Origin of the sequence: Aminobacter sp. NyZ550 (genome assembly GCF_025628925.2) — a bacterium.
Classification (GTDB): Bacteria; Pseudomonadota; Alphaproteobacteria; order Rhizobiales; family Rhizobiaceae; genus Aminobacter; species Aminobacter ciceronei.
Window position 1 is genome coordinate 3950204 of sequence record NZ_CP114190.1, and the last position, 56155, is coordinate 4006358.

Annotated in this window: 57 protein-coding genes and 1 tRNA gene (1 of these 58 only partly in view); 36 read left to right on the forward strand and 22 right to left on the reverse strand. The window is 63.8% G+C overall.

The window, feature by feature from the left end; all coding sequences use genetic code 11:
- Positions 1 to 105: 105 nt before the first annotated feature.
- The 12 genes from N7E70_RS19655 to panD all read left to right on the forward strand — a co-directional run bounded on the left by N7E70_RS19655 (position 106) and on the right by panD (position 12920).
- Complete coding sequence (locus N7E70_RS19655; protein WP_067962799.1) at positions 106 to 1041, forward strand: LysR family transcriptional regulator; 936 nt, start codon at positions 106 to 108, stop codon at positions 1039 to 1041.
- 299 nt (positions 1042 to 1340) lie between these two features.
- Positions 1341 to 2513: an ABC transporter substrate-binding protein gene (locus N7E70_RS19660; RefSeq protein WP_263007345.1), complete on the forward strand. Its 1173-nt coding sequence runs from the start codon at positions 1341 to 1343 to the stop codon at positions 2511 to 2513.
- 421 nt (positions 2514 to 2934) lie between these two features.
- A complete protein-coding gene (locus tag N7E70_RS19665; RefSeq protein WP_263007346.1) occupies positions 2935 to 3879 on the forward strand; it encodes an NUDIX hydrolase in 945 nt (314 codons plus the stop codon).
- An 82-nt stretch (positions 3880 to 3961) separates the two neighbouring features.
- On the forward strand, positions 3962 to 4936 hold the full coding sequence (gene nadA, locus N7E70_RS19670; RefSeq protein WP_263007347.1) for a quinolinate synthase NadA: 975 nt from the start codon (positions 3962 to 3964) through the stop codon (positions 4934 to 4936).
- On the forward strand, positions 4933 to 6471 hold the full coding sequence (locus N7E70_RS19675) for an L-aspartate oxidase (RefSeq protein WP_263007348.1): 1539 nt from the start codon (positions 4933 to 4935) through the stop codon (positions 6469 to 6471). The genes nadA and N7E70_RS19675 overlap by 4 nt, the downstream gene beginning before the upstream one ends.
- A 2-nt stretch (positions 6472 to 6473) precedes the next feature.
- Positions 6474 to 7325, forward strand: a complete 852-nt coding sequence (gene nadC, locus N7E70_RS19680) for a carboxylating nicotinate-nucleotide diphosphorylase (protein ID WP_263007349.1) — start codon at positions 6474 to 6476, stop codon at positions 7323 to 7325.
- Between the two features lie 62 nt (positions 7326 to 7387).
- On the forward strand, positions 7388 to 8386 hold the full coding sequence (bioB, locus tag N7E70_RS19685; RefSeq protein WP_263007350.1) for a biotin synthase BioB: 999 nt from the start codon (positions 7388 to 7390) through the stop codon (positions 8384 to 8386).
- A complete protein-coding gene (locus N7E70_RS19690; protein ID WP_263007351.1) occupies positions 8383 to 9519 on the forward strand; it encodes an 8-amino-7-oxononanoate synthase in 1137 nt (378 codons plus the stop codon). The genes bioB and N7E70_RS19690 overlap by 4 nt, the downstream gene beginning before the upstream one ends.
- Entirely contained in the window at positions 9516 to 10196 is a 681-nt protein-coding gene (gene bioD, locus N7E70_RS19695) for a dethiobiotin synthase (protein ID WP_263007352.1), read from the forward strand. Before N7E70_RS19690 ends, bioD begins: the two co-directional genes overlap by 4 nt.
- Positions 10193 to 11455: an adenosylmethionine--8-amino-7-oxononanoate transaminase gene (locus N7E70_RS19700; RefSeq protein WP_263007353.1), complete on the forward strand. Its 1263-nt coding sequence runs from the start codon at positions 10193 to 10195 to the stop codon at positions 11453 to 11455. Before bioD ends, N7E70_RS19700 begins: the two co-directional genes overlap by 4 nt.
- Positions 11452 to 12435, forward strand: a complete 984-nt coding sequence (locus N7E70_RS19705; protein WP_263007354.1) for a beta-ketoacyl-ACP synthase III — start codon at positions 11452 to 11454, stop codon at positions 12433 to 12435. The genes N7E70_RS19700 and N7E70_RS19705 overlap by 4 nt, the downstream gene beginning before the upstream one ends.
- A 32-nt stretch (positions 12436 to 12467) precedes the next feature.
- Entirely contained in the window at positions 12468 to 12920 is a 453-nt protein-coding gene (gene panD, locus N7E70_RS19710; RefSeq protein WP_263007355.1) for an aspartate 1-decarboxylase, read from the forward strand.
- Between the two features lie 135 nt (positions 12921 to 13055).
- Here the strand turns inward: panD and N7E70_RS19715 are convergent, their stop codons facing one another.
- The 5 genes from N7E70_RS19715 to N7E70_RS19735 are packed head-to-tail and all read right to left on the reverse strand — an operon-like array spanning position 13056 to position 17041.
- Complete coding sequence (locus N7E70_RS19715; RefSeq protein WP_263007356.1) at positions 13056 to 13562, reverse strand: GAF domain-containing protein; 507 nt, start codon at positions 13560 to 13562, stop codon at positions 13056 to 13058.
- Between the two features lie 14 nt (positions 13563 to 13576).
- Positions 13577 to 14320, reverse strand: coding sequence for an ABC transporter ATP-binding protein (locus N7E70_RS19720; protein WP_263007357.1), 744 nt, complete (start codon positions 14318 to 14320; stop codon positions 13577 to 13579).
- The gene (locus N7E70_RS19725; protein ID WP_263007358.1) at positions 14317 to 15147 is read right to left on the reverse strand and encodes an ABC transporter ATP-binding protein; all 831 of its coding nucleotides are present in this window, start codon (positions 15145 to 15147) and stop codon (positions 14317 to 14319) included. The genes N7E70_RS19720 and N7E70_RS19725 overlap by 4 nt, the downstream gene beginning before the upstream one ends.
- Complete coding sequence (locus tag N7E70_RS19730) at positions 15144 to 16049, reverse strand: ABC transporter permease (RefSeq protein WP_067962843.1); 906 nt, start codon at positions 16047 to 16049, stop codon at positions 15144 to 15146. Before N7E70_RS19730 ends, N7E70_RS19725 begins: the two co-directional genes overlap by 4 nt.
- Complete coding sequence (locus N7E70_RS19735; RefSeq protein WP_067966690.1) at positions 16049 to 17041, reverse strand: ABC transporter permease; 993 nt, start codon at positions 17039 to 17041, stop codon at positions 16049 to 16051. The genes N7E70_RS19730 and N7E70_RS19735 overlap by 1 nt, the downstream gene beginning before the upstream one ends.
- Positions 17042 to 17268: 227 nt before the next feature.
- Between N7E70_RS19735 and N7E70_RS19740 the strand changes: the two genes are divergently transcribed.
- The 3 genes from N7E70_RS19740 (at position 17269) to N7E70_RS19750 (ending at position 20700) form a co-directional block, all read left to right on the forward strand.
- The gene (locus tag N7E70_RS19740; RefSeq protein WP_067962845.1) at positions 17269 to 17922 is read left to right on the forward strand and encodes a helix-turn-helix domain-containing protein; all 654 of its coding nucleotides are present in this window, start codon (positions 17269 to 17271) and stop codon (positions 17920 to 17922) included.
- Positions 17922 to 19514: an ABC transporter substrate-binding protein gene (locus tag N7E70_RS19745; protein WP_263007363.1), complete on the forward strand. Its 1593-nt coding sequence runs from the start codon at positions 17922 to 17924 to the stop codon at positions 19512 to 19514. The genes N7E70_RS19740 and N7E70_RS19745 overlap by 1 nt, the downstream gene beginning before the upstream one ends.
- A 91-nt stretch (positions 19515 to 19605) precedes the next feature.
- Positions 19606 to 20700 (forward strand): M24 family metallopeptidase, encoded by a 1095-nt coding sequence (locus N7E70_RS19750; RefSeq protein ID WP_263007359.1) that lies wholly within the window; start codon positions 19606 to 19608, stop codon positions 20698 to 20700.
- Positions 20701 to 20863: 163 nt separating this feature from the next.
- Here the strand turns inward: N7E70_RS19750 and N7E70_RS19755 are convergent, their stop codons facing one another.
- Positions 20864 to 22234 carry an IS1182 family transposase gene (locus tag N7E70_RS19755; protein WP_192316544.1) on the reverse strand — a complete coding sequence of 457 codons (1371 nt, stop codon included), beginning with the start codon at positions 22232 to 22234 and terminating at the stop codon, positions 20864 to 20866.
- Positions 22235 to 22403: 169 nt separating this feature from the next.
- Here N7E70_RS19755 and N7E70_RS19760 point away from each other — a divergent pair, with 169 nt between their 5' ends.
- Positions 22404 to 22823, forward strand: a complete 420-nt coding sequence (locus N7E70_RS19760; RefSeq protein WP_263007360.1) for a DUF6636 domain-containing protein — start codon at positions 22404 to 22406, stop codon at positions 22821 to 22823.
- A gap of 91 nt (positions 22824 to 22914) precedes the next feature.
- Here the strand turns inward: N7E70_RS19760 and N7E70_RS19765 are convergent, their stop codons facing one another.
- From N7E70_RS19765 to N7E70_RS19780, 4 genes are all read right to left on the reverse strand, one after another.
- A complete protein-coding gene (locus tag N7E70_RS19765) occupies positions 22915 to 23187 on the reverse strand; it encodes an HU family DNA-binding protein (protein WP_018427423.1) in 273 nt (90 codons plus the stop codon).
- Between the two features lie 183 nt (positions 23188 to 23370).
- Positions 23371 to 25785: an endopeptidase La gene (lon, locus tag N7E70_RS19770; RefSeq protein WP_067962855.1), complete on the reverse strand. Its 2415-nt coding sequence runs from the start codon at positions 25783 to 25785 to the stop codon at positions 23371 to 23373.
- 335 nt (positions 25786 to 26120) lie between these two features.
- Positions 26121 to 27395: an ATP-dependent Clp protease ATP-binding subunit ClpX gene (gene clpX, locus N7E70_RS19775; RefSeq protein ID WP_067966693.1), complete on the reverse strand. Its 1275-nt coding sequence runs from the start codon at positions 27393 to 27395 to the stop codon at positions 26121 to 26123.
- A gap of 300 nt (positions 27396 to 27695) precedes the next feature.
- Positions 27696 to 28328 carry an ATP-dependent Clp protease proteolytic subunit gene (locus tag N7E70_RS19780; protein WP_067962859.1) on the reverse strand — a complete coding sequence of 211 codons (633 nt, stop codon included), beginning with the start codon at positions 28326 to 28328 and terminating at the stop codon, positions 27696 to 27698.
- Positions 28329 to 28624: 296 nt separating this feature from the next.
- On the opposite strand from N7E70_RS19780, the gene N7E70_RS19785 reads away from it, so the two are divergent.
- Positions 28625 to 29227, forward strand: a complete 603-nt coding sequence (locus N7E70_RS19785) for a class I SAM-dependent methyltransferase (RefSeq protein ID WP_263007361.1) — start codon at positions 28625 to 28627, stop codon at positions 29225 to 29227.
- A 31-nt stretch (positions 29228 to 29258) separates the two neighbouring features.
- Positions 29259 to 29906 carry a CatB-related O-acetyltransferase gene (locus N7E70_RS19790; RefSeq protein ID WP_182573823.1) on the forward strand — a complete coding sequence of 216 codons (648 nt, stop codon included), beginning with the start codon at positions 29259 to 29261 and terminating at the stop codon, positions 29904 to 29906.
- 3 nt (positions 29907 to 29909) lie between these two features.
- On the opposite strand, the gene N7E70_RS19795 is transcribed toward N7E70_RS19790, so the two are convergent.
- The 5 genes from N7E70_RS19795 to N7E70_RS19815 form a co-directional block, all read right to left on the reverse strand.
- A complete protein-coding gene (locus N7E70_RS19795; protein WP_182573822.1) occupies positions 29910 to 30254 on the reverse strand; it encodes a cupin domain-containing protein in 345 nt (114 codons plus the stop codon).
- Positions 30255 to 30322: 68 nt separating this feature from the next.
- Entirely contained in the window at positions 30323 to 31606 is a 1284-nt protein-coding gene (locus N7E70_RS19800) for an O-acetylhomoserine aminocarboxypropyltransferase (RefSeq protein ID WP_067962865.1), read from the reverse strand.
- Positions 31607 to 31751: 145 nt separating this feature from the next.
- Positions 31752 to 32273 carry a CoA-binding protein gene (locus N7E70_RS19805; protein WP_263007365.1) on the reverse strand — a complete coding sequence of 174 codons (522 nt, stop codon included), beginning with the start codon at positions 32271 to 32273 and terminating at the stop codon, positions 31752 to 31754.
- 67 nt (positions 32274 to 32340) lie between these two features.
- Entirely contained in the window at positions 32341 to 32763 is a 423-nt protein-coding gene (locus N7E70_RS19810) for a VOC family protein (RefSeq protein WP_067962870.1), read from the reverse strand.
- 2 nt (positions 32764 to 32765) lie between these two features.
- Complete coding sequence (locus N7E70_RS19815) at positions 32766 to 33587, reverse strand: enoyl-CoA hydratase (RefSeq protein ID WP_182573821.1); 822 nt, start codon at positions 33585 to 33587, stop codon at positions 32766 to 32768.
- 181 nt (positions 33588 to 33768) lie between these two features.
- On the opposite strand from N7E70_RS19815, the gene N7E70_RS19820 reads away from it, so the two are divergent.
- The 3 genes from N7E70_RS19820 (at position 33769) to rpsI (ending at position 35391) form a co-directional block, all read left to right on the forward strand.
- Positions 33769 to 34227, forward strand: a complete 459-nt coding sequence (locus tag N7E70_RS19820) for a PaaI family thioesterase (RefSeq protein WP_263007366.1) — start codon at positions 33769 to 33771, stop codon at positions 34225 to 34227.
- A 220-nt stretch (positions 34228 to 34447) separates the two neighbouring features.
- Positions 34448 to 34912, forward strand: coding sequence for a 50S ribosomal protein L13 (gene rplM / locus N7E70_RS19825; protein WP_067962880.1), 465 nt, complete (start codon positions 34448 to 34450; stop codon positions 34910 to 34912).
- Between the two features lie 2 nt (positions 34913 to 34914).
- Positions 34915 to 35391 carry a 30S ribosomal protein S9 gene (rpsI, locus tag N7E70_RS19830; RefSeq protein ID WP_067962883.1) on the forward strand — a complete coding sequence of 159 codons (477 nt, stop codon included), beginning with the start codon at positions 34915 to 34917 and terminating at the stop codon, positions 35389 to 35391.
- A 161-nt stretch (positions 35392 to 35552) separates the two neighbouring features.
- Here rpsI and N7E70_RS19835 read toward each other — a convergent pair whose 3' ends face one another.
- Entirely contained in the window at positions 35553 to 36923 is a 1371-nt protein-coding gene (locus N7E70_RS19835) for an IS1182 family transposase (protein ID WP_192316544.1), read from the reverse strand.
- Between the two features lie 153 nt (positions 36924 to 37076).
- Here N7E70_RS19835 and N7E70_RS19840 point away from each other — a divergent pair, with 153 nt between their 5' ends.
- The gene (locus tag N7E70_RS19840; protein ID WP_263007367.1) at positions 37077 to 37352 is read left to right on the forward strand and encodes a hypothetical protein; all 276 of its coding nucleotides are present in this window, start codon (positions 37077 to 37079) and stop codon (positions 37350 to 37352) included.
- Between the two features lie 15 nt (positions 37353 to 37367).
- Here N7E70_RS19840 and N7E70_RS19845 read toward each other — a convergent pair whose 3' ends face one another.
- Positions 37368 to 38441, reverse strand: a complete 1074-nt coding sequence (locus N7E70_RS19845) for a glycerophosphodiester phosphodiesterase family protein (protein ID WP_263007368.1) — start codon at positions 38439 to 38441, stop codon at positions 37368 to 37370.
- 204 nt (positions 38442 to 38645) lie between these two features.
- Between N7E70_RS19845 and speB the strand changes: the two genes are divergently transcribed.
- From speB to N7E70_RS19860, 3 genes are all read left to right on the forward strand, one after another.
- Entirely contained in the window at positions 38646 to 39602 is a 957-nt protein-coding gene (gene speB, locus N7E70_RS19850; protein WP_154385563.1) for an agmatinase, read from the forward strand.
- Between the two features lie 85 nt (positions 39603 to 39687).
- Positions 39688 to 40626: an N-acetyl-gamma-glutamyl-phosphate reductase gene (gene argC, locus N7E70_RS19855; protein ID WP_067962895.1), complete on the forward strand. Its 939-nt coding sequence runs from the start codon at positions 39688 to 39690 to the stop codon at positions 40624 to 40626.
- 2 nt (positions 40627 to 40628) lie between these two features.
- Positions 40629 to 41495, forward strand: coding sequence for an aminoglycoside phosphotransferase family protein (locus N7E70_RS19860; protein ID WP_154385564.1), 867 nt, complete (start codon positions 40629 to 40631; stop codon positions 41493 to 41495).
- Here N7E70_RS19860 and N7E70_RS19865 read toward each other — a convergent pair.
- The gene (locus tag N7E70_RS19865; RefSeq protein WP_154385565.1) at positions 41485 to 42579 is read right to left on the reverse strand and encodes a COX15/CtaA family protein; all 1095 of its coding nucleotides are present in this window, start codon (positions 42577 to 42579) and stop codon (positions 41485 to 41487) included. The two genes, N7E70_RS19860 and N7E70_RS19865, sit on opposite strands and share 11 nt — an antisense overlap.
- Positions 42580 to 42763: 184 nt before the next feature.
- On the opposite strand from N7E70_RS19865, the gene N7E70_RS19870 reads away from it, so the two are divergent.
- Positions 42764 to 42982 (forward strand): DUF2842 domain-containing protein, encoded by a 219-nt coding sequence (locus N7E70_RS19870; protein ID WP_067962901.1) that lies wholly within the window; start codon positions 42764 to 42766, stop codon positions 42980 to 42982.
- A gap of 2 nt (positions 42983 to 42984) precedes the next feature.
- Here N7E70_RS19870 and N7E70_RS19875 read toward each other — a convergent pair whose 3' ends face one another.
- Entirely contained in the window at positions 42985 to 44034 is a 1050-nt protein-coding gene (locus N7E70_RS19875) for a polysaccharide deacetylase family protein (protein WP_154385566.1), read from the reverse strand.
- A gap of 90 nt (positions 44035 to 44124) precedes the next feature.
- On the opposite strand from N7E70_RS19875, the gene N7E70_RS19880 reads away from it, so the two are divergent.
- Positions 44125 to 45336, forward strand: a complete 1212-nt coding sequence (locus N7E70_RS19880; RefSeq protein WP_263007369.1) for a GNAT family N-acetyltransferase — start codon at positions 44125 to 44127, stop codon at positions 45334 to 45336.
- Position 45337: 1 nt separating this feature from the next.
- Here N7E70_RS19880 and N7E70_RS19885 read toward each other — a convergent pair whose 3' ends face one another.
- Positions 45338 to 47554, reverse strand: coding sequence for a GumC family protein (locus N7E70_RS19885; RefSeq protein WP_263007370.1), 2217 nt, complete (start codon positions 47552 to 47554; stop codon positions 45338 to 45340).
- Positions 47555 to 47756: 202 nt separating this feature from the next.
- Here N7E70_RS19885 and N7E70_RS19890 point away from each other — a divergent pair, with 202 nt between their 5' ends.
- From N7E70_RS19890 to N7E70_RS19930, 9 genes are all read left to right on the forward strand, one after another.
- Positions 47757 to 48323: a polysaccharide biosynthesis/export family protein gene (locus tag N7E70_RS19890; RefSeq protein ID WP_067962914.1), complete on the forward strand. Its 567-nt coding sequence runs from the start codon at positions 47757 to 47759 to the stop codon at positions 48321 to 48323.
- 6 nt (positions 48324 to 48329) lie between these two features.
- Complete coding sequence (locus N7E70_RS19895; protein WP_263007371.1) at positions 48330 to 49481, forward strand: glycosyltransferase family 4 protein; 1152 nt, start codon at positions 48330 to 48332, stop codon at positions 49479 to 49481.
- 97 nt (positions 49482 to 49578) lie between these two features.
- Complete coding sequence (locus N7E70_RS19900; RefSeq protein WP_067962920.1) at positions 49579 to 51114, forward strand: undecaprenyl-phosphate glucose phosphotransferase; 1536 nt, start codon at positions 49579 to 49581, stop codon at positions 51112 to 51114.
- A complete protein-coding gene (locus N7E70_RS19905) occupies positions 51111 to 52349 on the forward strand; it encodes an O-antigen ligase family protein (RefSeq protein ID WP_263007372.1) in 1239 nt (412 codons plus the stop codon). The genes N7E70_RS19900 and N7E70_RS19905 overlap by 4 nt, the downstream gene beginning before the upstream one ends.
- A gap of 233 nt (positions 52350 to 52582) precedes the next feature.
- Positions 52583 to 52819: a DUF1344 domain-containing protein gene (locus N7E70_RS19910; protein WP_192317000.1), complete on the forward strand. Its 237-nt coding sequence runs from the start codon at positions 52583 to 52585 to the stop codon at positions 52817 to 52819.
- A 475-nt stretch (positions 52820 to 53294) separates the two neighbouring features.
- Positions 53295 to 53531 (forward strand): DUF1344 domain-containing protein, encoded by a 237-nt coding sequence (locus N7E70_RS19915; protein ID WP_067962929.1) that lies wholly within the window; start codon positions 53295 to 53297, stop codon positions 53529 to 53531.
- Positions 53532 to 53848: 317 nt separating this feature from the next.
- A complete protein-coding gene (locus N7E70_RS19920) occupies positions 53849 to 54100 on the forward strand; it encodes a DUF1344 domain-containing protein (protein ID WP_067962934.1) in 252 nt (83 codons plus the stop codon).
- A 298-nt stretch (positions 54101 to 54398) separates the two neighbouring features.
- Positions 54399 to 54650 (forward strand): hypothetical protein, encoded by a 252-nt coding sequence (locus N7E70_RS19925; protein WP_067962937.1) that lies wholly within the window; start codon positions 54399 to 54401, stop codon positions 54648 to 54650.
- A 216-nt stretch (positions 54651 to 54866) separates the two neighbouring features.
- Positions 54867 to 55298, forward strand: coding sequence for an HD domain-containing protein (locus N7E70_RS19930; protein ID WP_067962940.1), 432 nt, complete (start codon positions 54867 to 54869; stop codon positions 55296 to 55298).
- A gap of 185 nt (positions 55299 to 55483) precedes the next feature.
- Here N7E70_RS19930 and N7E70_RS19935 read toward each other — a convergent pair.
- Together N7E70_RS19935 and N7E70_RS19940 are read right to left on the reverse strand one after the other, a co-directional pair.
- Positions 55484 to 55560, reverse strand: a tRNA-Pro gene (locus N7E70_RS19935).
- Positions 55561 to 55669: 109 nt separating this feature from the next.
- On the reverse strand, positions 55670 to 56155 hold the 3' portion of the coding sequence (locus N7E70_RS19940; protein ID WP_067966704.1) for a MerR family transcriptional regulator. Its footprint extends 54 nt past the window's final position; only the last 486 of its 540 coding nucleotides appear in the window; its start codon lies off the right edge, out of view — the gene reads right to left on this strand; the stop codon is at positions 55670 to 55672.

Below are 56155 nucleotides of genomic sequence, written 5' to 3' on the forward strand. Positions count from 1 at the left end.
AGCCAAGTTTCCAGCGATTGGACATTCAGACAAGTGAATTCTCTGGAAATTCCTATGAGGATTTGGAATATCAATCTGGCATAACGACTTGAAAGTGAGGCTCCGATGAAACTCGTCACCAGCCGTCTCACCATCCGCCATTTGCGCATGGTCGTGGCGATCGTCGAAGAGGGCAATCTGGTGCGCGCCGCCAAGCGGCTGAACATGACCCAGTCGGCGGTGACCAAGGCGCTGCAGGAAATCGAGGCGCTGACCAAGGCGAGGCTGTTCGACCGCACCAATCGCGGCGTCGTGCCGACGATGTTCGGCGACACGCTGGCCGAGCACGCGCGCCTCGTCATCACCCAGCTGGCGCATGCCGAAGAGCATCTCGCCGACCTGCGCGACGGCACCGGCGGCCGCGTCGCCATCGGCACCTTGCTGTCGGCCTCGGCCGAATTGCTGCCGACGGCCATCGCCCGGCTGCGCAAGGAACGGCCCAAGCTGGTGGTCAAGATCGTCGAGGGCACCAACGACGTGCTGATCCCGGCCTTGCGCGCCGGCGAGCTGGACATGGTGGTCGGGCGCCTGTCCGAGCAGCGCGACCGGCTGAATGTCGTGCAGGAGACGCTGATGGACGACATTGCCTGTGTCGTCGCGCGCCGCGGCCATCCGCTGGCCGAGCGCAGCGCGCTCAGCCTCGCCGACCTGATCGGCTGGGAGTGGATCCTGCCGCCGCAGGAAACCAGCCTGCGCCGCCAGATCGACATCGCCTTTCGCGAGGAAGGCCTCGAGCCGCCGTCACATGCGGTGGATTCCGTTTCGCTTCTGACCAATCGGGCGCTTTTGATCGATGCCGACTATCTCGGCGTGTTCCCCGCCCAGGTGGCGCGCCGCGAGGCTGCCGCCGGCGCCATCGTCATCCTGCCGGTGACCTTGCGCGCCACGGCCATGCCGATGGGCATCACCACCCGGACCAATGCGCGGCTGTCGCCGGCGGCCGAAGTGCTGGTGGAGACGCTGCGCCGCACCGCCGCCGACCTGGCGCGCCATGACGTATAAGTAATCGCTGGACGATTGATATTCCCAGACGTCATGGCTGGATGACGAGTTTTCCATTTACCGGAATGCTGGTTGGGCCAAGCTTGGGCGATTGGACAACACTGCGGAGGAGCAGTTGTTGCCTGCGGTTTCTGCCCGACGACGACCGGCGAGCTGATGCGCCGGCCACGGGCAGCGTCCGCCTGCCCTGCTGCCCCTCCCTTTGAAGCGTCCACCGCGACGGCCGGCACAGCCCGCGATCGAGGATTGCGGAGGCTTTGCCCGAGCGGTGGGGAATTTTGGGGAAGAGGAATAATCTGATGCATTTCAAGCGAATCTTGTCGGCCGCCGTCCTGGCTTTGTCGGTCAGTGCGGCCTATGCCGAGGACCCGCTCAAGATCGGCATGATCACGACGCTTTCGGGTCCCGCCGGCTATCTCGGCCAGGACATCCGCGACGGCTTCCAGCTCGCCATCGATGCCAACCAGGGCCAGCTCGGCGGCAAGGCCGTCGAACTGGTGGTCGAGGACGACAGCTTGAAGCCGGGCAATGCCAAGCAGATCGCCGACAAGATGCTGTCCGAGCAGGGCATCAAGCTTTTCACCGGCATGGTGTTCGCCAACGTCGCCTTCGCCGCCCTGCCCGACATTCTCGACGGCGACGCGATCTATGTCAGCGCCAACACCGCATCCGCCACCTTCGCCGGGAAGGAATGCCACCCGAACTATTTCGTCAGCTCGTGGCAGGACGACAGCCAGGGCGAAAGCGCCGGCGCCCTTGCCCAATCGCTCGGTTACAAGAAGGCCTTCCTGATCGCGCCGAACTACCAGGCCGGCAAGGAAACGATGGGCGCCTTCAAGCGCTTCTACAAGGGCGAGGTCGTCGGCGAGACCTATACCGGCCTCGACCAGACCGACTTCGCCGCCGAGATGGCGCAGATTCGCGCCGCCAAGCCCGACGTCGTCTATGAGTTCGAGCCGGGCGGCCTCGGCATCGCCTTCATGCGCCAGTACCAGCAGGCTGGCCTGCTCAAGGACATCCCGATGGTCGTCCATCCGGCGTCCCTCGACCAGGTCATCGTCGGTGCCGTCGGCGACGCCGCGCTCGGCGTGAAGGTCACCAGCCACTGGAACGACGACTTCGACAATCCTGTGAACAAGGACTTCGTCGCGGCCTGGAAGGCCAAGTTCGGCGACCGTCCGATCACCTACTACGCCGCCCAGGGCTATGACGCGGCACTTCTGATCGGCACCGGCCTGGAAAAGTCTGATGTCGACGACCTGCCGGCCTTCCGCAAGGCGCTGCTGACGTCTGAAATCCCGTCGGTCCGCGGTTCGTTCAAGTTCGGTCCCAACCAGCACCCGGTGCAGGACTGGTATTCGCTCAAGGCGGAAAAGGGCGCTGACGGCAAGATGGTGCTCAAGACCGAGAGCAAGGTGCTGACGGCGCATAGCGACAGCTATGCCGCCGACTGCAAGATGCCGACGGACTGATCGACAAAGGAGACACGCGTCCCGGGGCGGGTGGTCCCGGGACGCGCACTCGACCAAGATGCGCGACGGGGCCTGCAGCCCCGGCAGCAGTGGCCAGGCTCTCCGCTGAGCGACTGGCCTCAGGCAGTTGCAGCGTGGCTGCCGACGTAGAAGACCTCAAGCAAAGCGATGTCCTTGGTATCGATGCTGCTTTCGGGGCTGTTCAGCATTTCCCCACACACGCGTCAGCTTCTTGTCAGCCCGGCGAGACAGCTTTACCCATCGTCACGCGGCAATCCCCTTCGGCATGTGGATTTTCTTGGCTTTGCAGGCCAATAACCATCAAACACTTGATGTGATGAAGGTCGGCGGCAGGCGATTGGGTGTTGACCTTTGATCCATCTGGCTTTCCGATTGCAGCCGGAAATCGACGAAGGGCAAGATGCTGAAGACATTAGGGGCGGACAAGGAAGGTGCAACTGAGCGTCGTGCGATCAGCGCGGATCTGATTGCGGTGCTCGTCGCGGCCCCCAACGGAAACCCTGTCGTGCTCACCGTCAAGGAGGGCACCACCCTGCCCTCGGGCCCGTTCGCGCTTGGCCATCGTTCGCTGCAGTCGGGACTGCGCGACTGGGTGGAACAGCAGACCGGCCACCCGCTTGGATACATCGAGCAGCTCTACACCTTCGCCGACCGCGACCGCAGCATCGAGGAAGCCACCCGTCGGGTGATTTCGATCAGCTATCTCGGCCTGACGCGCGAAGAGCCCTCGCACCGCACCCCGCCGGGCAGCTGGCGCAACTGGTACGAATTCTTCCCCTGGGAAGACCACCGTACGGGCGCGCCCGCTATTATCGACGACATCATCGTGCCGCGCCTGCGTCAGTGGGCCAATGCCGCCGAGCAACAGGACAAGCGGCAGAACCGGCTGCGCCGCGCCGCCGGCGCCTTCGGCTTCGACGACCGTCACTGGAACGAAGAGCTGGTGCTGCAGCGCTACGAGTTGCTGTTCGAGGCAGGTCTGGTCGAAGAGGCGGTGCGCGCGAAAGGCGACACGAATGCCCCTGCCGTGCCGGGCCGGACCATGACCGGCGATCACAGGCGAATCCTCGCCACCGGCATCGGCCGCCTCCGGACCAAGATCAAATATCGCCCCGTCGTGTTCGAGCTGATGCCGCCGGCCTTCACGCTGCTGCAGTTGCAGCGCGCGGTCGAAGCACTGGCAGGCGTTACCGTGCACAAGCAGAATTTCCGCCGCCTTATCGAGCAGCAGGACCTGGTCGAGGAAACCGGCGAAATGAGCGCCGACACCGGTGGACGCCCGGCTAAACTGTTCCGTTTCCGCCACGCCGTGCTCGACGAACGTCTGGTCGCCGGCACCAAATAGCCAATTCGCGGCTTGACAGAGCTTATGCTCATGCTAAGCATATGCCCCAATTATACTCAGTTCGAGCATAATAGGAGCAACGATGTCTGGCATGACCCCTTCCGCCGCCTCGCTCTATGACCGCGTCCAGCGCGTCATTCCCGCCATCGAGTGGCCGGTCTTTTCCGATGACATCGACGCCATCCTGCGCCTCAAACGCGAGCGCAACGCCGTCATCCTGGCGCACAACTACCAGACACCGGAAATTTTCCATTGTGTCGCCGACATCGTCGGCGACAGCCTGGCGCTTGCGCGCAAGGCGATGGAGGTCGAGGCCGACGTCATCGTGCTCGCCGGCGTGCATTTCATGGCCGAGACCGCCAAGCTGCTGAACCCGTCCAAGACGGTGCTGATCCCCGACATGGGCGCCGGCTGCTCGCTGGCCGATTCGATCACGCCCGAAGACATCCGCCTGCTGCGCCAGCGCTATCCCGGCGTGCCTGTTGTCACCTATGTCAACACGTCGGCCGCGGTGAAGGCGGAATCGGACATCTGCTGCACTTCGGGCAATGCCAAGGCGGTAGTGGAATCGCTCGAAGTGCCGCGCGTGCTGATGCTGCCCGACGAATATCTGGCGCAGAACATCGCCACCCAGACCGACGTCGAGATCATTGCCTGGAAAGGCCATTGCGAGGTGCATGAGCGCTTCACGCCCGAAGACATCCGCGAGATGCGCGCCGCCCATCCCGGCGTTACCGTGCTGGCCCACCCGGAATGCCCGCCCGAGGTCGTTGCCGAAGCCGATTTCGCCGGCTCGACGGCCGCGATGTCCGACTATGTCGGCCGTGAGAAGCCGGCCCGCGTCGTCCTGGTGACGGAATGCTCGATGAGCGACAACGTCGCCGTCGACCATCCCGACGTCGAGTTCATCCGGCCGTGCAATCTGTGCCCGCACATGAAGCTGATCACGCTCGGCAATATCCGCTCCGCCCTCGAACGCAACGAACACGCCGTGACCATCGACCCGGCCGTCGCCGAGCGCGCCCGCCTCGCCGTCGAACGGATGCTTGCGGTATGACCGACGTCGCCCGCCTGGCCGGACGCCCCGTCATCATCGGCGGCGGGCTCGCCGGCCTGATGACGGCGCTCGAGCTGGCGCCGGAGCCGGTCGTGTTGCTCTCTGCCGCGCCACTGGGCAGCGACGCCTCGAGCGCGATCGCGCAAGGCGGGCTCGCGGCGGCGATGGGCGACGACGACTCGCCGGAGTTGCATCTCGCCGACACGCTGGCTGCCGGCGACGGCCTGTGCGACGAGGCAATCGTCCGCAGCATCGTCGAAGCGGCGCCGCGGGCCATCGACAGGCTCGCCGCGCTGGGCGTCGCCTTCGACCGCGATGCCGGCGGCACCCTGCAGCTTGGGCTCGAAGCCGCCCATGCGCGCAGGCGCATCGTGCACGCGGCAGGGGCCGCGACCGGACGCGAACTGATGCGCGCGCTTTTGGCCGCTGTCCGCAACACCGCGTCGATATCAGTCGTCGAAGGCTTCGCGGCGCGCCGGCTGCTCGTCGAAAACGGTGTCATCGCAGGCGTTCTCGCCGCCGGCGGCAGCGGCAGCATGGCGCTCGCCACCGGCCGCGTCGTGCTCGCCACGGGCGGGGTCGGCGCATTGTTTCGCGACACGACGAACCCGCTCGGCTGCTTCGGCCAGGGCCTGGCGCTCGCCGCGCGCGCCGGCGCGGCATTTGCCGACCTCGAATTCGTCCAGTTCCACCCGACCGCGCTCGACGGCGTGCTGCGGCCGATGCGGCTGGTCAGCGAGGCGGTGCGCGGCGAAGGCGCTGTATTGATCGACGAAACCGGACGGCGCTTCCTCGCCGAGCTGTCGGGCGCCGAGCTTGCCACGCGCGATGCGGTTGCGCGCGGCGTCCATCGCCATCTCGCCCGCGGCCACCGGGTGTTTCTCGACGCCCGGGCCTGCCTCGGCGCAGGTTTTGCCGACCGCTTTCCGACGATTGCGGGCTACTGCAACGACGCCGGGATCGACCCCGCGCGCGAGCCGATCCCGGTGCGTCCCGCCGCGCATTATCACATGGGCGGCGTGGCGGTGGACCGCGAAGGCCGCAGCACCGTGCCTGGCCTGTGGGCCTGCGGCGAGGTCGCCTCATCCGGGCTGCATGGCGCCAACCGGCTGGCCAGCAACTCGCTGACCGAAGCCGTCGTCGTTGCCGGCTGGGTGGCACGCAGCGTCGCCGCCTCCGCCGATACGCACCATGTGGCAAAGGCCTTGCCGCCGGTGCCTGTACGCCCCGATCCGGCTTTTGCATGCGACATCGTCTCGTCCTCGCTGGGCGTCTTGCGCGACGGCGAAAGCCTGCGCGAGGCAGTTGCGGCACTGCTGCCGATTGCCAGCGGCAATTCGCCGGCAGCCGATCCCGCCGCCGTGGCGCTGATGATGGCCGTCTCGGCGCTCGGCCGCGAGGAAAGCCGCGGCGCCCATAGCCGCAGCGACTTCCCCCTGCGCAGCGCCGCGGCGCGCCGATCGCGCATCACGCTCGACGCGGCACAGCGGGCCGCGGCCTCGCTCGATTTCTTGCCCATTGCCCGGAGCGCCTGACGATGCACCTCTCACCCCTGCCCCGGATCATGCTCGAGCCACTGGTGCGCGCCGCCCTGCTGGAAGACCTCGGCCGCGCCGGCGACATCACCACAGATGCCATCGTGCCGGCGGACCACCGGGCGACAGTCGTGCTCGCCTCGCGCCAGCAGGGCGTCGTGGCTGGTCTCGACCTGGCAGCGCTTGCCTTCAGCCTGATCGAGCCCGCAATCGAGATGAAGGTCGAGAAACCCGACGGCAGCCGCCTGGTTCCGGGCGACGTCATCGCCACTCTCAGCGGGCCTGCGCGTGGCTTGCTGACCGGCGAACGCGTGGCGCTGAACTTCCTGTCCCATCTCAGCGGCATCGCCACCGCCACGGCAGGCATCGTCGATGCGGTTGCCGGCCACAGAGCGCGCATCGTCTGCACCCGGAAAACCACGCCCGGCCTGCGCCCGCTGGAGAAATACGCCGTGCGCTGCGGCGGCGGCTCCAACCATCGCTTCGGCCTCGACGACGCGGTGCTGATCAAGGACAACCACATCGCCATTTCGGGCGGTGTTCGCCCGGCCATCGAGCGCGTCCGGGCCAATGTCGGCCATCTGGTGAAGATCGAGGTCGAGGTCGACACGCTGGAACAGCTGGACGACGTGCTGAAACTCGGAGTCGACGCCGTTCTGCTCGACAACATGTCCCCTGATACCTTGACCACGGCCGTCAAAATGGTCGCCGGACGGGCGATCACCGAAGCCTCGGGCCGGGTCAACCTCGCCACCGCCCCCGCCATCGCCGCCAGCGGTGTCGACCTGATTTCCGTAGGTTGGCTGACCCACAGCGCACCGATCCTCGATATAGGACTGGACACGGCCCCCTGACCGGGGCAAAGGTCCCGCCCCGGGTGAGGATGGCAAGGACACGTCTTGGCAATGGAGAGCGCATGAACGCCGATTTGCACCTGAGCGCAGCCGCAACCGAGATCAATGCCACGCGTCCGCAGTGGAGCCGCGCGGAAGCCCAGGCGATCTACGATTCGCCCTTCAACGACCTGCTGTTTCGGGCACAGACCGTCCATCGCGAGAATTTCGACCCCAACCGGGTGCAGATGTCGCGCCTGCTGTCGATCAAGACAGGCGGCTGCCCCGAGGATTGCGGCTATTGCAGCCAGTCGTCGCGGCATGAATCCGGCCTCAAAGCCTCCAAGCTGATGGAGGTGCAGCGTGTTTTGGCCGAGGCGAAGAAGGCCAAGGACGGCGGCGCCACGCGCTATTGCATGGGTGCAGCCTGGCGCAGCCCCAAGGAGCGCGACATGGATGCCGTCGTCGCCATGATCGAAGGCGTCAAGGAACTCGGCATGGAGACCTGCATGACGCTCGGCATGCTCGATCTCGGCCAGGCCCAGCGCCTGAAGCAGGCCGGCCTCGACTATTACAACCACAACATCGATACCTCGGAGCGTTACTACAGCGAGGTCATCACCACCCGCACCTTCGCCGACCGGCTGGATACGCTGGCCAATGTCCGCGACAGCGGCATCAAGGTCTGCTGCGGCGGCATCGTCGGCATGGGCGAGGAGAAGGCCGACCGCGTCGACATGCTGCTGACGCTCGCCAACCTGCCCGAGCATCCCGACTCGGTGCCGATCAACATGCTGATCCCGATCGAGGGCACGCCGCTCGGCGAAGCTGATCCGATCGAGCCGATCGAATTCGTCCGCACCATCGCACTTGCCCGCATCATGATGCCGAAGTCGCATGTGCGCCTGTCAGCCGGCCGCACGGCGATGAGCGACGAGATGCAGGCGCTGTGCTTCTTTGCCGGCGCCAACTCGATCTTTGTCGGCGACACGCTTCTGACCGCCGACAATCCCGGCGAAGACAAGGACACGGCGCTGTTCCGTCGTCTCGGCATCCAGCCGATGGAGCTCGACGCGGGGTGAACCGACGAGCCCTGCTCGACCGCTACGAGGCCAGCCTGCGCGGGCTGGCCCGCAAGAGCCGGCTGCGTACACTAAGCGGCCGCGCCGGGCTCGATTTCGCTTCCAACGACTATCTCGGCCTCGCCGGCAGCAAGCGTTTGGCCGACGCGGTTGCCACGGCTCTCGCCAACGGCACGCCGGTCGGCGCCACCGGCTCGCGGCTGTTGCGCGGCAACGACCCCGAACACGAGGCGCTGGAAGACAAGGCAGCGCGCTTCTTCGGCGCCGAACGGGCGCTGTTCTTCGGCGGCGGTTATGTCGCCAATTTTGCCGTACTGACCACCTTGCCCCAAAAAGGCGACCTGATCGTGCTCGACGAGCTGATCCATGCCAGCGCCCATGAAGGGGCGCGCGCCGGACGGGCAGATGTGGTGGACGTCAGGCACAATGACGCCAACGCCGTCGACGACGCCATCCGGCGCTGGCGCACGGGCGGTGGCACCGGCCGTGCCTGGATCGTCACCGAAAGCCTCTACTCGATGGATGGTGATTTTGCCCCGCTCGACGATCTCACTGAGGTCGCCGGGCGGCACGAGGCGTTCCTGTTCGTCGACGAGGCGCATGCGACTGGTATCTACGGTCCAGAGGGGCGCGGGCTGGCGCATCATCTCGAAGGCCGCGACAATATCGTGGTGCTGCACACCTGCGGCAAGGCACTTGGCGCCTCCGGCGCGCTGGTCACGGCACCTGCGGTTTTGTGCGATTATCTCGTCAACCGCTGCCGGCCCTTCATCTATGCCACGGCGCCGTCGCCGCTGATGGCGGTGGCGTCAGCCACGGCCCTCGACATCGTCGCCGACGAACCGGAGCGCCGCGAGCGGCTGGCCATGCTGGTGAAGCTCGCCGGCGACAGTGCGCAGGCGCTTGGCTTTGCGCAGAGCGGCTCGCAGATTCTGCCCATCGTCATCGGCGACAATGGGCGCGCCATGGCGCTGGCAGAAGCGCTGCAGGCTCGCGGCTTCGACGTGCGCGGCATCCGGCCGCCGACAGTGCCCGAGGGCACGGCGCGGCTCAGGATTTCGCTGACGCTGAATGTCGGCGAGGACGATATTTCGGCGCTGTTTGCAGCACTTCAGGAGCAATGCTCGCGATGACGGCCCAGACACCGGCAAGGATCGTGGTGACCGGCACCGACACCGGCATCGGCAAGACCGTCTTTGCGGCGGGACTGACCGGCCTGCTCGACGGCGTCTACTGGAAGCCGGTGCAGTCGGGCATCGAGGAGGAGACCGACAGCGAGATCGTGACGCGCCTCGCAGGCCTTGCGGCTGAACGCGTGCTGCCCGAGGCCTGGCGGCTGAAGGAGCCGCTGTCGCCGCACCGCGCCGCCGAACTGGACGGCGTCGAGATCGATGCCGACGCGCTTGTTTTGCCCGCCACGGCGCGGCCACTGGTCGTCGAGGGCGCCGGCGGACTGATGGTGCCGGTCAACCGGCGCACACTCTACATCGACGTTTTCGCGCGCTGGGCCGCCCCGGTGGTGCTCTGCGCCCGCACCGGGCTCGGCACGATCAACCACACGCTGTTGTCCATCGAGGCCTTGCGCGCCCGCGCGGTGCCGCTTCTCGGCGTAGCCTTCATCGGCGACGAGATGGCAGACACCCAGCGCACCATCGCCGAAATGGGCAAGGTGCGCGTGCTCGGCCGCCTGCCCCGGCTCGAGGCACTCAGGCCTGATACGCTCGCTGAGGCCATGCAGGCGAACTTCAAGGCGGCCGACTTCCTGCAGGCCCCGTTCTCAGAGGCCCCGTTGCCAGAGTCAAAGCCATGAGCCGTTCCGCCGTCTGGCATCCCTTCACCCAGCACGCCACCGAGCCCGTGCCGCCCGTCATCGCGCGCACCGAGGGCGCCTATGTCGAAACGACTGATGGCAAGCGCATCCTCGACGCGATCTCGTCCTGGTGGGTCATCACCCATGGCCACCGCCATCCGAAAATCGTCAATGCGATCCGCACCGCCACCGAAACGCTCGACCAGGTCATCTTCGCCGGCCTGACCCATGAGCCGGCCGAGCAACTGGCCTCGGCGCTTGTCGGGATGGCGCCTTCGGGCCTCGACTGGGTGTTCTATTCCGACAGCGGCTCGACCGCCGTCGAGGTGGCGCTGAAGATGGCGCTCGGCTTCCACCGCAACAATGGTTCTCCGCGCTCGCGCCTCGTCGTCATGGAGCACAGCTACCATGGCGACACCATCGGTACGATGAGCGTCGGCGAACGCGGTGTGTTCAACGCCGCCTATGACCCGCTGCTGTTCGAGGTCGACACCATCCCCTTCCCCGCAGCCGGCCGCGAACAGGAGACGCTCGACCGCTTCGAGGCTTTGACCCGCGACGGCAAGGCTGCTGCCGTCATCGTCGAACCCTTGGTGCTCGGCGCCGGCGGCATGCTGATCTATCCGGCCCGGGTGCTGACCGAGCTCAAGCGCATCGCCGAAAAGTCCGGCACGCTGTTCATCGCCGACGAGGTGATGACCGGATGGGGCCGCACCGGAACCATGTTCGCCTGCGAACAGGCTAGCATCTCGCCCGACATTCTCTGCACATCGAAGGGCCTGACCGGCGGCTCGGTGCCGCTGGCAGCGACGCTCGCCACCGACGCGATCTTCCGGGCGCATTTCTCCACCGATCGCGCCAAGACGTTCTTCCACTCCAGCTCCTATACGGCGAACCCCATCGCCTGTGCTGCGGCCCTCGCCAATGTCGGGATCTGGCGCGACGAGCCGGTGACTGAGCGTGTGGCGGCCTTGTCGAAGATGCAGGCGGAGAAGATCGCGCGCTTCAACGGCGATGCACGTTTTGAGAATGTTCGGACGGCCGGCACCATCGCCGCCGTCGACCTGCTTGTCGGCAAGGCAGGTTATCTCGCCGAAGTCGGGCCGAAGCTGCGCGCATTCTTCCTCGAGCGCGGCCACCTGGTCCGCCCGCTCGGCAACGTCATCTACGTACTGCCACCCTATTGCGTCACCGCAGCCGAGCTCGACCGGCTCTATGACGCCGTCGACGAGGCCGCCGAGCTGGCGAAGAGCGGATGAGCCGGACCGCGCGCATTTCAGCCTTCGGCCACCATGTGCCGGGCCGCAAGGTCGAGAACGCCGAAATCGAGGCGAGCCTCGGCCTCGATGCCGGCTGGATCGAAGGCCGCACCGGCATCCGCTCGCGCTACTGGGCCGAGCCTGAGGACACTTTGTCCGACCTCGCGGCACATGCCGGGGAGATGGCGCTGCAGCAGGCTGAAATCGCGCGCGAGGATGTCGGCCTGCTTTTGCTCGCCACCTCGACGCCCGACCACCTGTTGCCGCCGAGCGCACCTCTGGTGGCGCATAAGCTCGGCCTCGCCAGGTCGGGCGGCATCGACCTCGCCGGCGCCTGCGCCGGTTTCATCTATGCGCTGACCTTCGCCGACGGTTTTGTGCGGCTGCACAACAAGCCGGCGATCGTCATCGCCGCCAACATCCTGAGCCGCCGCATCAATCCGGCCGAGCGGGCAAGTAGCGTGCTGTTTGCGGACGCTGCCGGAGCGGTCGTGCTGACGCCTTCCGACGACGCGGGCCACGGCATTCTGGGTGCGTCCGTTTCCGCCGATGGCGGCGGCTACGGCTTGATCCAGATCCCCGCCGGCGGCAGCAACCGGCCCTTCTCGGACGAACTCGACATCACAGAGACGCGCATGACCATCGCAGATGGACGCGCGGTGTTCGCCAAGGCGGTCGAGATGATGAGCCGTTGCTCCACGGAGGCGCTTGCTGCGGCAGGCCTGGAGACATCAGCCGTCAGCCGCTTCGTGCCGCACCAGGCCAATGCCCGCATCTTCAATGCGGTGGGCAAGTCGCTCGGCATCGCCGACGACAGGATCGTCAAGACGATCGCCGACTACGGCAATTCGTCGGCGGCGACGATCCCGCTGTCGCTGTCGCTGGCGCATCGGACGATGCCGTTCCGGCCGGGCGAGACGCTTTTGCTCTCGGCGGCAGGCGCCGGCATGACCGGCGGTGCGTTGGTGGTTGGAATGTAGCGTCGCGCCGGCTGGCGTATCAGGGAGGAACAATGCGCAAGATCGTCGCCGGAAAGCTGCACGGCATCCATGTCACAGAAGCCAACCTCAATTATCACGGCTCGATCACGCTCGACCCCGATCATTGCGAAGAAGCCGGCATTCTGCCGATGGAGTTCGTCGAGATCTGGAACAAGAGCTCCGGCGCGCGGATCTCGACCTATGTCATCCTCGGCGAGCGCGGCTCACGCTGCTGCATCCTCAATGGCGCTGCCGCCCGCACATGCCAGGCTGGCGACCAGGTCATCATCTGCAATTCCGTCTATCTGAACGAAAGCGAGATCACCGCGCTCAAGCCGCGCGTCCTGACCTTCGACAAGGACAACCGCATCGCCGACCGGCTGACCTATTCGGTCGGGCGCGACCAGGCCGGCCGCTACAGCTTCTCGATCCTTGACGAAGCCAGCGCCAGGCTTCCGATCCCGGCACTGGTCAGCAGTCATTAAAGCCTGTTCCATTCCGATGAACCGGAACGGGGCTCTGTCTTCTTGCCGTCGCATGATCTTTTCCGAAAACCGGTCCCGCTCTTCGGGATCATGCCTTAGAGCCGGGCCGACAGACGGCCCGGCATAGATCTGGTTCTAGCGGCGTTCGAGATGCTCGACGGCGAGGAAGGCAGCCTTGGCGGCCAGCGACAGCTGCCTGGCGGCTTCGACGCGCGCCGGCGTGTAATGATGCTCTTCATGCAGCATGTTGACGGTGCCCAGCATGGTGTCGCCTACAAAGACCGGCCAGTTGAGCACCGAACCGCAGCCGAGCGACCAGATCAGCTCGTGATCGGGGAAGACGTCGGCAATGTCCTTGATGGTGTTGGCGACGAAGGGCTTACGCTGGACGTGGATCGTCTCGAACCAGTGGGTGCGGTTGATCGGCTTGGTGCCCGAGACGGGATAGGCATCGGGATGGCTGGTGTAGGTGCGGCCCGAAACTTCGGTCGCCCAGTCGAGCTTCATCACGGTGAACAGCTTGGCGCCGACGATCACGTCGGCCAGAGCCTGCAGCGCCGCCCACACGCCCTCGACCTCTGATGTGGTCGCAATGGCGGCATCGAAGGCGGCCAGCGCCCCGGCGAAATTGGTCTCTGTCATGGTGTACCTCTATATCAAGTCTTGGGAAGAGACGCGCTGAACCTGGTCAGTTCGCGCGAATAGGGATCGACGAGTTCGCCGCGCTTGAGCTGGGCGACATCAGCTACCTCGACGACCCGGCCATGGCGCATCACGGCAAGGCGGTCGCACAGGAACGACACGACGGGCAGATTGTGCGTGACCATCAGATAGGTCAGCCCCTGCTCGCGGCGCAGGCGCTTGAGCAAATTGAGGATTTCCGCCTGCACCGAGACGTCGAGCGCCGAGGTCGGCTCGTCCAGCAACAGCATCCTCGGCTTGAGGATCAGTGCACGGGCAATCGCCACGCGCTGGCGCTGGCCGCCCGATAGCTGGTGCGGAAAACGGAAGCGGAAGCGGCGGTCGAGGCCGACAGACTGCATCACCTCGTCGACGCGCTCGCCGCTGTTGCCGATGCCGTGGATGGTCAGCGGCTCGCTCAGCGTCGCATCGACAGTCTTGCGCGGATGCAGCGAACCATAGGGGTCCTGGAACACCATCTGGCATTGCCTGGCAAAAGCACGGTCGATGCCATGGGTGCGCGGCTCGCCGAAGACCGAGATCGAGCCGGTCCAGCTTTTGGCCATGCCGGCAATGGCCTTGAGCACGGTGGTCTTGCCCGAGCCGCTCTCGCCGACAAGCGCAAAGCTCTCGCCCTCGGCGACTTCGAAGCCGATGCCGTGGGTGACCTTCGAATCGCCATAGGAGATGTCGAGATTGTCGATGGCCAGCGCCGTCATGTCGAAGCCCCAGTACGTTCGAGGACAGGAAGCTCGTCGCGGCTCTCGTCGAGGCGCGGGATCGAGGCGAGCAGGCCCTGCGTATAGGGATGCCTGGCGTTCCTGAGCTCGCCGGCATCGCACTCCTCGACCACCTCGCCGCTGCGCATCACCAGGATGCGGTCGCAATAGGCCGAGACGAGGTCGAGGTCGTGGCTGATCAGGATCAGCCCCATGCCCTTGCGCTTGACCAGGTCGTCGATGATTTCGAGCACCTGGGCCTGGACCGAGACGTCGAGCGCCGAGGTCGGCTCGTCGGCAATCAGAAGATCGGGCTCCGGGATGAGCATCATCGCGATCATGACGCGCTGGCCCATGCCGCCCGAGACCTCGTGCGGGTAGAGGCCGAGCACCCGCTCCGGATCGTTGATGCGCACCGCTTCCAGCATGGCGAGCGTGCGGCTCCGGATGTCGCTGCGCGCCAGCTTCTGGTGGGTCAGCAATGCCTCGGCGATCTGATCGCCGATGGTCATGACCGGGTTGAGCGAGAATTTCGGGTCCTGCATCACCATAGAAATGCGCGCGCCGCGGATCGAGCGCATCTGCTTTTCCGACAGCGACAGGAGGTCGGTGCCGTTGAAGGTCATCTCATCTGCGGTGACCCGGCCGGGCGAGCGGATCAGCCGCAGGATCGAGCGGCCGGTCATCGACTTGCCGGAGCCGCTCTCGCCGACGATGCCGAGGCGCTCACGGCCGAGCGTCAGCGACAGGCCCTTGACCACGTCGACAGGACCACGCGCCGTCGGGAACGTGACCTTCAGGTTGCGGATTTCAAGCAGCGCGTTCATTGCCGATCTCCATGCTTGGGGTCGAGCACATCGCGCAGGCCGTCGCCGAGGAAACAGAAGCCGAGGCTGACGATGACGATGGCAAAGCCGGGCATCGTCGCCACCCACCACTGGTCGAGGATGAAGGAGCGGCCGCGCGAGATCATCGCGCCCCATTCCGGCAGCGGCGGCTGGGCGCCGAGGCCGATGAAGCCGAGGCCGGCGGCGGTCAGGATGATGCCGGCCATGTCGAGCGTGACGCGGATGATCATCGAGGAGGTGCACAGCGGCAGGATGTGGTTGACGATGACGCGGAACGACGAAGCGCCCTGCAGCTCGACGGCCGCAACGAACTCCGAATTGCGGATGGTCAGGGTTTCGGCGCGGGCGATGCGGGCATAGCCGGGCCAGGTCGCAATCGCGATGGCGATGATGGCGTTCTGGATGCCGGGCCCGAGGGCTGCGACGAATGCCAGTGCCAGGATCAGCTTCGGCATCGACAGGAAGATGTCGGTGATGCCCATCAGGATGCGATCGACCCAGCCGCCGAAATAGCCGGCGACGGCGCCGATGATCAGCCCGACGGGCGCGGCAAGCACGGCCACCAGCGCCACGATCATCAGCGTGATGCGCGCGCCGTAGACGACACGGCTCCAGATGTCGCGGCCAAGCTCGTCGGTGCCCATCCAGTTGTCCCAGCTCGGCGGCTTGAGCCGCATGGCGAGATCCTGGCCGACAGGCGAATGGGTGGCGATCCAGGGTGCGAACAGCGCCACCAGGATCAGCGTCAGCACGATGACCGCGCCGACCATGGCGAGCGGATTGCGCGCCAGCGCGCGGCTCAGCCGGTAGCTGCGGCCAAGCCGGGCCTGCAGGCGCGAGGACGGCGAATCGTCGAGAAGCCAGTCACGTCCAGTAGCCATCAGCGTGCCCTCGGGTCGAGGACGCGGTAGAGCACGTCCGAAATCTTGTTGATGCCGATGAAGACGGCGCCGATGACCAGCGTCGCGCCCAAAACGGCGTTCATGTCGGCATTGAGCAGCGCCGTCGTCAGGTAATTGCCGATGCCCGGCCAGGAGAACACGGTCTCGATCATGACCGAGCCTTCGAGCAGGCCGGCATAGGACAGGCCGATGACGGTGATCAGCGGCACTAGGATCGGCCGAAAGGCATGGCGCCACAGCACCAGCCTCTCCGACACGCCCTTGACGCGGGCGGTGGTGACATATTCCTGCGCCAGCTGGTCGAGCATGAAGGAGCGCGTCATGCGGGCGATGTAGGCAAGGCTGAAGAAGCCGAGCACCGCAGCCGGCAGCGCGATATGGGTCAGCGCGTTGACGAAGATCTCGGTGTCGCCGGCAATGAGGCTGTCGATCAGAAGCAGGCCGGTGACCGGCTCGACGAGGCCATCGTAGAAGATGTCGATGCGGCCGGGACCGCCGACCCATTGCAGCTTGGCATAGAACAGCGCGAGACCAACGAGGCCGAGCCAGAACGCCGGCACCGAATAGCCGAGCAGGCCGACGACACGGATGACCTGGTCGAGCAGGCTGCCCTGGCGGCTGGCGGCATAAACGCCCATCGGCACGCCCATCAGCACGCCGATGATGATGCCGATCGTCGCCATCTCCAGCGTTGCCGGGAAGACGCGGGCCAGATCCTCGGCGACCGGTCGGCCCGTCGACACCGACATGCCGAGATCACCTGTCAGCACATTGCCGACATAATGGAAGAACTGGACGATCAGCGGCTTGTCCAGCCCCATCTCGATGCGCACAGCCTCGTAGACGGCGCGCGGGGCCCGGTCGCCGACGACGGCGAGAACCGGGTCGATCGGCACGACGCGGCCGATGAAGAAGGTGATGGCAAGGAGGCCGAGGAAGGTGAAGGCAACGGCGACGATGACGCCGAGCAGGCCCTTCACCGTTTTCCAGGCGTGCCGCGCATTGCGCGACGAGCCGCCAGGCCCTGTTGGAAGCGCCTTGGCGGCGGTAGAGGTTTCTGATGCCACGCGGTCTTTGTTCCTACCACATTGGCCGCGTCGCGGATGCGGCACGGATGTTTTCTGTCGAGCAAAATTCTGCTTGGACCATACAAAAAATTTTGGTTAGATCAAAAAAATTTTGATGGGAGCAAAAAAGCGTGTCCTCGGAGGCCAGCAAAAACACGCCGTCGAGCCAGCCCAAGGTTGGCGCGCTGATCCGTGCCCGCCGCCGCCAGCTGTCGATGACATTGCAGGAATTGTGTGACGCCGCAGGCATTTCGGTCGGTTACCTCAGCCAGGTCGAACGCGATCATGCCACCCCCTCGCTCGGCACCCTCGCCCAGATCGCCCGCAGCCTCGACGTGGGTGTGGATTATTTCATCGCCACGCCCAGCGCCGAGGACGGATTGACCCGCGCGGCCGAGCGCAACCGATTCTCGGTAGACGGCTCATCGATCGTCTATGAGCGCATCGCCGCCGACTTCACCGGCAACGTGCTCTCGTCCTTCGTCCTCAATGTCCCGCCGGGTTACCGCTCCGAGACGGTCAGCCATGAAGGCGAGGAAATCCTGTTCATCCTCGAAGGCTCGATCACCCAGCGCCTCGAGGACGAAGAGATGGTGCTTTCGGCCGGCGACAGCCTGCATTTCCGCGGCAATCGTCCGCATTCCTGGTCGAACGACACCCAACAGTTCGCGCGCATGCTGTGGACCGGCACCTTGCCGATGTTCAGGTCGCGCACGGAGCATCCGGCCCTGCGCGGTTCACGGGCCGAAGAGAAGACAACGGGAACCAAAAAGGAGAGAAAATGATGAAACTGTTCAAAGCCGCGCTGCTCGCCGCGGCGCTGGCGATGCCGATGACGCCCGCCATCAGCCTTGCAGCCACGCCCGCAGGCGTGCTCGTGGTGGCGCAGAACATCGACGACATCGTCAGCATCGACCCGGCCGAGGCCTACGAGTTCTCGTCGGGCGAATATGTCTCCCAGACCTATGACCGCCTCGTCCAGTACGACGCTGCCGACACCAAGACGCTTGCCGCCGGCCTCGCCAAGGAATGGGCCGTCGACGACGCCAACAAGACCATCACATTCACGCTGCGCGACGGCGTCAAGTTCACCTCGGGCAACCCGCTGCGCGCCGAGGACGTGGTCTATTCGTTCAAGCGTGTCATCGTGCTGAACAAGGCACCGGCCTTCATCCTGACCCAGCTCGGCTGGACGCCCGAGAATTTCGATTCGATGGTCAAGGCCGACGGCAACAAGGTCGTCATCAAATATGCCGGCGACTTCGCTTCGGCCTTCGTGCTCAACGTGCTGGCCGCCCGTCCGGGTTCGATCGTCGACGCGGTGACGCTGCAGGCCAACGAGGCCAATGGCGACATGGGCAACGCCTGGCTGAAGTCGAACTCGGCCGGCACCGGCCCGTTCGTGCTCAAGGCGTTCCGCCCCGGCGAGTTGATCAACCTGACCGCCAACCCCGACTATTTCAACGGCGCGCCAGCCATCAAGGGCGTCATCATCCGCCACGTCGCCGAAGCCGCGACCCAGCAACTGCTGCTGCAGTCGGGCGACGTCGACATGGCCAAGAACCTGACCTCGGACCAGATCGCAACGCTTGCCGGCAGCGACAAGGTAACCACCGAGACCTATCCGCAGGCGGCCGTGCACTTCCTGTCGTTCAACCAGAAGACGGAATCGCTGACACCGCCGGCCGTCTGGGACGCCGCCCGCCACCTGGTCAACTACAAGGGCATGACCGACACGTTCCTGAAGGGCCAGATGCAGACGCACCAGGCCTTCTGGCCGAAGGGCTTCCCGGGTTCGCTCGACGAGACGCCCTACAGCTACGATCCGGCCAAGGCGAAGCAGATCCTGGCTGACGCCGGCATCAAGACGCCGATCAAGGTGACGCTCGACGTCATCAATTCGACGCCGTTCACCGACATGGCGCAGTCGCTGCAGGCAAGCTTCGCCGAAGCCGGCATCAACTTCGACATCGTGCCGGGCACCGGCTCGCAGGTGATCACCAAGTACCGCGCCCGCACACATGAGGCGATGCTGCTGTACTGGGGTCCCGATTTCATGGACCCGCACTCCAACGCCAAGGCTTTTGCCTACAACACCGACAACTCCGACGGAAACTACCAGTCGACCACCACCTGGCGTAACAGCTGGGCGGTTCCGGAAGAGCTGAACAACGAGACCAAGGCAGCTCTCGCCGAGGCCGATCCGGCCAAGCGCAGCGCAATGTATGTCGACCTGCAGAAGAAGGTGCAGGAGAAGTCGCCGATCGTCGTCATGTTCCAGGCCGCGACCCAGGTGGCGCGTGCCAAGAACGTCGAAGGCTATGTCAACGGCGCAACCTCCGACTTCGTCTATTACCGCCTCGTCAAGAAGAACTGACGAGCCGGCCTGGCAGGGACCGCCCATTGCGGGCGGTCCCATCGCCCTCACCTCACATTCCCCCTCCCCAAATCCGAAGAAGGCAGAGACGATGTACGAAGAGCGGATGGCGCGGCTGCGCGAGCGCATGGCTGAGACGGGAACCGACCTGGTGGTCGTTGGTCCCTCCTCGCACCTTGTCTGGCTCGCAGGCATGTCGCCGCATGGCGACGAACGCCCGGTGCTTTTGATCGTGTCGCAGACGCATGCCGGCTTCCTGATGCCGGCGCTGAATGCCGACAGCCAGCGCCCCTTCACCAAATTGCCCTTCTATCCCTGGGCCGATGCCGATGGTCCGCAGGCGGCCCTGGTGCAGCTTCTCGCCGATTGCGGCGTTGGGGGCGCCACCGTCTCGGTTGCCCTCGACGAGACCATGCGCGCCGATTTCGCGCTGCTTGCGCTCGATGCCCTGCCCGGTGCTGCGCGCAGCTTCCTGAACGACACGGTGAGCTTCCTGCGCGGCAAGAAGGACGAGGCCGAATATGCGCTGCTCAAGATGAACGCAGTGCTCAATGACGGTGCCATGAAGGCAGGCTTCGCCGCGCTCAGGGAAGGCGTGACCGAACTCGAAGTCGGCAAGGCCATCCGTGACTTCTACGCAGCCAATGGTGCGACCGGAGAATTCGTCAGCGTCTGCTTCGGCGAGAACGGCGCCTTCCCGCACCATCACACCGGCGACCGCAAGCTCAAGGCGAACGAGGCCGTGCTGATCGATATCGGCGGCCGCAAGGACGGTTATCCCTCCGACATGACCCGCGTCGGCGTGTTCGGCGACAAGCCGGAAGGTTTTGACGAGGTGCACGGCGTGCTTGAGCGTGCCGTACAGGCAGCAATCGCCGCCGCAAAGCCCGGCGTTGCCGCCAAGGAGGTCGACAAGGCCGCCCGCGACGTCATCACCGCCGCCGGCTACGGCCCGAACTTCCTGCACCGCACCGGCCACGGCCTGGGCATCGACATTCACGAGCAGCCCTATATCACCGGCACGTCGGAAACGATCCTGCAGGAGGGCAACGTGTTCTCGATCGAGCCCGGCATCTATCTGCAGGGCCGCTTCGGACTGCGCCTGGAAGAGATCGTCATCCTGCGCGGCAACCGCGCCGAGGTGCTGTCGGACCTGCCGCGCGAGGCATTCCTGGTCAAGGCCTGAGCGCTTGCCAATACAGCCAAACTCGCAAAGGGCCGCCGCAGCGGCCCTCAGACTGCTGACAAACCCCGTCGAATTTCGGCGGGGTTTTGTTTTGTGGGTTGATTGAGCTTTTGGATTGATGTCGGGGGGCAGATGCCAAGGCCGTTGCGAGCCGGCTTTGGCCTCATGCGAGGCTTGGTTTTGGCTTTGGCCAGAGGCTGATTGCGATCTTTTTCATGTTCTGGGCGGCGGCTGCGATCAGGCACTGGCAGGCGACGCGTGTTCGCCCTCGGAAGCGGGCATAGCGATGGCCGAAGAGCTGCTTGGCATCGGCGAAGGATCGCTCGACCGTCTCCTTGCGGCGTCGATAGATCGCCTTGCCCCATGCGGTTAAGCGGTTGGCATCGACCCGCTCGCGGACATCCTGCCAGACATGGCGCGTGATGGTGCGCTCGGCCTTGGCGTTTGATGTGCAAGACGCCAGCAGCGGACAGTTGCGGCAGATCGTCGGGTCGCTCCTGTAGTGGCGATAACCGCCGCGATCGGTGGTGGCGTAAGTGAGCAACTGGCCCTGCGGGCAACGATAGCCGTCAAGGTCCGGCTCATGGACGAAAGCGCCCTTCCTCATCTTGCCAGGCTTTGGCCGGGTCGGGTTGCGATAGCCGACGACACCGTGGATGTTCCTGTCCTCCAGGCCCTTGGCGATGCCTGGCGTGGCATAGCCGGCATCCAGCCCCGCCGCCGTGACGTCGAAGCCGAAACGCTCCACCTGGCGGTCGAGCCGGTCGAGATAGACGATCGAGTCATGCACGTTGGCCGGCGTGGCAAACGTGTCGGTGATGATGCCGAAGCCGCCATCCACCGTGCGGTGATCGAGATAAAAGAAGCCCTTCGGCTTGCCCTCGCGCACCATATAGCCAGCCTCAGGATCGGTGCGCGAGACCTTCGTCTCTTTCACCGCAGGCTGCCGCTCCTGCTCCTTCAGCGCCTTCTGGCCGTGCAACGCCCGTTCGGCATCGATCGCCCGGTCGAGCTCGCCCCAGTAGTCGGCACGCGACTTGGCGACCATGGCAAGGTCGTACTTGCCCTTGTTGGCATTGGCCTTCAGGTGCGTGCTGTCGGTGTAGAGCACCGTGCCGTCGACCAAGCCTGCCCCGATCGCCTGCTCGACAATGCGGTCGAAGATCGCCTGCGCGATCGTCTCGTCCTGGTAGCGCCGGCGTCGGTTCTGCGACAATGTCGAGGCGTCGAACACCTTGTCCGTCAGCTTCAGCCGCAGGAACCACCGGTAGGCGACATTGACCTCGATCTCTCGCACCAATTGCCGCTCCGAGCGCACCCCGAACAGGTAGCCGATGAACAGCGCCTTGAACATCAAGGTCGGATCAAGTGGCGGGCGACCATTGTCGGCGCAGTAAAGCGGCGCTGTCAGATCGTGGATGAACGAGAAATCGATAACACCATCGATCTTGCGCAGAAGGTGATCAACTGGAACCAGTTGATCGAGCGTGACGATCTCAAGTGCGGTTTGTTCAGGGCCGGCTCGCTTCAACATCACCCACTGAATCACAAACCCCCAACTCTCGCCAGGGGTTTGTCAGCAGTCTGAGGGCCGCCGCAGCGGCCCTTTTTTGTTGAACGCGGGCCACCCCATCAACGCCCCATTGTCGACCTGCCGCGTTCCGGTGCAATCTTGCGCCTTGGGACGTTGCGCTGGAGGGGCGATGCGTTCTGTGCTGGTGGCGGTGATCGCCCTGATCTCGATCGATGCAAAGGCTGCGGAACAGAGCTTCCCGGCCGACGGCGGCCTTGTCTACTTCGACACGCCCTCTGGCAATGTCGGCTGCCAGTACACGCCGGCCGGCGGCTCGGACGTCTACAAGCCAGAGGACGGCGGGCCGGAACTCGGCTGCGACCGCATCGAGCCGACCTATCTCAGGTTCATCCTCGGGAATTCTGGAAAAGCCAAGCGTTATCAGAATGTTGGCGACAGCGGATGCTGCGACGGCTCGCACACGCTCGACTATGGCAACAGCTGGAGGAAGGGCCCCTTCAGCTGCACGTCGGACAGATCCGGGCTGCGCTGCAGCCGCAATGACGGCCATGGCTTCTTCATCAGCCGGTCGAAAACCCAGGTCTACTGAAGCGCGAGACCACCCGCTGCGCGCCTGGCTTCAGGCAAAAGAAAAGCCGGGCAAGCCCGGCTTTTCGATCAGTATCTTGGCTGGAAAGCGATCAGTTGACCGCGTCCTTGAGGCCCTTGCCGGCCGAGAACTTCGGCACGGTGCGAGCCGGGATCTTCACTTCTGCGCCGGTCTGCGGGTTGCGGCCGGTCGACTCCGCGCGTTTTGACACGGTGAAATTTCCGAAACCGACAAGCCGGACATCGCCGCCATTCTTCAGTTCGCCGGTGATGACGGAGAACACCGCATCAACTGCGGACTGCGCATCGCCCTTGGAAAGCTTGGAAGCTTCGGCGACGGCGGACACTAGTTCGTTCTTGTTCATTCAAATTCCCTTCCATGAGAAAACCGGGACATTAGACTCAGCCGGTAGGACACGGACTTTAGGAAAAACTTCGAGCACAACCAAGTCGAAAAGGGGCAAAAAGCCCGGAATTCCGGGGTTTTTTCACATGAAAAAGCCGGGCGCGAGCCCGGCTTTTTGTTTTGACGGCGACTTTAGATACAACTAATGAGCGAAGCCCTTGCCGGCATCCTCGCCGGCATCCGACTTGGCCGCGGGAACATCGACCGGTTCGGTCCACTCGATCGGCTCCGGCATCCTGACGAGTGCGTGACGCAACACTTCGCCAACCCGCGAAACCGGGATGATCTCCATGCCGCTCTTCACGTTTTCCGGAATCTCCGCCAGATCCTTGGCATTGTCTTCCGGGATCAGCACCTTCTTGATGCCGCCGCGCAGGGCTGCAAGCAGCTTCTCCTTCAGCCCGCCGATCGGCAGGATGCGGCCGCGCAGCGTGATCTCGCCGGTCATCGCGACGTCAGCCCTGACAGGAATGCCGGTCAGGATCGAAACGATCGCGGTGGCCATGGCGGCACCTGCGGACGGACCGTCCTTAGGCGTGGCGCCCTCGGGCAGGTGCACGTGGATGTCGCGCTTGTCGAACAGCGGCGGCTCGACGCCGAAGTCGAGGGCACGGCTACGGACATAGGATGCCGCAGCCGAGATCGACTCCTTCATGACGTCGCGCAGATTGCCGGTGACCGTCATCTTGCCCTTGCCGGGCATCATCACGCCTTCGATCGTCAGCAGTTCGCCGCCGACCTCGGTCCAGGCAAGCCCGGTGACCACGCCGACCTGATCCTCGCCTTCGACCTGGCCGAAGCGATAGCGCTGCACGCCGAGATAATCGTCCAGATTGGCAGCGGTGACCTTCACCGACTTCTTCTTGGTCTTGATGATCTCGGTGACGGCCTTGCGCCCGAGCTTCATCAGCTCGCGCTCGAGGCTGCGCACGCCGGCTTCACGGGTGTAGAGCTGGATCACGGCACGGATCGCATCTTCCGAGACCGAGAACTCCTTGGGCTGGAGCGCGTGGTCGCGGACAACCTTCGGCATCAGGTGCCGCTTGGCGATCTCGACCTTCTCGTCCTCGGTGTAACCGGCGATACGGATGATCTCCATGCGGTCCATCAAGGGCGCAGGGATGTTCAGCGTGTTCGCCGTCGTCACGAACATCACGCTCGACAGGTCGTATTCGACCTCGAGGTAATGGTCCATGAACGTTGCGTTCTGTTCCGGATCGAGCACCTCGAGCAGCGCCGACGACGGATCGCCGCGGAAGTCCTGGCCCATCTTGTCGATCTCGTCGAGCAGGAAGAGCGGGTTGGACTTCTTCGCCTTCTTCATCGACTGGATGACCTTGCCGGGCATCGAGCCGATATAGGTGCGGCGGTGGCCGCGGATCTCGGCCTCGTCACGCACGCCGCCGAGTGCCATGCGCACGAACTCACGGCCGGTCGCCTTGGCGATCGACTTGCCGAGCGAGGTCTTGCCGACGCCGGGAGGACCGACGAGGCACAGAATCGGCCCCTTCAGCTTCTTCTGGCGGCTCTGCACGGCGAGATACTCGACGATGCGGTCCTTGACCTTGTCGAGGCCGTAGTGGTCGGTGTCGAGCACCTCCTGGGCAAAGTGCAGGTCCTGCTTGACCTTGGAGTTCTTGCCCCACGGGATCGACAGGATCCAGTCGAGATAGTTGCGCACGACGGTGGCCTCAGCCGACATCGGCGACATCGACCGCAGCTTCTTGAGCTCGGCATCCGCCTTTTCGCGGGCCTCCTTCGTCAGCTTCGTCTTCTTGATGCGCGCCTCGATCTCGGCGGCCTCGTCGCGGCCGTCCTCGCCCTCACCGAGCTCCTTCTGGATCGCCTTCATCTGCTCGTTGAGATAGTACTCGCGCTGGGTCTTCTCCATCTGCCGCTTGACGCGGCTGCGGATGCGCTTTTCCACCTGCAGGACGGAGATTTCGGCTTCCATGAAGCCCATCGCCTTCTCGAGCCGCTCCTTGACGGACAGCGTGCCGAGCATCTCCTGCTTCTCGGTGATCTTGATCGCAAGGTGCGACGCCACCGTGTCGGCGAGCTTGGAATAGTCCTCGATCTGGCTGGCGGCGCCAACCACTTCGGGCGAAATCTTCTTGTTCAGCTTGACGTAGTTTTCGAAGTCGGAAACCACCGAACGCGCCAGCGCCTCGACCTCGACCTCTTCCTCCTCGGGCTCGCTCAGGATGAGCGCGTGGGCCTCGTGAAAGTCGGACTTGTCGGTGAAGGACTGAATCTTGGCGCGCGTCGTGCCTTCGACCAGCACCTTGACGGTGCCGTCCGGCAGCTTCAGCAGCTGCAGCACATTGGCGAGCGTGCCGATGTCGTAGATCGCATCGGGCTCGGGATCGTCGTCGGCGGCATTCATCTGGGTCGCAAGCAGGATCTGCTTTTCCTGACCCATCACCTCTTCCAGGGCCTTGATCGACTTTTCACGGCCCACGAACAGCGGGACGATCATGTGCGGGAACACGACGATGTCGCGCAACGGCAGGACTGCGAAGGTACCTTCGCTGGAAGAGCGGGATATTTTGGCCATTGTCCAACCTTTCATTTCGCAGCCGCGCGAGCGCCAACCGCGAATCTCATATTAACGACCATGGACGGTTCCGCCTACCGCCGATTACCGCGCGGCATTACAGCACGAAAACCTACCCATCGCCTCTTCTCCGTTAGTTGGAGCTTCGCCGGGTAAACATCAAGGCCAATCCCCAACAGGTATGGCACACGTTTCCCTGAAGTCCCAAAATGAAGCCCCAGAATGCGGAACGGCGCCGCTGGGGCGCCGTTCGCTGGAGCGGTAGTTCGTATCGCCGCATCATGCGGCAGGCAATTCGCCAAGCCTCGGGTCGCCAAGCCTTGGGTCGCCAAGCCTCAGGCGCTGACGCTGCCCTTCTTTTCCTTCTGTTCGGAGTAGATGTAGAGCGGCCTCGCGCTGCCGGTCACCACCTCTTCCGATATCACGACTTCCTGGACGCCTTCCAGCGCCGGAAGCTCGAACATGGTGTCGAGCAGGATCGCTTCCATGATCGAACGCAGGCCGCGGGCGCCCGTCTTGCGCTCGATGGCGCGCTTGGCGATCGCCGAGAGTGCGTTCTCGTGGAACGTCAGGTCGACATTTTCCATCTCGAACAGGCGCTGGTACTGCTTGACCAGGGCGTTCTTCGGCTCGGTCAGGATCTGGATCAGCGCCGGCTCGTCGAGGTCCTCGAGCGTCGCCAGCACGGGCAGACGGCCGACGAATTCGGGGATCAGGCCGAACTTCAGCAGATCCTCTGGTTCAACCTGGCGGAACAGGTCGCCGGTGCGGCGGTCCTCAGGCGAAGCGACATTGGCGCCGAAGCCGATCGATGTCTTGCGGCCGCGATCCGAGATGATGCGGTCGAGGCCGGCGAAGGCGCCGCCGCAGATGAACAGGATGTTGGCGGTGTCGACCTGCAGGAACTCCTGCTGCGGGTGCTTGCGGCCACCCTGGGGCGGCACGGAAGCGACTGTGCCTTCCATGATCTTCAGCAGTGCCTGCTGGACGCCCTCGCCCGAGACGTCGCGGGTGATCGAGGGGTTGTCCGACTTGCGGCTGATCTTGTCGATTTCGTCGATGTAGACGATGCCGCGCTGGGCGCGCTCGACATTGTAGTCGGCCGACTGCAGCAGCTTGAGAATGATGTTCTCGACGTCCTCACCGACATAACCGGCTTCGGTCAGCGTCGTCGCATCCGCCATCGTGAACGGCACGTCGATGATGCGGGCGAGCGTCTGGGCCAGCAGCGTCTTGCCGCAGCCGGTCGGGCCGATCAGCAGGATGTTGGACTTCGCCAATTCGACGTCGTTGCTCTTCGAAGCGTGCGCGAGACGCTTGTAGTGATTGTGGACGGCCACCGACAGCACGCGCTTGGCGTGGGGCTGGCCAATGACGTAGTCGTCCAGAACCTTGAGGATTTCCTGCGGTGTCGGCACGCCCTCGCGCGACTTCACCATCGAGGTCTTGTTCTCCTCGCGGATGATGTCCATGCACAGTTCGACGCATTCGTCGCAGATGAAGACGGTCGGGCCGGCGATGAGTTTGCGTACCTCATGCTGGCTCTTGCCGCAGAACGAGCAATAGAGCGTGTTCTTGGAGTCGCCGCCGCCGTTGCTGACCTTGCTCATCTTGTCCAAGTCCTTTCACTGCCGCCCGGCCGAAGGTCTGGCTCCGGGGCGCATATGCAATCTAACGACGGACGCCGCCACCGCCATTCCCTGGCCGCCGCAACGATTTCCGTACACTCACATTCCAGAAGTCGCTGCAACGAGTCGCGGCACCCTTGAACAACGCTAAGCCGTCGAAGCTCAACGCCACCTTAACGTAGGCCGACGCTTCCATCGAGGGAACAGCAAAATGTGTCCGAAATGCCGCAGGGCACCTCAAAAATGCGAGATGTGGCCCTGCAGGCAGGTCGCAGCGTCCAATCACGAAGCCGTGGCACCCTCAGCGACGTCGCGGCTTTCGATGACCTTGTCGATCAAACCGAAGTCACGCGCCTCGTCGGCAGTCATGAAATGGTCGCGGTCGAGCGTCCGTTCAATGGTGTCATAGTCCTTGCCGGTGTGCTTGACGTAGACCTCGTTGAGGCGACGCTTGAGCTTGATGATGTCCTGGGCGTGGCGCTCGATGTCCGAAGCCTGGCCGGAGAAACCGCCGGAGGGCTGGTGCACCATGATGCGGGCGTTCGGGGTTGCGAAGCGCATGTCCTTGTGGCCGGCGCAGAGCAGCAGCGAGCCCATCGAGGCGGCCTGGCCGATGCACAGCGTCGATACTGCCGGCTTGATGAACTGCATGGTGTCGTAGATCGCCATGCCCGAGGTCACCACGCCGCCCGGCGAGTTGATGTAGAGGTTGATCTCTTTCTTCGGGTTCTCGGCCTCGAGGAACAGCAACTGGGCGCAGACAAGCGTCGCCATGCCGTCCTCGACCGGACCGGTGATGAAGATGATGCGCTCCTTGAGCAGGCGCGAGAAGATATCGTAGGCGCGCTCGCCGCGATTGGTCTGCTCGACCACCATCGGAACGAGGTTCATGTATGTTTCGACGGGGTTCTTCATCGACTGTCCCTTTATCGTGAGGGGATTCCGGCGCCGGACGGGCAGAATCGGTTCAGAGGCTTTGCCCTGTAAATAGGATGCCGCCTCACCATTGCGCAAGGCCGGTGAACACCCGTGATTTCAGCTATTGCTAACTTTCGCTGCGACAGCTGGCTCAATGCTCGGCACTGGAACTTTCCATGCCTGCTGCGGTAGTGGCTCCTCTCAAATGACGCTCGGCTGTCGGTTGAGCGGATATCCGGCCTTGATGACGATCTCGATGGCCTGTTTTGCGGACACCAGCTATCGGAGCGATCGTGAGGGAAGCCAACGACCAGGAAACGATCCGGTTCTACTCCAACGAGGCAGAAACCTACACGGCAAGGGGCCAGCCGGCGAGCAGGCACCGTCTCCACGACTTCATGGCCCGCCTGCCCGCCGGCGGCCGCGTGCTGGAACTCGGATGCGGCGCGGGACAAGACAGCGAGGCCATGCTTGCCGAGGGCTTCGACGTAACGCCGTCAGATGGTACGGAGGCAATCGCGGCGGCGGCCGCGAGACGCCTTGGCCGAACCGTCAAGGTCCTTCTGTTTGACGACATCGACGAAATCAACGCCTATGACGGCGTGTGGGCCAATGCCTGCCTTCTGCATGTGCCGCGCGAACATCTACCGGCAATCATTTCCCGTGTTCAGCGGGCACTGGTCCGCGGAGGGGTGTTTTACGCAAGCTTCAAGGCGGGCGAGGCCGAGGGGCGTGACCGCTTCGGAAGGTACTATAACTACCCTTCCCCGGAATGGCTGGCAGGCGCATATGGCGACCGCGGCTGGAACGGGCAAATCGAAATCACCAGCCGCAGAGGCAGCGGCTACGACCGCCAGCCAACCGACTGGCTTCATGTATTCGCCACCAAAGCCTGAGTGGCTGGGGTGCGCCCGAGGATCTAAAGCAATGAAAAACGACGCCAGGCACTGGTCCAAGGTGGAACTGCTGCACGAGACCGTCACCAATCCGAACATCCATGTTCGCGGCACGCACAGCTACTACAGCGATGCCTGGTCGGGATCGTTCGAGGACAGCGTGGTGCGGTATCTCTATGGCGACGCCTACAGCCTCAAGGCATGGCAGCCGGCCTGGCCGATCGACCAGCTCCACATCGGCGACTATGTCTGCATCGGCGCAGAAGCGGTGATCTTGCTGGGCGGCAACCACACGCACCGCACCGACTGGTTCAGTCTCTATCCGTTCCCGGAGTTCATTCTGGATGCCTATGCTGGCAAGGGCGACACGATCATCGGCGATGGCGCCTGGATCGGCATGCGCGCCATGATCATGCCGGGCGTGACCGTCGGTGAAGGCGCCATCATCGCCTCGGGCGCGATCGTGACCAAGGACGTGGCGCCCTACACGATCGTTGCCGGAAATCCGGCCGTGCCGATCAAGACGCGTTTTGCGCAGGCCGTTGTCGACAGATTGCTGGCGCTCAAGGTCTACGAATGGCCCGCGGAGAAGTTCGAGGCGCTGAAGCCGCTGCTATGCGCCAACGAGATCGACGCGCTGGCATCGGCGTCGGAAAAATTCGATGCGGGGCGAAGCTGACGCTCAGAGCCGGATCACATACTGCTTGCGAGTCGTTTCAAGCACTTCCCAGCTTCCTTTGAAGCCGGGCCTGAGGACGAAGCTGTCGCCGGCCCGCACCGTGCGGGCCTCGCCGCCCTCCTCCGAGATGACGGAGACACCCGACAGGATGTGGCAGAACTCCCATTCGTCATATTCGATGCGCCATTTGCCCGGCGTCGACTGCCAGATGCCGGCATAGAGCCCGCCGTCTGCCTCCTCGGCATTCCAGGTGGTGAATTTCGGGTCTCCCGAAATCAGACGGCCGCCTGCCGGCGCGCCTGCTTCCGGCTCGATGCCATTGACGTCGATGGTCAGAAACAGCGGCAAGATCGCACTCCCAAACAGCAAAGGGCCCCGGCAGCACGTGCTGCCGGGGCCAAGTCTTGCACGGCCGGTCAGGCCTTGGCCAGCGCCTGCTCGAGGTCGGCGATGATGTCGCTGACATCCTCGATGCCGACCGAGAGGCGCACGACGTCGGGTCCGGCGCCTGCGGCGATCTTCTGCTCGTCGGAGAGCTGGCGATGGGTTGTCGAGGCGGGATGGATGACCAGCGACTTGGTGTCGCCGATATTGGCGAGGTGCGAGAACAGCTCCAGGCCCTCGACGAACTTGACGCCCGCTTCGTAGCCGCCCTTGAGGCCGAAGGTGAAGACCGCGCCGGCGCCATTGGGCGAATACTTCTTCATCAACGCATGGTTCTTGTCGCTCTTGAGGCCGGGATAGGCCACCCATTCGACCTTGGGGTGGTCGGACAGCCAGCCGGCGACGGTCAGCGCATTGTCGCAATGGCGCTGCATGCGCAGCGGCAGGGTCTCGAGGCCGGTGAGGATCAGGAACGAGTTGAACGGCGAAATGGCGGGGCCGAGGTCGCGCAGGCCGAGCACGCGGGCGGCAATGGCGAAGGCGAAGTTGCCAAAGGTCTCGTGCAGCACGACGCCGCCATATTCGGGCCGCGGTTCCGACAGCATCGGATACTTGCCCGACTTCGACCAGTCGAAGGTGCCGCCGTCGACGATGACGCCGCCGATCGAGTTGCCATGGCCGCCGATGAACTTGGTCAGCGAATGGACGACGATGTCGGCGCCATGCTCGATCGGGCGGATGAGGTAGGGGCTTGCCAGCGTGTTGTCGACGATCAGCGGCAGGCCGTGCTTGCGGGCGATGTCGGCGATCTTCTCGATGTCGACGAAGGTGCCGCCGGGATTGGCCAGGCTCTCGATGAAGATCGCCTTGGTCTTGCCGTCGATCTGCTTGTCGAAGCTCGAGATGTCGTTGGTGTCGGCCCAGCGCGCTTCCCAGCCGAAATTCTTGAAGGCATGGCCGAACTGGTTGATCGAGCCGCCATAGAGGCGGGTCGCGGCGACGAAATTGTCGCCCGGGCGCATCAGGTTGTGGAACACCAAAAGCTGGGCGGCGTGACCGGAGGCGGTGGCAAGCGCCGCCGTGCCGCCTTCCAGCGCTGCGATGCGCTCCTCGAGCACGGCCTGGGTCGGATTCATGATGCGGGTGTAGATGTTGCCGAAGGCCTTGAGCCCGAACAGCGAGGCTGCGTGGTCGGCATCGTCGAAGACATAGGACGTCGTCTGGTAGATCGGCGTGGCGCGTGCGCCGGTTGCCGGATCGGGCTTGGCGCCGGCGTGGACGGCAAGCGTGTTGAAACCAGGGGCGCGCTGGGACATCTTTTTCCTCCAAAGAATAGGTTCGTCAAATCAGCTGGCATCTTTGGCCAAGGCCGCGGCGGAAAGCAAAGACGAAAATTTCACATCTGCCGCGGCAGGCAGAGATTATTTGCGCGGCATTGCAAAAACCCGGACGAATGCCGGACTATTTTGCGCGGATGCTGAAACTCTGGAAACCCTCGCGCATGACAGGGCGCTTCGAGGAGAGCACGCCGGAATTGACGCCGTTCCAGCCGATTTCGCCGGCAAGCCGCGCATATTCGATCTTGGGGCAACGGTTCATGACGACCTTGATGCCCGCAGCCTCAGCGCGCGCGGCGGCCTCGTCATGGCGAACGGTCAACTGCGTCCAGATCACCTTGGGCAGCGGATCGAGCTTGAGCACCTCGTCGACGATGCCTGGCACGGCAGGCGACGCCCTGAAAACATCGACCATGTCGATCGGCGCGGGGATGTCGGCAAGGCTGGCATATGTCATGCGGCCAAGGATGTCCTTGCCGGCATGTCCGGGATTGACCGGAAAGACCTCGTAGCCCTTGTCGATCAGATATTTGGTGACGAAGTAGCTCGGCCTGACGTCATTGGCCGACGCGCCGACGACGGCGATCGTCTTCACCGCATTCAGGATTCCGGCGATGTAGGCGTTGTCGTAGCTGTCGTGGTTCATCTGTCGTTGTTCATGGCCGCGTCGTTCGACGGCACTGGATACCGGCTTTCGAAAGCGAGCGCAAACGTCACGGCAGCGAGATCGAGCCATCCTCGGCGATCGGGAAATCGGGATTGTGGGCCACTTCCCACAAATGGCCTTCGGTATCGGCGAAATAGCCGTACCAGCCGCCCCAGAAGGCGCGCTGCGCCGGCTTGACGATGCGGCCGCCTGCCCTTTCGGCCGTCGCCAGGATCTCGTCGACCTCCGCCTCGGAGCGCGTGTTGTAGGCAATCGACACACCGGAGAAACCGCCCTTGCCGCCGGGAACGCCGGCGTCGGCAGCCAGCTGGTCGCGGCTCCAGAGACCGAGCACGATGCCCCCCATCTGGAAGAAGGCGACACCCTCGGTGATCGACTGGTTCCGCCTGAGCCCCATTGCTTCATAGAAGCGCACGGCGCGGCCGAGATCGTCCACTCCAAGTGTTACAAGCGAAAGGCGTTGTTCCAAACCTATTCTCCTGTCCAGTCGGCCTGGCGCTTGTCGATGAATGCGCCAATCCCCTCCTCGGCATCCTTTGCCAGCATGTTGTCGACCATCACCTTCGCCGCATGGTCATAGGCTTCGGCAAGGCTCATCTCGGCCTGGGCGTAGAACGCCTCCTTGCCGATCTTCAGCGTCAAAGGCGATTTCGAAACAATGGTTTGCGTATATTTACCAACAATGTGATTCAGGTATTCACGCGGCACGACACGGTTGACCAGCCCGAAGTCGCGCGCTGTCGTGGCGTCGATGGTCTCACCGGTCAAAAGCATCTCCATCGCCTGCTTGCGCGAGACGTTGCGCGAGAGCGCGACCATCGGCGTCGAGCAGAACAGGCCGATATTGACGCCGGGCGTGCAGAAGGTCGACTGCTCGGAGGCAATGGCGAGATCGCAACTGGCGACGAGCTGTAGGCCGGCCGCGGTGGCGAGGCCGTCGACCTCGGCGATGACAGGCTTGGGGTGGCGGACGATCGACTGCATCAGCGCCGAGCAGCGCGACATTGTGAGCTCGAAGAAGGCGCGGCCGCGATCGGCATCGCTTCGGTGCGCCGTCAGTTCCTTGAGGTCATGGCCGGCTGAAAACACGCCGCCCTGGGCGGCGATGACGATCACCCGGATCGCCTTGTCGTCCATGGCGCCATCCAGCTGTGCCTGAAGTGCTGCCATGGTCGCGACCGAGAGCACGTTAGCCGGCGGATTGGAGAGCACCAGACGCAGCACGCCCTTATCCAGACTGGCCCAAACCGGACCTTCCGGTGTGCTACGTTTGATGGCGACGATTTCTGCCATGGTGTCCCCTGAGCGAGTTCAGTGCGGCGAAAGACGAATCGCCAAAGTCGAGCCTCAGCCATATACGTTTGCACACAAACTTGGTTCCCAACCATGTGAACGTGGCGAACTCGACGGTTCATCCGGCAAGCCTAGAAATGGGGCCGGGGCGCATGGTGGGAAAGTCGATGGAAAGAGCTATATGCCCGAACAGCAAGGACTGACGCCGACGATGACGGCGAACGAGGTCAACGATCTCCTCAAGCAGGTCTACCCTCAGCTCAACGAACAGTACGACTTTTACCGGGTGACGGAGGTTTTCCCGGGTGGATGCTCCGTGCGCCTCAACGCCGACGAACGCCATCTCCGGCCCGGCGGCACCGTCTCGGGCCCGTCGCTGTTCACGCTTGCCGACATCGGCGGCTATGTCTGCGTGCTGAGCCACGCCGGACCAGACGCCTTGTCGGTGACGACGAATCTCAACATCAGCTTCATGCGCAAGGCCGAAGCCGGCCCGATCGACGGCCACTGCCGAATTCTGAAGCTCGGCAAGAGCCTGATGGTGTTCGACATCGACATCGTCGCCGGCCCGGACCGGCAGACGGTGGCGCACGCAACCGGCACCTATTCGATCCCGCCGAAGCGCCAAACGACGCGGTAAAATAATACCACACTCATAACATCTTGTTTTTGCTTCATATTACAAGACGACTGCCTTTTTTGGCTCGCTTGACGGGCCATCAGCCCTCGCCTATAAGCCCATCCAAAGCAGCGGTCCGCAAAGGCCGCCGTTTTGTTATTGGCGGCAGGCCCTGGCCGAACGCCAATGAAAGCAACAAGAAACGCCTTCTCTTGAAGGTCCGAACCGAAAGCATAAAACCATGACAACCTTTTCGCAGAAGCCTGCGGACGTGGTGAAGAAGTGGGTGCTGATCGACGCCGAAGGTCTCGTCGTCGGCCGTCTCGCCACCATCGTCGCCAACATCCTCCGCGGCAAGAACAAGCCGACCTTCACCCCGCACGTCGACGACGGTGACAATGTCATCATCATCAACGCCGACAAGGTGGCGTTCACCGGCAAGAAGTTCACCGACAAGGTGTACTACTGGCACACCGGCCACCCCGGCGGCATCAAGGAGCGCACCGCGCGCCAGCTGCTCGAAGGCCGTTTCCCTGAGCGCGTGCTCGAGAAGGCCGTTGAGCGCATGATCCCGCGTGGCCCGCTCGGTCGTCGCCAGATGAAGAATCTCCGCGTCTATGCAGGCGCCGACCATCCGCATGTCGCCCAGCAGCCTGTGACGCTCGACGTCGGCGCGCTGAACGCCAAGAACAAGAAGGCCTCGTAATCATGGCTGATCTCAGCTCGCTCGCAGAACTCGGCACCGTCGCTGCAGCCGCACAGCCGGCAGCTCCGGTCCACGTCCAGAAGCTCGACAAGAGCGGCCGCGCCTATGCCACCGGCAAGCGCAAGAACGCCATTGCTCGCGTCTGGATCAAGCCGGGCACCGGCAAGATCATCGTCAACGGCAAGGAATTCGCGACTTACTTCGCGCGCCCCGTGCTGCAGATGATCCTGAACCAGCCGATCGTCGCGGCTGCTCGCGTCGGCCAGTACGACGTCATCGCCACCGTCGTCGGCGGCGGTCTGTCGGGCCAGGCCGGTGCTGTTCGTCACGGCGTCTCCAAGGCGCTGACCTACTACGAGCCGACGCTGCGCGGCGTGCTCAAGAAGGGCGGCTTCCTGACCCGCGACAGCCGTGTCGTCGAGCGTAAGAAGTACGGCAAGGCCAAGGCCCGCCGTTCGTTCCAGTTCTCGAAGCGCTAAGCGTTTCGCAGTCCGGATTTCGGAAAAGCCCCGCTTCGGCGGGGTTCAGACTGCTGACAAACCCCGTCGAATTTCGGCGGGGTTTTGTTTTGTGGGTTGATTGAGCTTTTGGATTGATGTCGGGAAGCAGATGCCAAGGCCGTTGCGAGCCGGCTTTGGCCTCATGCGAGGCTTGGTTTTGGCTTTGGCCAGAGGCTGATTGCGATCTTTTTCATGTTCTGGGCGGCGGCTGCGATCAGGCACTGGCAGGCGACGCGTGTTCGCCCTCGGAAGCGGGCATAGCGATGGCCGAAGAGCTGCTTGGCATCGGCGAAGGATCGCTCGACCGTCTCCTTGCGGCGTCGATAGATCGCCTTGCCCCATGCGGTTAAGCGGTTGGCATCGACCCGCTCGCGGACATCCTGCCAGACATGGCGCGTGATGGTGCGCTCGGCCTTGGCGTTTGATGTGCAAGACGCCAGCAGCGGACAGTTGCGGCAGATCGTCGGGTCGCTCCTGTAGTGGCGATAACCGCCGCGATCGGTGGTGGCGTAAGTGAGCAACTGGCCCTGCGGGCAACGATAGCCGTCAAGGTCCGGCTCATGGACGAAAGCGCCCTTCCTCATCTTGCCAGGCTTTGGCCGGGTCGGGTTGCGATAGCCGACGACACCGTGGATGTTCCTGTCCTCCAGGCCCTTGGCGATGCCTGGCGTGGCATAGCCGGCATCCAGCCCCGCCGCCGTGACGTCGAAGCCGAAACGCTCCACCTGGCGGTCGAGCCGGTCGAGATAGACGATCGAGTCATGCACGTTGGCCGGCGTGGCAAACGTGTCGGTGATGATGCCGAAGCCGCCATCCACCGTGCGGTGATCGAGATAAAAGAAGCCCTTCGGCTTGCCCTCGCGCACCATATAGCCAGCCTCAGGATCGGTGCGCGAGACCTTCGTCTCTTTCACCGCAGGCTGCCGCTCCTGCTCCTTCAGCGCCTTCTGGCCGTGCAACGCCCGTTCGGCATCGATCGCCCGGTCGAGCTCGCCCCAGTAGTCGGCACGCGACTTGGCGACCATGGCAAGGTCGTACTTGCCCTTGTTGGCATTGGCCTTCAGGTGCGTGCTGTCGGTGTAGAGCACCGTGCCGTCGACCAAGCCTGCCCCGATCGCCTGCTCGACAATGCGGTCGAAGATCGCCTGCGCGATCGTCTCGTCCTGGTAGCGCCGGCGTCGGTTCTGCGACAATGTCGAGGCGTCGAACACCTTGTCCGTCAGCTTCAGCCGCAGGAACCACCGGTAGGCGACATTGACCTCGATCTCTCGCACCAATTGCCGCTCCGAGCGCACCCCGAACAGGTAGCCGATGAACAGCGCCTTGAACATCAAGGTCGGATCAAGTGGCGGGCGACCATTGTCGGCGCAGTAAAGCGGCGCTGTCAGATCGTGGATGAACGAGAAATCGATAACACCATCGATCTTGCGCAGAAGGTGATCAACTGGAACCAGTTGATCGAGCGTGACGATCTCAAGTGCGGTTTGTTCAGGGCCGGCTCGCTTCAACATCACCCACTGAATCACAAACCCCCAACTCTCGCCAGGGGGTTGTCAGCAGTCTGAGGGCCGCCGCAGCGGCGGCCTTTTTCTTTTCCGCATGCTGTTCCGGCCGGCCTGGCTTATGCTTGGAAGCGCAACTTCAAGCCGCCGGTGGAAATCACCATGGTCCGCATGCTCGCACTGGCAGTCGCCATAGCCTTTGCCGCTGGCCCAGCAGAGGCCGCGTCGAACAAGTTTCTCAAGCGGGCAACCTCGTTCGACAGTTGCTGGATGCGCGCCTATGACAAGGCGATCGAAAAGGGTGCCGACGCGCGAAAGGCCGCCGGCAAAGCCGACAGCCACTGCAAGAAAAAGGGCAAGAGACTTCTCAAGGAGGGCGGCTCGAAATATTCGCTCAAGGACCGGCGCAAGGCGCTTCGGGGCTCGAGAGCGTATTAGCCCCTTCCCGCGGCATCAGTTGGTCGGCGGCTGGGACGCGCCCGCCTGGCCTGCGACAGAGGCCACGGGTTTTTCCAATTCGGCATAAGGCACACGATAGCCATTGGCGGCCAGCCAGTTGATGGCTGCACGCGGCTCGTCGGTCTGGATCATCGTCGCGCCGCGTTCGGCCCAGAAGCCGAACACTTCGTTGGGAAACCCGGCGGCCACCGCCAGTTCGTCGCCGCGGCCGCCGGCGAGATAGCCACCCGGCTTGTTGACGATGGCATGAGTGTCAACCCAGATGTGCCAGTTGCCGCGAATGGCCGCTGCCTTGACCCTGGCCGAAAACAACGGCCCGCCAGATACGGTCATTGTTTCGGTGTCGCCGCGCCAGGCAATCATCTCCACGGCATTTGCGGCGAAAGCCTTGCCCGATGCCTCGACGAAAGCGGGGTCGCGCACGGCGTCGTCAGCCATGATCGGCATGAACTGGAAGCCTTGCCCCACCCGCGCCATCACCGCCTTCACGGTGGCGACACGCTCGGCATTCCACAGGTTCGCCTTGACCACCACCTGCTCTTCCATCTCCATGGCGCGCGCCAGCGCAACCATGTCGATGAGGTCGGCGGTGTCGAGCTTGTTGTCGAGATTGACCAGGATCCTGCCCTTGGCGACCGACAGATATTCCCGCAGCGTCGGCACTGTTTCGGCGGTGACAGTGCCGGTGCCCTCGACGACGAGCCGGCATGTCCTGAGCTCGTCCATGGCGCGGGTTACGACCTCGCCCGTGCAGTCGGTGGTGCGGTCGAGCCAGCTGTCATGCATGACGATCAGTTCGCCGTCGGCGGAGCGGCGGATGTCGATCTCGACCATTTCGGCGCCGAGAGAGATCGCATCGCGCAGGGCGGCGATGGAGTTTTCGGCAAAGCGCCGCTTGCCGTCCTGCAGGCCGCCTGCCCTGTGCGCCACGACCATCACATGGTCACGCCACTGATTGGCATTTTCGAAGCGCGCGAGGATATCTTCGGAACGAGAACCGGCATGGCCAGACGTCGCCAGAGCGAGGGTCAGCAAGACCGAGACTGCGCCTGCCAGAACTGTCCGCATGGGAATCGCTCCATGGCTTGATATGCCTGGAGCGACCTAAAAGGCGGCGATGACATGGGCGTGAAAGACAGATGACAGGGCGATGAATGCAGCTGTCACACGCAATTCGCCATGGGGCTGGCATGTTGGTTCAGGCTTCTGTAGTTCTTGCGCCTCGCAATTCTGAACGACCGAATTCCGAAAGACCGAATAAGGAAACTGCCCATGCCCTCTTCGTCGATCGATCACGCCTTTACCGCACGCGGCCCCAAGGGTCGCTCGGGTGATCCGACCTATGCAGGGGCATTGTCCTTCATGCGCCGCAAGTATTCGAAGAATGTCACTGGGGCCGAGGCGGTGGTCTGGGGCATCCCCTTCGACGCCGCCGTCACCAACCGGCCGGGCGCACGCTTCGGCCCGCAGGCCATCCGTCGCGCCTCGGCGATCTTCGATTGCGACCCGCAATACCCGTTCAACCGCGACCTGTTCGACGACCTCGCCGTCATCGACTATGGCGACTGCCTGCTCGACAGCGGCAACCACCAGAAGACCCCTGTTGCAATCGAGCGCGAAGCAGCCAAGATCCTGAGATCGGGCGCCTTCCTTTTGACGCTCGGCGGCGACCATTTCGTCACCTGGCCCGTGCTGAAGGCGCATGCGGCGATCCACGGCCCGATGGCGCTGGTGCAGTTCGATGCCCACCAGGACACCTGGCCTGACGACGGCAAGCGCATCGATCACGGATCGTTCGTGGCGCGCGCCGTCAAGGACGGCATCATCGACCCCGATCGCTCGATCCAGATCGGCATCCGTACGCACGCGCCCGACGATTGCGGCATCAAGATCCTCTACGGCCACGAGGTCGAGGAGATGCGCGCTGCCGACATCGCCTATGCGATCGCCGAACGCACCGGCGGCAAGAAGACCTATGTCACCTTCGACATCGACTGCCTCGACCCGGCCTTTGCGCCCGGAACCGGCACGCCGGTGGCCGGCGGCCCGTCGTCGGCCAAGATCCTGTCGGTGCTGCGCCAGATGACCCAGATCGACATCGTCGGCGCCGACATCGTCGAGGTTGCACCGGCCTATGACCATGCCGATATTACGGCTATCGCCGGCTCGACGGTCGCCATGCATTATCTCGGCCTGTTGGCCGAGAAGAAGGCGCGCGACAAGGCCTGAGGCATTGAATCAACGGCTTGCGGACGAGAGTCCGAATTTGGCCATAACCACCTGAAATAACGAATTTTTCGACGGACGGCAGACAATGAAACCGAAAATCTTCATCGACGGCGAACACGGCACCACGGGCCTCCAGATACGCACGCGCCTCGCCGCCCGCGACGACCTCGCCGTGCTGTCGATCCCGGAAGCCGAACGCCGCAACGTCGACCTCAGGGCCGAGCGCCTGCACGAGGCGGATGTCGCCATCCTGTGCCTGCCCGACGATGCCTCGAAGGAAGCCGTCCGCATTCTCGAAGGCAACAACTCGACCCGCATCATCGATACGTCGACGGCGCATCGCGTCCACCCCGACTGGGCCTATGGCTTTGCCGAGATGGACGCTGCCCAGCGCAAGCGCATCGCCGATGCACGGCTCGTCGCCAACCCGGGCTGCTATCCGACCGGCGCGATCTCGCTGATCCGTCCGCTGGTCGCGGCCGGCACCCTGCCGGCCGACTACCCTGTCAGCGTCAACGCCGTTTCCGGCTACACCGGCGGCGGCAAGCAGATGATCGGCCAGATGGAGGACGCCTCGCGCCCCGACCACATCGCTGCGCCGCACTTCCTCTACGGCCTGCCGCTGATGCACAAACACGTTGCCGAGATGAAGCAGCATGGCCTGCTCGAGCGCCGCCCGATCTTTGCGCCCTCGGTCGGCCGCTTTGCCCAGGGCATGATTGTCCAGGTGCCGCTGCACCTCGCCGACCTCAATGGCTCGGCCTCGATCGCCGACATCCACGCAACGCTTGCCGCGCACTATGCCGGACAGGAAATCGTCGAGGTCGTGCCGCTTGAGGTCAGCGCCAAGCTCGACCGGCTTGACCCGACCGAGCTTGCCGACACCGACGGCATGAAGCTCTATGTCTTCGGCACCGAAGGCCAGGGCCAGGTCAACCTCGTGGCGCTGCTCGACAATCTCGGCAAGGGCGCTTCCGGTGCCGCTGTCCAGAACATGGACCTGATGCTCGGGCTCAAGCACTAGGAATGGATCAGGCTGGCATTTCCGATCGCGGGCCGGAACGGTGGCCAAAGAACTGGAATGTCAGCGATCCCCAGCTGATTGCCGAGACGTTTTCCAGCCGCATCTGGAAGGTGCGGCTGGCCGACGGCAAACCGGCCGTGGTCAAGGCGCTCAAGCCGTTCGACGATGTCGCCGACGAATTGCGCGGCGCACATTATCTCAGCTGGCGCGACGGCGTCGGCGCCGTGCGCCTGCTCGGCTTCGAGGGGCACGACATGCTGCTCGAATATGCCGGCGAGCGATTGCTCGTCGATGAACTGAACGATCACGGCGACCGCCACGCCACCGACATCGCCAACGAGGTGATGGCGCAGCTGTTTTCGCCGTCCGACGTCCCGCCTCCTGCCGATCTGCAGCCGCTGCGGCAGCGCTTCGACAGCCTGTTCAAGAAGGCCGAACTCGATCGCGACGCCGGGCTTGCAAGCCCCTACCGGGACGCATCAGTCATTGCCGAGCGTCTGCTGTCCGATCCGCACGAGCTGCGCGTGCTGCATGGCGACCTGCATCACGACAACATCCTTTTCGGCGAGCGCGGCTGGCTGGTCATCGACCCCAAGGGCATCCTTGGCGATCCGGGTTTCGACGCGGCGAACTTCTTCTACAACCCGCTTGACCGGCACGACGACCTCTGCGTCGATCCTCAGCGCATCGCCTACATGGCCGAGGTCTTCGCCAGGACGCTGGGGCAGCGCCCTGACACGATCCTGGATCACGCCATCGCTTGGGGCTGCCTGTCGTCGTCCTGGCACGCCGAGGACAAGAACGACGAGGACGAGGCGAGCGAACTCGCCGTCGTCGCAGCCGTCAGAGCTGTTCGCGCTAGCTTCTGACCGCGACGTCGTTTTCAAGGGGATATGCCCCCTTGGTCGCGCGCCAATGCGCCGTGGCAAAGATCAGCACGATCAGCGCAAAACCCTGATGCAGCAGCGCCCAGTGCATATGCGCCTGCATCAGCAAGGTGCCGACGCCGATTGCCGCCTGCGCAACGATCAGCAAAGCCAGCACCCAGGCCCGGCGGGAATGGGTCGTGCGCGGCGCCTGTGTCATTGTCGTGAACGCATGCCAGAACGCCACGACCAGCACCGTATAGGCGAACATGCGGTGGACGAACTGCACGGTCTTCGGGCTTTCGAAGAAGTTGCGCCAGACGGGCTCGATGACCAAAAGGTCGCCGGGGATGATGGCGCCGTCCATCAGCGGCCAGGTGTTGTAGGAAAGGCCGGCATGCAGGCCGGCAACCAGGGCGCCGAGATAGATCTGGAACATCACCAGCAGCACCATGATGCCCGCGAAGCGCTGGATGCGCCGGTCCGCCGGCGCCTCCGAATAGGTCGCAAGGCCGCGCGCGATGTAGGCGACAGCGGTGACGATGATGCAGGCGAAGGTGAGATGGATCGCCAGCCGGTACTGGCTGACCGAGACACGCTCCGACAACCCCGAGGCGACCATCCACCAGCCGATGAACCCCTGGAACCCGCCGAGCGCCAGCAGGCCGACGAGGCGCGGTTTCAGCCGCCGCTCGAGGCGGCCCGAGATCCAGAAGAAGGCGAGCGGAATGGCAACGAGGAAGCCGACGCCGCGGGCGAGCAGGCGATGGGCCCATTCCCACCAGAAAATGCCCTTGAACTCGTCAACGGTCATGCCCTTGTTGATCTGCTCATATTGCGGGATCTGCTGATACTTCTCGAACTCCTCCTGCCATTCGGCCTGGTTGAGCGGCGGAATGACGCCGTGGATCGGCTTCCATTCGGTGATGGAGAGACCGGAGCCGGTCATGCGGGTGGCGCCGCCGACCATGACAAGCGCAAACAGCACCAGCAGCACGAGATAAAGCCAGCCGCGAACCAGCGTGCGGTTGTGCAGCTCCCTGTTGCGCTCGGCAAGCGGTGCGGCAGTGTTGGTCATGGCTGACATTACAATCTTTCCCGGCAATCGTTCCCGGCAATCGTTCCCGGCTCATCGAAACCGCGGGACTGGTGGACCATGATGGCCCCGCTGGCAAGTTCGGCCCACGCGACACGCAGTCGCGCCGGCCACCCTACCCGGTTGCACCGGCTGGCCAGAGCGACTATGCGAAGCCTGGACAAAGGATGAAGAAATGCCCGTGCGCGTCAAGAAGCTGATCGGAACCGTGCTGCTGGTGCTGCTGGTCGTCGTCTACGCGCTGATCGCGACCATGGTGGCTGTTGCCCAGCTGTCGCAATCAGGCCCTGTCACCCACCTGCTGTTCTTCTTCCTCAGCGGCCTGCTCTGGATCCTGCCTGCGATGCTGATCATCAAATGGATGGTCAAGCCATCCAAGACCGCCGGTCACTGAACCTACACAGTCACGAGCTTGCGACCGCCATTGGTGATCAATGTCGTCGCGCCCGACAGCATGGCGCGCATCGATGCGAGATCCTGGTAGCGGCCGTTGACCGAAATCCGCGGCAAAGCATGCATATGCGCGGCATGGCCGGGTACAAGAACGCCGTGCCGGGTCGTGACCGCCGACACGAAGCCGGCCTGGCGCGCCAGATGGGTCTCGCGCATGCCAGCCGCCGCCGCATAGCCGTAAGGATAGGCGAAATGCTGCGGTGCCTCGCCCAATTCGGCCTCGATCAGACTGCGCGAGCGGTGCATCTCGCGCAGCGCCTTGCCGGCTTCGAGGCGCTTGAGATTGCAGTGATGGACCGTGTGGGCCCCGATCGTGACCAGCTTGTGGCTGGCGGCTCGCCTGATCTCGGTCCAATCCATCAACAGGTCGCGGTTCGGCGCCGAGGCGTCGACGCCAACCTGCTCGGCCAGGCCGCGCAGCACCTGCCGCTGATCTTCTTCCGACACTTCCGACGTCAGCCAGTCGGACAGTTCAAGGAAAGCGCCTTTGCGGTCACGCGGCGTAGTGCATTCGAATGTGCGTTGCTCGCCCATGACCGTGGCCGTCACCGGCTTGCCGGCTTCGACGATGTCGTCGAGAACCTCCCACCACAGGTCGGCAGCACCCGAGGTGAGCCCCGGCGCGACATAGATGGTGATGGGCGCGCCATGGCTCTCGAGAACCGGCAAGGCCTCGATGAGATTGTCGCGATAGGCGTCGTCGGCAGTGAGCGCTGCGAAGGGCCCCTTCGTGCGGCCGGAGCTCAGGCGGCCGACAACCTCATCCATGGAGACGAAGGCATAACCGAGCCGCTTCATCTCGCCGATAAGCACGTCGAGAAAGCCGGGCGTTATGGTCAGATGACGATTGGGGCCGTCGGGCCGGTCGAGCAGCGCACTGACCCGGTGCAGCATGAGGATAACGCCGACGCCGCCCACCAGCGGCTTGGCCAGAGCGCCAAGCCCACCATATCCGATCAGCAGGAAAGCCAGCTTTCTGGCTATGTCGATCATTCCTTCACCTTTGGCGCCTAGGCTCGGTGGCGTCGAGCATACCGAGGAATGCTCCATATATGCCGACCAATAGCCGGCAAGGATTGAAGTATGGTTGACGCTACTGCCCCCAGCGAAAACAATGCCTTGCTCCGTCATGCTGCCGCCACCGGCAACGCGACGACGGCAGTTGTGCTGGCGGCTTCGTGCGATGCGTTGAGCGCCTACGGCAAGTTCACCAATATCCATGCGCCGGCCCAGAGCCCGGAATGGGTTGCCGCCTGGATCGAGACCAGCAAACCCGACGCCATCCTGGCCACTTTGAACGCCAATGGCCGGCCGGTCATGTCGCTTGCCCTTGAAGTCGTCCGCGAAGGGCCGTTTCGCATTGCCAGGTTCCTGGGCGGCAAACATGCCAACGGCAACTTTCCGGCTGCCGACAGGAACTGGCTTGCGGCGGCCAGTGCCGATGACATCAGCGTCCTCGTCCGCGCAATCGGCACGGCCCGGCCGGATATCGACCTCGTTGCCTTCGACCGCCTGTTCAGCGACCTCGATGGCCTGCCCAATCCATTGCTGAGGCTGCCGTCGGCGCCGAGCCCGAATCTCGCACTTGCCGTCGATCTCGACGGCGGCTTCGAGCGCGTGCTGACGCGAACCAGCGGCAAGAAGAAGCGCAAGCGGCATCGCAGCCAGGAGCGAAAATACGAAGCTCTCGGCGGCGCACGGCGCACAATGGCAACGACGACCGTCGAGGCCAATGCCATGCTCGACGCGTTCTTCGCCATGAAAGAGCAGCGCTTTGGCGCGATGGGCATCACCGACGTGTTTGCCGAGACCAACGTACGCACATTCTTCCGCAAGCTGTTCGTCGACGCGCTGGCAAGCGAACATCCATCCTTCGTCCTGCACGGGCTCGAGGTCGGCGGCAAGTATCGCGCGGTGACCGGCTCGAGCCGTGCCGGAAATCGACTGATCTGCGAGTTCGGCGCCATATCAGACGACGAACTGGCCCATGCCAGCCCAGGCGAATACCTGTTCTTCGACAACATATCAGAAGCCTGCGGCCAGGGCTTCGGTGTCTACGATTTCAGCGTCGGCGACGAGCCTTACAAGCGGCAGTGGTGCGACCTCGAGATCCAGCATGCCGATGTGCTGGCGCCGCTGACGGCCAAGGGCCGCGTCTATGCGCTTGGCCTGAGGTCGCTGTCGCGCGCCAAAAGCGTCGTCAAGAACAACGACAGGATGTGGGCGCTGATCAAACGCTTGCGTTCAGGCGTGCGCGGCAAGCCGGCCGCGGCGGCGCCCCCCGAAGAAGATTAGCTCAGGCAGCCGTCCGCGTCGGCTGCGGCGTCGTCGGCAAGTGATGGCCGACCGGGGTCACCAGGATGACGTCCTCGTAGCCGCCGGCGCGCAGGCCGTCGGCGACATAGGCAATCTCATCGTCATGGCGGAGGAAGCTGACCAGCACCTCGGTGCCGTCGCCGACCAGCCGCGTGATTTCGCCGGCGTCGGCCGGGCCGCATTCGACGACGACGAGGTCATAGGCGGTCGTCAGCGAGTCCATGATGATCGGCAGACGGTCGGCGGCACGCATGGCGCGCGCCGGATCGGCTGTGCCGACCGGCATGACATCGCAATCGGAATAATGGTCGGCGCGGATGACATCGGTGAACTGGGCTTCGGAGGCGAGCAGGTTGGTGATACCGGGATAACGGCCACCATCGAGCATCGGCCCTGCCGCGGCACCCGAAGCGGTCAAATCGAGCAGCAGCACGCGCAGGCCGGAATCTGCGACTTCGCGGGCAACCAGTACCGCCGTTGCTGCCGCATCGTCGCCCTCGGGTGAAACGAAGATGGCACGCGCGGCCCCCCCGGCAATCAGCCTTTCCGCCGCCGTCTCGATGCTGATGCCGCCATGGGTCGGCGCTTGCATGGGTTCTGCAGCAGGCTCATCGGCGACGGCAAGATCGTCCTGCGTATCGACCATCTCCTGCGGCTCGCCGTCGACGTCGGCAAGCGGAGCTGCAACCGCCGGCTCTTCTGCTTCAACCCAGGCCCTGGGCGCATCATCTTCCGGCAGCTCGGCGGCGTGGCGCGCCGGCATCGCCACCGTCACAGGTGTAACGCGGGCGCCGGCGGCTGGGCGCATGGCGCGACCGGAGAACAACTCCTGCAGCAGGGTGAAGATCGCCATCAGCAGCAGCGAACCGACGAAGGCGGCGCCGACGATCGGGACGACCTTGGGAAAGTAGGATTCGGACGGAACGATCGCTGTCGAAAACACCCGCGCGTCGACCGGCAGATAGTTGCGGTCCTGACGCGATGCGGCCTCGCGATAGCGGGTGAGATAGGATTCGAGCAGCGCGCGCTGGGCCGCGGCCTCGCGCTCCAAGGCGCGCAGTTCGACCTCCTCCTCGGAGACGCGGGCCGACTCGACCTTCAGCCGGTTGAGGTCGGCGACAAGCTGCTTTTCGCGCAGGTCGGCGCTGCTGGCCTCGTTGACCAGTCCGACAAGCACCTTTTCAGCCTGCGAGCGGATCTGCGCGTCGAGGTCCGAAAGCTGGGAATTCAGCGCCCGGATGCGCGGATGATTGGGCAAAAGCGATGTCGAAAGATCGGCGATATCGGCGCGCAGCTGAATCTGGCGCTCGCGCAGGCGCTGGATCAGGCCAGATGACAGCACCTCCGGGATGGCGTCGATCGACCCGCCGCTCTTCAAGGCCTGGCGCACGCTCTGCGCCGTGGCCTCGGCGGCCGAACGGCCGGCACGGACACGCGACAGTTCGCTCGAAAGTTCGGACAGCTGCTGGGTGGCAAGTGCGGAATTGTTCTGCCCGACGAGCAGGTCGGATTGCGAGCGGAAGCTGGCGACCTTGGCCTCGGCATCCTTGACGCGCTTGTTGAGGTCGGCGATCTCCGGCTTCAGCCAATCGGTCGCCTCGGTGCTCGACTCGAGCTTCGAGCCGCGCTGGAATTCGAGATAGGCCTCTGCGATCGCATTGGGCACCGCCGCCGCAAGCTTGGGATCGGCCGAAGAGAACTGGATGACGATGACGCGCGATTTTTCGACGCGATAGACGGTCAGCTGTTCGCGGAATGCCTTGAGCACGCGCTCTTCGGGCGGCAGCTCGCTGGGATCGCTCTTCAGCCCGGCAATCACCAGCAGGCGCGATATCGTCGACATCTCCGAAGCGGCGTCGAACTCCGGCAGGCTGGCGAGGTCGAGCTTCCTGGCAACCTGCTTGAGGATGTCGGTCGAACCGATGACCTCGACCTGGCTCGTCACCCCCTCCTCGTCGAGGATCGGACGTTCGTTGTCGCCGCTGCCGTCGGGCCGGGTGAAGACGGACTCGCGCGTTTCGATCAGAAGTCGGGTCTCGGCGCGGTATTTCGGCGTCGCCAGCGAAGTCAGCACGAAGGCAAGAGCAGTGACGGCAACCGAAAACAGCAGCAGGCGCAGCCAGTTCCTCGCAAGACTGGCGAAGAGCTGACGCAGATCGACATCGACATCACCGGCAGTGGATTGGACGCCAGACATGCAGTTCCTACTCCGAGGCTGAGCAGACTGCACGGTAAACAAACATGGTAACCCATGCGTTAACGACGCAACCTCATATACAACCCAGGCCATGCAAGATGGGCCACGTCCTTTACCGGGCATTAACCCTAACAAGTCGATAACTGGCGCGAACCAATACTCCGCTGCATGGCGGCAAGCCGTCGAAGGTGTGTCTGCAGAAATGAAAAGCTCCCTTCCCATTTGCCATGCGCTTCTCGCAGCCATGCTGGTCGTCAGCGGCTGCTCGAGCTACCGCCCCGCGCCTGCTGCCTTTCATGAAGTGCTCGACCAGCCTTACCGTCTCGGCGCCGGCGACCGCATCCGCGTCACCGTCTTCGAGCAGGAAAGCCTGACCAACACCTACAGCGTCGACCAGTCGGGCTACATCTCCTTCCCGCTCGTCGGCGGCGTCCCGGCGCGCGGCTATACTGCGCAGGAGGTCGAAAAGGCGCTGGCCGCCAAGCTGCGCCAGGGCTATCTGCGCGATCCCGACGTTTCCGTCGAGGTCGATCGCTACCGGCCGATCTTCGTCATGGGCGAAGTGGGTGCGGCCGGCCAGTACTCCTATGTTCCCGGCCTGACCGTCCAGAAGGCCGTGGCCATGGCCGGCGGCTACAGCGCCCGCGCCAACCAGGGCAATGTCGACATCACCCGCGACATCAACGGCAAGGTGATGACCGGCCGCGTGCTGACCACGGACCCGCTTCTGCCCGGCGACACGATCTACGTGCGCGAGCGGCTGTTCTAAGCCGCCGTGCAGCAGACCCCGCTCCGCCAGCTCAGGATCGTCCATTGCTTCAGGTCGCCGGTCGGCGGCATCTTCAGGCATGTGCGTGATCTGACCGAAGCCCAGGTGGCCGCCGGCCACCAGGTCGGTATCATCTGCGACTCGACCACCGGCGGCGAGCATGAGGAGCGCCTGTTCGAGGCGATCCGGCCGATGCTGGCGCTCGGCATCAGGCGCACGTCGATGCAGCGTCATATCGGGCCAGGCGACATCGCGGCGGGCTGGCGCACCTACAAGATCATCAAGGAATTGCGGCCGGACGTGCTGCACGGGCATGGCGCCAAGGGTGGTGCCTATGCGCGTGCGTTCGGCTCACTGTTGCGGGTTTCAAGGTATTGCGTGGCCCGCCTCTATTCGCCGCATGGCGGCACTCTGCACTATGACGAAAGGACGATGACCGGAAAGCTGTTCTTCGGGCTCGAACGCCTGATGGAGCGTTTCACCGATCATCTGCTGTTCGTCTCCGACTACGAACGCCGCACCTTCATCCGCAAGGTCGGTGAGCCGCGCGTGCCCAACAGCCTGGTCTATAACGGCCTGCGCGACGCGGAATTCGAACCGGTAGCGGCTCAGCCCGATGCCGCCGACTTTCTCTACATCGGCATGATGCGCGACCTGAAGGGTCCCGACATGTTCATCGACGCGGTGAAGGCGGCAAGGCAGGAACTCGACAAGGACGTCACCGCTGTCATGGTCGGCGACGGCGAGGATCTGCCGCGCTACCACGCGCAGGTCGAAAGGCTCGAGCTCGACGGCAAGATCCGCTTCCTTGCGCCGATGCCGGCGCGCCAGGCATTTGCGCTTGCCCGCTTCGTCGTCGTGCCGTCGCGCGCCGAGGCGATGCCTTACATCGTGCTCGAGACACTTGCCGCCGCAAAGCCGATCGTGGCGACCGCCGTGGGCGGCATTCCGGAGATTCTCGGAGCCCGGTCGCCGGCGCTGGTCAATCCGGACGCTGGCGAAATCAGCCTGAAGATGATCGAGGCCTTCCGGTCGCCTGCTGCCTATGCCGCCGCGATGCCCGACACCGCCGAGCTCAAGGCCCGTTTCGGCGTCGACGTGATGGCCCGCGAAGTCGAGAAAGCCTACTTCTCCGCGCTGCCGAAAAAACGCACCTGAAATACGCCACAAGACAATTTTGTTGCTCAAGGGTTTCTTAGCTCATCTTTGATATGTCAATCTGGCAAACGGGCGACCGGCCAACAGATCGACGACGATGAACAACTTCGACCCAAAGCGCCGCTTCACCCCGGAAGCCGTGAAGGCGGCTGACGGCGACGGCAAATCGACCGACAAGGCCAAGCTGAGCAATGTCGCGCAAGAGGTGGCAGCGCAGTACCGTCGCGACACCATGTCCCCGGTCATGCTCAGCGGCATCCTGCGCCTGACCGAATTCGGCATGCTTTTCGTCACGGGCTTGGCACTCTATGCCTATCACGTCGGATTCCTCGGCCATCTGAGCTGGCAATATCCGCTGGTCATCCTCGCCGCCTCGCTGGCCGCGATCGTCCTTTTCGAGATCATGGACTGCTACCAGTTGCAGTCGCTGATGCGGCCGGGCGTCTCGCTGGGACGGATGGCGCTGTGCTGGGCCACCACCTTCGCCCTGATGGCGGTCACCGCCTTCTTCATGAAGGTTTCGGCGGAGTTTTCGCGCCTGCTGTTCGGCAGCTGGTTCGTCATCGGGCTGGCGCTGCTCGTCGTCCAACGCCTGATCATGGCACGGGTCATCCGGCGCTGGGCCCGCAACGGCCGCATGGAGCGGCGGGCAGTCATCGTCGGCGGCGGCAAGGCAGCCGAAGTGCTGATCCGCTCGATCGAGCAGCACCCCTACAATGACATCCGCATTTGCGGCATCTTCGACGACCGCGACGACCGGCGCTCGCCGCCGATCGTCGCCGGCTATCCCAAGCTCGGCACCGTCTCGGAACTGTTGGAATTCGCCCGCATCGCGCGCATCGACATGCTGATCGTGTCGCTGCCGCTGACGGCCGAAACCCGGGTTCTGCAGCTGCTCAAGAAGCTCTGGGTGCTGCCCGTCGACATCCGCCTGTCGGCGCACTCCAACCAGTTGCAGTTCCGGCCGCGCTCCTATTCCTATATCGGCGCGGTGCCGATGCTCGACATTTTCGACAAGCCGATCAACGACTGGGATTCGGTCGCCAAGCGCGCCTTCGACATCATCTTCAGCCTGTTCGGCATCGTCGTCTTTTCGCCCGTCATGCTGGCAACCGCGATCGCCATCAAGCTCGACAGCAAGGGCCCGGTGCTGTTCAAGCAGAAGCGCCACGGCTTCAACAACGAGGTGATCGAGGTCTACAAGTTCCGCTCGATGTTCACCGAGCTGTCCGACCCCTCGGCGAAAAAGACGGTGACCAAGAACGACCCGCGCGTCACCCGCGTCGGCCGCATCATCCGCAAGACCTCGATCGACGAGCTGCCACAGTTCTTCAATTCGCTGTTCGGCAGCCTGTCCCTGGTCGGCCCGCGCCCGCATGCGATTGCGGCGCAGTCGCACAACCTGCTCTACAATGAAGTGGTCGACGGCTACTTCGCCCGCCACAAGGTCAAGCCCGGCGTCACCGGCTGGGCCCAGATCAATGGCTGGCGCGGCGAGATGGACACCGACGAGAAGATCCGCAAGCGCACCGAGTTCGACCTCTACTACATCGAGAACTGGTCGCTCTGGTTCGACATCAAGATCCTGTTCCTGACGCCGATCCGCCTGCTCGACACGGAAAACGCCTATTGAGCGCGATCAGCTATGATCTGCCGCGGGCCGCGATCAACGCCAAGCTGATCGGGCTCATCTCCACCGGCGCCATTGCGCTGGGCGTCTTGCTGTCGGGTTTCGTCATCCGCGAGCCGGCGCCTTACGAACTCTATATGGCCGGGCTGATCGCGATGTGGTCGCTGTTTGGCCTGCGCATTTCGCGTGCCATCACCCCGTTGCTGGTGCTGATCGTGACCTTCAACATCGGCGGCATGATTGCGATGACACAGATGGCGGAGCTGATGAACACGCCGCTCTATCTCGCCGTGTCGCTGTTCCTCGGCTTCACCGCCATCTTCTTCGCCGCGGTCACCGAAGCCGATCCGAGGCTGTTCAGGGTGATCTTCCTGTCCTGGGTGGCGTCGGCAGTGGTTACCTCGGTGCTCGGCATGCTCGGCTATTTCGGCGCCGTGCCCGGGGCGGAGATGTTCACCAAATATGGCCGCGCCGCCGGCGCCTTCCAGGACCCGAACGTCTTCGGGCCCTTCCTCACCTTGCCCGGCATCTACCTGCTCTACCGCGTGCTGACCGGCAATCCGCTCAAGATGGCGATCTATGCGGTGCCGCTGCTCATCGTCACCGGCGGCATCTTCCTGTCGTTCTCGCGCGGCGCCTGGGGGCTGTTCGGCGCCTCGGCCATCCTGCTCACCGGCTTCCTGTTCCTGCAAAGCGACAGCGGCAGGTTCCGGCTGCGGATCGTGGTGATGAGCATTGCCGCCATCGCGCTGCTGACCGTCGCACTGCTGATCGTGCTGCAGATTCCCAGCATCGCAGAACTGTTCACCACACGCGCCCAGCTCGTCCAGGATTATGACGGCGCGCGGCTCGGCCGCTTCGCCCGCTACGCAATAGGCTTCCTCCTGGCGACGGAGAAACCCTTCGGCATCGGACCGCTGGTGTTCGGCCAGATCTATGGCGAGGACACGCACAACATCTGGCTCAAGACGCTGATGGACTATGGCTGGCTCGGTTTTGCCAGTTACCTCTCGCTGATCGTCTGGACCGTCGCCGCTGGGTTCCGCATTCTGCTGCGCAACCGGCCCTGGCAGCCCTATCTGCTGTCGGCCTATGTCGTTTTCCTCGGCCATATCGCGCTCGGCACCGTCATCGACACCGACCATTGGCGCCACTTCTACCTGCTGCTCGGCCTGATCTGGGGCTCGATCGCGCTCGAAGCCCGCCACCAGCGCGCCCAGACCTCGCCCGCCTACTGACGCCTCGCCCGGTTTCTGACTCGCCGGCGACGGGCCCCGTTGCACACAAGATTCGCGTTTTGTGAACGGTCCGGCACCGTTTTGCCGGCTCAACTCAGCGTGACCGCTTTGTGAATCAGAGTGACCGATCAGCCTATGGCAATCGGAAAGGTAGGCGCCTATCTCACAGTGGTCAGCGAGACGGCAAAACAACAACCGCCGCTTCGCTACCGAAAAAAGAAAGGAATACCCCCATGAAGAAGATCATCCTCGCCGCTTCGGCAATCACTCTGATGTCTGGTGCGGCATTTGCTTCGTCCGCAGAAGGTGTTGTTGCCAAGTTCGACCCGGCAGTTCGCGTCATTACGCTCGAAAGCGGCCAGAGCTACTCGGTTCCGCGTGACGTTGCTATCCCGTCGATCCAGACCGGCGAGAAGGTTTCGATCCAGCTCAACGACGAAGGCGACAAGGTACAGGGCGTGCTCCGCTAAGCGGAAACCGCGATATCCCTGAACTGCCGATACCACCGAAAAAGCCACGGGCCCTCCCACCCGTGGCTTTTTTTCGTTTGCGACGCCTGGCTCGCGGCACGAAGCGCAGATCCGCCCCATCGACCGCTACCTTGCCTCACACAGCATACACGGACGCACAGTTTCGCTCCGCAAGCCTCCACAATCCACACACGCACGACAATCCGGACACGCAGGGCCTGGCTGCGACCACAGCCATCCGCACAACGGCGCAACCAGACTCGATGTTGCGCCAGGGTCGTTGCGCACAACTGCGCCGATTTGTGAACGGTCCGGCACCGGTTTGCCGGCTCAACTCGGCGTGACTGCTTTGTGACCGAGAGTGACCGCTCCAGCTATGGAAATCCAAAAGTTAGGTGCCTATCTATCAGTGGTAAGCGGAACGACAAAACAACGAACCGTTGATCCGCTACCGAACATTGAAAGGACTAAAACAATGAAGAAGATCATCCTCGCCGCTTCGGCTGTCGCAATGATGTCAGGCGCCGCATTTGCTTCCTCCGCGAACGGCGTTGTTTCTCAGTTCAACGAGCAGGCGCGCGTCATTACGCTCGAGAGCGGCCAGAGCTACACCGTCCCGCGCGACGTCGCCATCCCGGCGATCCAGGCTGGCGAAAAGGTATCGATCCAGCTCAACGACGAAGGCGACAAGGTCAATGCCGTTCTCCGCTAAGGCGGAACAGCCTTGACGGCCTGACTTGCCTCACAAGCTGGCCACTTCAGCAAAAAGCCATGGGTCCTCCCACCCATGGCTTTTTTTTGCGCTTCAAGACATGCCTGACACGGGGTCCGTAGGCGAAAACAATCGCGCGAACGGCCGTTCGCCATCGGAGTTTCAACGATCCCGCGGCACGTTCGCGTGATCGAAACGTGTCTCGAGTTTACCTGTCAGCGTGTAACAAGCACGGCCAGCTGATCGTAGTTGACGGTATCAGCAAGGTGCCCCGCAGCAAAAGCAGCACCTCGCACAACCCCATCAGGAGAACGATCATGAATAAGCTCATCTTGGCTGCCGCCGCATTCGCACTCTTCTCCGGCTCGGCTCTCGCCTCCGACGCCAGCGGCGTCGTCACCCGCTTCAACGCCGACACCCGCGTCATCACGCTCCAGGGCGGCGACAGCTACACCATCCCGCGCGATGTCGCCCTGCCCTCGGTCAAGGTCGGCGACAAGATCTCGATCCTCTTCAACGACGAAGGCGACCAGATCCGCAACGTGCTGGCCGGCCCTGACATGATGTGAGCCCGCCACGGCAAGACGACAGTGAAGGCATGGGCGCACTCCACGCCCATGGCTTTTTGTTGCACCCGGTCACGCCTGTTGCGCCCGGCCCGGCCGCGGCCGACCTCTGCCCGAAAGTTCTCGGGCGATCGGAACTTCAAGCCGGTGCGACACCGTGACAGCGACAAAAGCGCGTGAGCTATTCGTGTTAGTTGTTTACCGAACCAAACCAACGGCAGGCCGTTTCTTCTCTGCACAAAGCAATTGGCGTCTCCCTCCCGGATCCAAGCTTTGGTCATCAAGCAACAGGAGAAGTACAATGAGAAAGCTCATCCTTGCCGCCTCCGCCCTCGCCCTCATGTCGGGCGCAGCCCTTGCCACCGAGGTCGATGGCACCGTTGCCAAGTTCAACCCGGCGGTCCGCGTCATCACGCTCACCAATGGCGAGAGCTTCACCATCCCGCGCGACGTCGCGATCCCGCCGCAGCTGGCTCCCGGAAAGCGGGTGGCCATCGACCAGCATGACAACGGCGCCAAGATCGAATCCGTGATGGTGGACGCGGCAAGCTAGCGTCCGGCCCATCCTCCCACCCCGCAGGTAGCAGACAACGCCATGGACGCCAGTCAGCGTCCGTGGCGTTCTTCCTTTCGACAAGAGGTGCCATCCAGGGCAGCGAAAAATGGGCACGGTGTCTGGATTCGAACCGCCCAGTCCGGGGCCTGCTGCAATCCCACACGCCCTCTGATACGGTCAAAGGTACCGCCATTCCCGCCGGCAGGAGAAGCCATGAGCGACCTGACTACTGCGATCCTTGTTGCGGCAAACGCGCATCATGGCCAGGTCGACAAGGCGAGGCAGCCCTATATCCTGCATCCGCTCCGGGTGATGCTTGCGGTCAACAGCGACGAAGAACGGATAGCCGCCGTCCTGCATGACGTCGTCGAAGACACTGATGTCACTTTGGACGAACTGCGGAGCAAGGGGTTCGGTGTTGTGGTTGTCCAAGCGGTCGACGCGCTCACACGCCGGGATGATGAGCCCTATGTCGACTTCATCAAGCGGGCGCGCGCCAACGAGATCGCGCGACGCGTCAAGATCGCCGACATCCTTGATAACACCAACCCCGACCGCGTGCGGGCCGCTGGGCTTGGGGAGCAACATCTCGATCGCTACCGCGAAGCACTTCAAATGCTGACAGACGCCGAGAGCCAATCCTGATCGCCGACCACCTGCACCACCGCAGTCGACGGCAACACCGTCCGCTGCAACGGCCCGGCGCCTGACAGCACGGCTCGGACAAACCATTCTCGACGCCGAAAAGATCGAAGCGAGATGGTAAATGTAAACCTTGGGGAAATCGGCAAACCGCAACCTGGGGGATGGCGGTTAAGTCTTTGTTCTAATGGTCGGAGTGGCCGGATTCGAACCGACGACCCCTTGACCCCCAGTCAAGTGCGCTACCGGGCTGCGCTACACTCCGGACCGGTCGCGATGTATCTTGATATGACCGCTTCGGTCAACCCAATTCGTCGGCTTTCCCGCCAACTTCTTCATTCGCGAGCAGAATATTCTAGTCGGCCTGACCGGCCTCAACGAACCTGGTCGAGCAGGCGCTTGCATTCGAGCAGATCAAACAGCGCCTCCTGCAGCAAGGCGCGGTTGTCGCGCGACAGCTTGCCGGAATCGGCTGCCACCGGTCCCTCGTCGTCGCCCTTGCCCAGGCCGAAGAAGCGGCGGCTCGGCTTGGCGCGAGCCTCACCGACCAGCATCTCCTCATCGGGGCCGCGCGGCTGCGCTGCCGGCGTCAGCGGCGCCTCGGCCTGCTTGCGCTGGGCGATTGCCTCGACGGCCTTCATGTCGCCGCTGCCGATGGCGACCAGGAACTGGTTGCCATTGTCGCGCAACAGCTTCTGCACGCCCTTGATGGTGTAGCCCTGTTCGTAGAGCATGTGGCGGATGCCCTTGATCAACTCGACATCCTGCGGCCGGTAATAGCGCCGGCCGCCGCCGCGCTTCATCGGCTTGATCTGGGTGAAACGGGTTTCCCAGAAGCGCAGCACATGCTGCGGCAGATC

Bases quoted from the DNA above. Each gene is read 5' to 3' on its own strand.
- N7E70_RS19655 (WP_067962799.1), top strand. From the start codon at position 106: ATGAAACTCGTCACCAGCCGTCTCACCATCCGCCATTTGCGCATGGTC.
- N7E70_RS19780 (WP_067962859.1), bottom strand. From the start codon at position 28,328: ATGAAGAACCCCGTCGAAACATACATGAACCTCGTTCCGATGGTGGTC.
- N7E70_RS19845 (WP_263007368.1), bottom strand. From the start codon at position 38,441: ATGCGGACAGTTCTGGCAGGCGCAGTCTCGGTCTTGCTGACCCTCGCT.
- N7E70_RS19730 (WP_067962843.1), bottom strand. From the start codon at position 16,049: ATGGCTACTGGACGTGACTGGCTTCTCGACGATTCGCCGTCCTCGCGC.
- rpsI (WP_067962883.1), top strand. From the start codon at position 34,915: ATGGCTGATCTCAGCTCGCTCGCAGAACTCGGCACCGTCGCTGCAGCC.
- N7E70_RS19925 (WP_067962937.1), top strand. From the start codon at position 54,399: ATGAGAAAGCTCATCCTTGCCGCCTCCGCCCTCGCCCTCATGTCGGGC.
- N7E70_RS19820 (WP_263007366.1), top strand. From the start codon at position 33,769: ATGCCCGAACAGCAAGGACTGACGCCGACGATGACGGCGAACGAGGTC.
- N7E70_RS19870 (WP_067962901.1), top strand. From the start codon at position 42,764: ATGCCCGTGCGCGTCAAGAAGCTGATCGGAACCGTGCTGCTGGTGCTG.
- N7E70_RS19665 (WP_263007346.1), top strand. From the start codon at position 2,935: ATGCTGAAGACATTAGGGGCGGACAAGGAAGGTGCAACTGAGCGTCGT.
- bioB (WP_263007350.1), top strand. From the start codon at position 7,388: ATGAACGCCGATTTGCACCTGAGCGCAGCCGCAACCGAGATCAATGCC.
- N7E70_RS19835 (WP_192316544.1), bottom strand. From the start codon at position 36,923: ATGTTGAAGCGAGCCGGCCCTGAACAAACCGCACTTGAGATCGTCACG.
- N7E70_RS19790 (WP_182573823.1), top strand. From the start codon at position 29,259: ATGAAAAACGACGCCAGGCACTGGTCCAAGGTGGAACTGCTGCACGAG.
- N7E70_RS19660 (WP_263007345.1), top strand. From the start codon at position 1,341: ATGCATTTCAAGCGAATCTTGTCGGCCGCCGTCCTGGCTTTGTCGGTC.
- panD (WP_263007355.1), top strand. From the start codon at position 12,468: ATGCGCAAGATCGTCGCCGGAAAGCTGCACGGCATCCATGTCACAGAA.
- N7E70_RS19715 (WP_263007356.1), bottom strand. From the start codon at position 13,562: ATGACAGAGACCAATTTCGCCGGGGCGCTGGCCGCCTTCGATGCCGCC.
- N7E70_RS19745 (WP_263007363.1), top strand. From the start codon at position 17,922: ATGAAACTGTTCAAAGCCGCGCTGCTCGCCGCGGCGCTGGCGATGCCG.
- N7E70_RS19865 (WP_154385565.1), bottom strand. From the start codon at position 42,579: ATGTCAGCCATGACCAACACTGCCGCACCGCTTGCCGAGCGCAACAGG.
- N7E70_RS19915 (WP_067962929.1), top strand. From the start codon at position 53,295: ATGAAGAAGATCATCCTCGCCGCTTCGGCTGTCGCAATGATGTCAGGC.
- N7E70_RS19910 (WP_192317000.1), top strand. From the start codon at position 52,583: ATGAAGAAGATCATCCTCGCCGCTTCGGCAATCACTCTGATGTCTGGT.
- nadA (WP_263007347.1), top strand. From the start codon at position 3,962: ATGTCTGGCATGACCCCTTCCGCCGCCTCGCTCTATGACCGCGTCCAG.
- N7E70_RS19860 (WP_154385564.1), top strand. From the start codon at position 40,629: ATGGATCAGGCTGGCATTTCCGATCGCGGGCCGGAACGGTGGCCAAAG.
- rplM (WP_067962880.1), top strand. From the start codon at position 34,448: ATGACAACCTTTTCGCAGAAGCCTGCGGACGTGGTGAAGAAGTGGGTG.
- N7E70_RS19930 (WP_067962940.1), top strand. From the start codon at position 54,867: ATGAGCGACCTGACTACTGCGATCCTTGTTGCGGCAAACGCGCATCAT.
- argC (WP_067962895.1), top strand. From the start codon at position 39,688: ATGAAACCGAAAATCTTCATCGACGGCGAACACGGCACCACGGGCCTC.
- N7E70_RS19750 (WP_263007359.1), top strand. From the start codon at position 19,606: ATGTACGAAGAGCGGATGGCGCGGCTGCGCGAGCGCATGGCTGAGACG.
- N7E70_RS19875 (WP_154385566.1), bottom strand. From the start codon at position 44,034: ATGATCGACATAGCCAGAAAGCTGGCTTTCCTGCTGATCGGATATGGT.
- lon (WP_067962855.1), bottom strand. From the start codon at position 25,785: ATGGCCAAAATATCCCGCTCTTCCAGCGAAGGTACCTTCGCAGTCCTG.
- N7E70_RS19800 (WP_067962865.1), bottom strand. From the start codon at position 31,606: ATGTCCCAGCGCGCCCCTGGTTTCAACACGCTTGCCGTCCACGCCGGC.
- speB (WP_154385563.1), top strand. From the start codon at position 38,646: ATGCCCTCTTCGTCGATCGATCACGCCTTTACCGCACGCGGCCCCAAG.
- N7E70_RS19725 (WP_263007358.1), bottom strand. From the start codon at position 15,147: ATGAACGCGCTGCTTGAAATCCGCAACCTGAAGGTCACGTTCCCGACG.
- N7E70_RS19885 (WP_263007370.1), bottom strand. From the start codon at position 47,554: ATGTCTGGCGTCCAATCCACTGCCGGTGATGTCGATGTCGATCTGCGT.
- N7E70_RS19760 (WP_263007360.1), top strand. From the start codon at position 22,404: ATGCGTTCTGTGCTGGTGGCGGTGATCGCCCTGATCTCGATCGATGCA.
- N7E70_RS19920 (WP_067962934.1), top strand. From the start codon at position 53,849: ATGAATAAGCTCATCTTGGCTGCCGCCGCATTCGCACTCTTCTCCGGC.
- N7E70_RS19675 (WP_263007348.1), top strand. From the start codon at position 4,933: ATGACCGACGTCGCCCGCCTGGCCGGACGCCCCGTCATCATCGGCGGC.
- N7E70_RS19755 (WP_192316544.1), bottom strand. From the start codon at position 22,234: ATGTTGAAGCGAGCCGGCCCTGAACAAACCGCACTTGAGATCGTCACG.
- N7E70_RS19720 (WP_263007357.1), bottom strand. From the start codon at position 14,320: ATGACGGCGCTGGCCATCGACAATCTCGACATCTCCTATGGCGATTCG.
- clpX (WP_067966693.1), bottom strand. From the start codon at position 27,395: ATGAGCAAGGTCAGCAACGGCGGCGGCGACTCCAAGAACACGCTCTAT.
- N7E70_RS19900 (WP_067962920.1), top strand. From the start codon at position 49,579: ATGAACAACTTCGACCCAAAGCGCCGCTTCACCCCGGAAGCCGTGAAG.
- N7E70_RS19815 (WP_182573821.1), bottom strand. From the start codon at position 33,587: ATGGCAGAAATCGTCGCCATCAAACGTAGCACACCGGAAGGTCCGGTT.
- N7E70_RS19880 (WP_263007369.1), top strand. From the start codon at position 44,125: ATGGTTGACGCTACTGCCCCCAGCGAAAACAATGCCTTGCTCCGTCAT.
- N7E70_RS19705 (WP_263007354.1), top strand. From the start codon at position 11,452: ATGAGCCGGACCGCGCGCATTTCAGCCTTCGGCCACCATGTGCCGGGC.
- N7E70_RS19890 (WP_067962914.1), top strand. From the start codon at position 47,757: ATGAAAAGCTCCCTTCCCATTTGCCATGCGCTTCTCGCAGCCATGCTG.
- bioD (WP_263007352.1), top strand. From the start codon at position 9,516: ATGACGGCCCAGACACCGGCAAGGATCGTGGTGACCGGCACCGACACC.
- N7E70_RS19805 (WP_263007365.1), bottom strand. From the start codon at position 32,273: ATGAACCACGACAGCTACGACAACGCCTACATCGCCGGAATCCTGAAT.
- N7E70_RS19700 (WP_263007353.1), top strand. From the start codon at position 10,193: ATGAGCCGTTCCGCCGTCTGGCATCCCTTCACCCAGCACGCCACCGAG.
- N7E70_RS19840 (WP_263007367.1), top strand. From the start codon at position 37,077: ATGGTCCGCATGCTCGCACTGGCAGTCGCCATAGCCTTTGCCGCTGGC.
- nadC (WP_263007349.1), top strand. From the start codon at position 6,474: ATGCACCTCTCACCCCTGCCCCGGATCATGCTCGAGCCACTGGTGCGC.
- N7E70_RS19765 (WP_018427423.1), bottom strand. From the start codon at position 23,187: ATGAACAAGAACGAACTAGTGTCCGCCGTCGCCGAAGCTTCCAAGCTT.